The 56,966-nt window shown below is 63.5% G+C and carries 52 protein-coding genes, 1 tRNA gene and 1 pseudogene (2 of these 54 only partly in view); 17 read left to right on the forward strand and 37 right to left on the reverse strand.

The genetic code is table 11. The features are described from left to right. The 5 genes from ABLE71_RS02175 to ABLE71_RS02195 all read left to right on the forward strand — a co-directional run. Positions 1-147, forward strand: the 3' portion of a protein-coding gene (locus ABLE71_RS02175; RefSeq protein WP_348781731.1) for a low molecular weight phosphatase family protein. The gene continues 309 nt to the left of window position 1, outside the view; 147 of the gene's 456 nt are visible here — the last part of the coding sequence; the start codon falls outside the window, past its left edge; its stop codon occupies positions 145-147. A gap of 86 nt (positions 148-233) precedes the next feature. After that, positions 234-452: a translation initiation factor IF-1 gene (gene infA, locus ABLE71_RS02180; protein ID WP_019172992.1), complete on the forward strand. Its 219-nt coding sequence runs from the start codon at positions 234-236 to the stop codon at positions 450-452. Between the two features lie 27 nt (positions 453-479). Further along, a complete protein-coding gene (locus tag ABLE71_RS02185) occupies positions 480-1,109 on the forward strand; it encodes a Maf-like protein (RefSeq protein ID WP_348781732.1) in 630 nt (209 codons plus the stop codon). Between the two features lie 22 nt (positions 1,110-1,131). Then, positions 1,132-1,359 carry a DNA gyrase inhibitor YacG gene (gene yacG / locus ABLE71_RS02190; protein ID WP_348781733.1) on the forward strand — a complete coding sequence of 76 codons (228 nt, stop codon included), beginning with the start codon at positions 1,132-1,134 and terminating at the stop codon, positions 1,357-1,359. A 173-nt stretch (positions 1,360-1,532) separates the two neighbouring features. Next, positions 1,533-1,608 (forward strand) — tRNA-Phe (locus ABLE71_RS02195). Between the two features lie 73 nt (positions 1,609-1,681). Here ABLE71_RS02195 and ABLE71_RS02200 read toward each other — a convergent pair. Continuing rightward, positions 1,682-2,056, reverse strand: coding sequence for a tyrosine-type recombinase/integrase (locus ABLE71_RS02200; protein ID WP_348781734.1), 375 nt, complete (start codon positions 2,054-2,056; stop codon positions 1,682-1,684). 87 nt (positions 2,057-2,143) lie between these two features. Here ABLE71_RS02200 and ABLE71_RS02205 point away from each other — a divergent pair. The 3 genes and pseudogenes from ABLE71_RS02205 to ABLE71_RS02215 form a co-directional block, all read left to right on the forward strand. Next, positions 2,144-2,606, forward strand: a pseudogene (locus ABLE71_RS02205) (IS5/IS1182 family transposase); the annotation flags it as partial. A 407-nt stretch (positions 2,607-3,013) separates the two neighbouring features. Continuing rightward, positions 3,014-4,318, forward strand: a complete 1,305-nt coding sequence (locus tag ABLE71_RS02210; protein ID WP_348781735.1) for an ABC transporter substrate-binding protein — start codon at positions 3,014-3,016, stop codon at positions 4,316-4,318. A gap of 22 nt (positions 4,319-4,340) precedes the next feature. Next, a complete protein-coding gene (locus tag ABLE71_RS02215) occupies positions 4,341-4,463 on the forward strand; it encodes a hypothetical protein (RefSeq protein WP_348781736.1) in 123 nt (40 codons plus the stop codon). A gap of 47 nt (positions 4,464-4,510) precedes the next feature. Here ABLE71_RS02215 and ABLE71_RS02220 read toward each other — a convergent pair whose 3' ends face one another. The 10 genes from ABLE71_RS02220 to ABLE71_RS02265 all read right to left on the reverse strand — a co-directional run bounded on the left by ABLE71_RS02220 (position 4,511) and on the right by ABLE71_RS02265 (position 21,308). Next, positions 4,511-10,423 carry a hypothetical protein gene (locus ABLE71_RS02220; RefSeq protein WP_348781737.1) on the reverse strand — a complete coding sequence of 1,971 codons (5,913 nt, stop codon included), beginning with the start codon at positions 10,421-10,423 and terminating at the stop codon, positions 4,511-4,513. 276 nt (positions 10,424-10,699) lie between these two features. Continuing rightward, complete coding sequence (locus tag ABLE71_RS02225; RefSeq protein WP_348781738.1) at positions 10,700-13,366, reverse strand: glycosyltransferase; 2,667 nt, start codon at positions 13,364-13,366, stop codon at positions 10,700-10,702. Positions 13,367-13,559: 193 nt separating this feature from the next. Next, positions 13,560-14,186, reverse strand: coding sequence for an invasion associated locus B family protein (locus tag ABLE71_RS02230; protein WP_348781739.1), 627 nt, complete (start codon positions 14,184-14,186; stop codon positions 13,560-13,562). A 233-nt stretch (positions 14,187-14,419) separates the two neighbouring features. Next, complete coding sequence (locus tag ABLE71_RS02235) at positions 14,420-15,685, reverse strand: TRAP transporter large permease subunit (protein WP_348781740.1); 1,266 nt, start codon at positions 15,683-15,685, stop codon at positions 14,420-14,422. Continuing rightward, positions 15,682-16,197, reverse strand: coding sequence for a TRAP transporter small permease (locus tag ABLE71_RS02240; RefSeq protein WP_348781741.1), 516 nt, complete (start codon positions 16,195-16,197; stop codon positions 15,682-15,684). The genes ABLE71_RS02235 and ABLE71_RS02240 overlap by 4 nt, the downstream gene beginning before the upstream one ends. Before the next feature lie 110 nt (positions 16,198-16,307). Next, positions 16,308-16,736, reverse strand: a complete 429-nt coding sequence (locus ABLE71_RS02245; protein ID WP_348781742.1) for a cupin domain-containing protein — start codon at positions 16,734-16,736, stop codon at positions 16,308-16,310. Positions 16,737-16,814: 78 nt separating this feature from the next. Continuing rightward, positions 16,815-17,816 (reverse strand): TRAP transporter substrate-binding protein DctP, encoded by a 1,002-nt coding sequence (gene dctP / locus ABLE71_RS02250; RefSeq protein WP_348781743.1) that lies wholly within the window; start codon positions 17,814-17,816, stop codon positions 16,815-16,817. A 207-nt stretch (positions 17,817-18,023) separates the two neighbouring features. Next, on the reverse strand, positions 18,024-18,758 hold the full coding sequence (locus ABLE71_RS02255) for an SDR family oxidoreductase (protein WP_348781744.1): 735 nt from the start codon (positions 18,756-18,758) through the stop codon (positions 18,024-18,026). Then, positions 18,755-19,663 carry an SDR family NAD(P)-dependent oxidoreductase gene (locus ABLE71_RS02260; RefSeq protein ID WP_348781745.1) on the reverse strand — a complete coding sequence of 303 codons (909 nt, stop codon included), beginning with the start codon at positions 19,661-19,663 and terminating at the stop codon, positions 18,755-18,757. The genes ABLE71_RS02255 and ABLE71_RS02260 overlap by 4 nt, the downstream gene beginning before the upstream one ends. A 31-nt stretch (positions 19,664-19,694) precedes the next feature. Beyond that, positions 19,695-21,308 (reverse strand): AMP-binding protein, encoded by a 1,614-nt coding sequence (locus ABLE71_RS02265; RefSeq protein WP_348781746.1) that lies wholly within the window; start codon positions 21,306-21,308, stop codon positions 19,695-19,697. Between the two features lie 155 nt (positions 21,309-21,463). On the opposite strand from ABLE71_RS02265, the gene ABLE71_RS02270 reads away from it, so the two are divergent. Next, a complete protein-coding gene (locus ABLE71_RS02270) occupies positions 21,464-23,248 on the forward strand; it encodes an acyl-CoA dehydrogenase (protein WP_348781747.1) in 1,785 nt (594 codons plus the stop codon). Between the two features lie 31 nt (positions 23,249-23,279). On the opposite strand, the gene ABLE71_RS02275 is transcribed toward ABLE71_RS02270, so the two are convergent. Continuing rightward, on the reverse strand, positions 23,280-24,146 hold the full coding sequence (locus tag ABLE71_RS02275; RefSeq protein WP_348781748.1) for a MaoC/PaaZ C-terminal domain-containing protein: 867 nt from the start codon (positions 24,144-24,146) through the stop codon (positions 23,280-23,282). A gap of 182 nt (positions 24,147-24,328) precedes the next feature. Between ABLE71_RS02275 and ABLE71_RS02280 the strand changes: the two genes are divergently transcribed. Together ABLE71_RS02280 and ABLE71_RS02285 are read left to right on the forward strand one after the other, a co-directional pair. Beyond that, positions 24,329-25,420, forward strand: a complete 1,092-nt coding sequence (locus tag ABLE71_RS02280) for an NADH:flavin oxidoreductase/NADH oxidase (RefSeq protein WP_348781749.1) — start codon at positions 24,329-24,331, stop codon at positions 25,418-25,420. Further along, positions 25,414-26,103 carry an EthD domain-containing protein gene (locus tag ABLE71_RS02285; RefSeq protein ID WP_348781750.1) on the forward strand — a complete coding sequence of 230 codons (690 nt, stop codon included), beginning with the start codon at positions 25,414-25,416 and terminating at the stop codon, positions 26,101-26,103. Before ABLE71_RS02280 ends, ABLE71_RS02285 begins: the two co-directional genes overlap by 7 nt. Positions 26,104-26,157: 54 nt before the next feature. On the opposite strand, the gene ABLE71_RS02290 is transcribed toward ABLE71_RS02285, so the two are convergent. From ABLE71_RS02290 to ABLE71_RS02300, 3 genes are all read right to left on the reverse strand, one after another. Continuing rightward, positions 26,158-26,541 carry a Zn-ribbon domain-containing OB-fold protein gene (locus tag ABLE71_RS02290; RefSeq protein ID WP_348781751.1) on the reverse strand — a complete coding sequence of 128 codons (384 nt, stop codon included), beginning with the start codon at positions 26,539-26,541 and terminating at the stop codon, positions 26,158-26,160. 2 nt (positions 26,542-26,543) lie between these two features. After that, entirely contained in the window at positions 26,544-27,704 is a 1,161-nt protein-coding gene (locus ABLE71_RS02295) for a thiolase domain-containing protein (protein ID WP_348781752.1), read from the reverse strand. Positions 27,705-27,800: 96 nt separating this feature from the next. Beyond that, a complete protein-coding gene (locus ABLE71_RS02300) occupies positions 27,801-28,445 on the reverse strand; it encodes a TetR/AcrR family transcriptional regulator (protein WP_348781753.1) in 645 nt (214 codons plus the stop codon). A 126-nt stretch (positions 28,446-28,571) separates the two neighbouring features. On the opposite strand from ABLE71_RS02300, the gene ABLE71_RS02305 reads away from it, so the two are divergent. Then, a complete protein-coding gene (locus tag ABLE71_RS02305; RefSeq protein ID WP_348781754.1) occupies positions 28,572-29,309 on the forward strand; it encodes a glutathione S-transferase N-terminal domain-containing protein in 738 nt (245 codons plus the stop codon). A gap of 3 nt (positions 29,310-29,312) precedes the next feature. Here ABLE71_RS02305 and ABLE71_RS02310 read toward each other — a convergent pair whose 3' ends face one another. After that, positions 29,313-30,062 (reverse strand): SDR family NAD(P)-dependent oxidoreductase, encoded by a 750-nt coding sequence (locus ABLE71_RS02310; RefSeq protein WP_348781755.1) that lies wholly within the window; start codon positions 30,060-30,062, stop codon positions 29,313-29,315. An 86-nt stretch (positions 30,063-30,148) separates the two neighbouring features. Between ABLE71_RS02310 and ABLE71_RS02315 the strand changes: the two genes are divergently transcribed. After that, positions 30,149-30,985: an IclR family transcriptional regulator C-terminal domain-containing protein gene (locus ABLE71_RS02315; RefSeq protein WP_348781756.1), complete on the forward strand. Its 837-nt coding sequence runs from the start codon at positions 30,149-30,151 to the stop codon at positions 30,983-30,985. A gap of 11 nt (positions 30,986-30,996) precedes the next feature. Here ABLE71_RS02315 and ABLE71_RS02320 read toward each other — a convergent pair whose 3' ends face one another. Further along, positions 30,997-31,311 (reverse strand): NIPSNAP family protein, encoded by a 315-nt coding sequence (locus ABLE71_RS02320; protein WP_348781757.1) that lies wholly within the window; start codon positions 31,309-31,311, stop codon positions 30,997-30,999. An 18-nt stretch (positions 31,312-31,329) separates the two neighbouring features. Next, a complete protein-coding gene (locus ABLE71_RS02325; protein ID WP_348781758.1) occupies positions 31,330-32,196 on the reverse strand; it encodes a hypothetical protein in 867 nt (288 codons plus the stop codon). A gap of 63 nt (positions 32,197-32,259) precedes the next feature. Between ABLE71_RS02325 and ABLE71_RS02330 the strand changes: the two genes are divergently transcribed. After that, positions 32,260-33,993: an FAD-dependent oxidoreductase gene (locus ABLE71_RS02330; RefSeq protein WP_348781759.1), complete on the forward strand. Its 1,734-nt coding sequence runs from the start codon at positions 32,260-32,262 to the stop codon at positions 33,991-33,993. Positions 33,994-34,065: 72 nt separating this feature from the next. Here the strand turns inward: ABLE71_RS02330 and hpxZ are convergent, their stop codons facing one another. The 9 genes from hpxZ to atzF all read right to left on the reverse strand — a co-directional run bounded on the left by hpxZ (position 34,066) and on the right by atzF (position 43,796). Next, complete coding sequence (hpxZ, locus tag ABLE71_RS02335) at positions 34,066-34,434, reverse strand: oxalurate catabolism protein HpxZ (protein WP_348781760.1); 369 nt, start codon at positions 34,432-34,434, stop codon at positions 34,066-34,068. A gap of 101 nt (positions 34,435-34,535) precedes the next feature. After that, positions 34,536-35,219 carry a cysteine hydrolase gene (locus ABLE71_RS02340; protein ID WP_348781761.1) on the reverse strand — a complete coding sequence of 228 codons (684 nt, stop codon included), beginning with the start codon at positions 35,217-35,219 and terminating at the stop codon, positions 34,536-34,538. 2 nt (positions 35,220-35,221) lie between these two features. Beyond that, positions 35,222-36,766: an ABC transporter ATP-binding protein gene (locus tag ABLE71_RS02345; protein ID WP_348781762.1), complete on the reverse strand. Its 1,545-nt coding sequence runs from the start codon at positions 36,764-36,766 to the stop codon at positions 35,222-35,224. After that, positions 36,763-37,485, reverse strand: coding sequence for an isochorismatase family cysteine hydrolase (locus ABLE71_RS02350; RefSeq protein WP_348781763.1), 723 nt, complete (start codon positions 37,483-37,485; stop codon positions 36,763-36,765). Before ABLE71_RS02350 ends, ABLE71_RS02345 begins: the two co-directional genes overlap by 4 nt. A gap of 19 nt (positions 37,486-37,504) precedes the next feature. Beyond that, positions 37,505-38,425, reverse strand: coding sequence for an ABC transporter permease (locus tag ABLE71_RS02355; RefSeq protein ID WP_348781764.1), 921 nt, complete (start codon positions 38,423-38,425; stop codon positions 37,505-37,507). Position 38,426: 1 nt separating this feature from the next. Continuing rightward, positions 38,427-39,533, reverse strand: a complete 1,107-nt coding sequence (locus ABLE71_RS02360) for an ABC transporter permease (RefSeq protein WP_348781765.1) — start codon at positions 39,531-39,533, stop codon at positions 38,427-38,429. 126 nt (positions 39,534-39,659) lie between these two features. Further along, entirely contained in the window at positions 39,660-40,763 is a 1,104-nt protein-coding gene (locus ABLE71_RS02365; RefSeq protein ID WP_348781766.1) for a BMP family ABC transporter substrate-binding protein, read from the reverse strand. A gap of 233 nt (positions 40,764-40,996) precedes the next feature. Continuing rightward, positions 40,997-41,986, reverse strand: coding sequence for a 2-oxoglutarate and iron-dependent oxygenase domain-containing protein (locus ABLE71_RS02370; protein ID WP_348781767.1), 990 nt, complete (start codon positions 41,984-41,986; stop codon positions 40,997-40,999). Further along, the gene (gene atzF, locus ABLE71_RS02375) at positions 41,976-43,796 is read right to left on the reverse strand and encodes an allophanate hydrolase (RefSeq protein ID WP_348781768.1); all 1,821 of its coding nucleotides are present in this window, start codon (positions 43,794-43,796) and stop codon (positions 41,976-41,978) included. Before atzF ends, ABLE71_RS02370 begins: the two co-directional genes overlap by 11 nt. Before the next feature lie 131 nt (positions 43,797-43,927). On the opposite strand from atzF, the gene ABLE71_RS02380 reads away from it, so the two are divergent. Further along, positions 43,928-44,824: a LysR family transcriptional regulator gene (locus ABLE71_RS02380; protein ID WP_348781769.1), complete on the forward strand. Its 897-nt coding sequence runs from the start codon at positions 43,928-43,930 to the stop codon at positions 44,822-44,824. A 16-nt stretch (positions 44,825-44,840) separates the two neighbouring features. Here the strand turns inward: ABLE71_RS02380 and ABLE71_RS02385 are convergent, their stop codons facing one another. From ABLE71_RS02385 to ABLE71_RS02430, 10 genes are all read right to left on the reverse strand, one after another. After that, complete coding sequence (locus tag ABLE71_RS02385; RefSeq protein WP_348781770.1) at positions 44,841-45,779, reverse strand: carbohydrate kinase family protein; 939 nt, start codon at positions 45,777-45,779, stop codon at positions 44,841-44,843. Beyond that, positions 45,776-46,273 carry an ureidoglycolate lyase gene (locus ABLE71_RS02390; protein ID WP_348781771.1) on the reverse strand — a complete coding sequence of 166 codons (498 nt, stop codon included), beginning with the start codon at positions 46,271-46,273 and terminating at the stop codon, positions 45,776-45,778. Before ABLE71_RS02390 ends, ABLE71_RS02385 begins: the two co-directional genes overlap by 4 nt. After that, positions 46,270-47,019 (reverse strand): BtpA/SgcQ family protein, encoded by a 750-nt coding sequence (locus ABLE71_RS02395; protein WP_348781772.1) that lies wholly within the window; start codon positions 47,017-47,019, stop codon positions 46,270-46,272. The genes ABLE71_RS02390 and ABLE71_RS02395 overlap by 4 nt, the downstream gene beginning before the upstream one ends. A 53-nt stretch (positions 47,020-47,072) precedes the next feature. Further along, positions 47,073-48,455, reverse strand: coding sequence for an aminopeptidase P family N-terminal domain-containing protein (locus tag ABLE71_RS02400; RefSeq protein WP_348781773.1), 1,383 nt, complete (start codon positions 48,453-48,455; stop codon positions 47,073-47,075). Positions 48,456-48,503: 48 nt separating this feature from the next. Further along, the gene (locus ABLE71_RS02405) at positions 48,504-49,553 is read right to left on the reverse strand and encodes an ABC transporter ATP-binding protein (RefSeq protein ID WP_348781774.1); all 1,050 of its coding nucleotides are present in this window, start codon (positions 49,551-49,553) and stop codon (positions 48,504-48,506) included. A 1-nt stretch (position 49,554) separates the two neighbouring features. Continuing rightward, positions 49,555-50,571, reverse strand: a complete 1,017-nt coding sequence (locus ABLE71_RS02410) for an arginine deiminase family protein (RefSeq protein WP_348781775.1) — start codon at positions 50,569-50,571, stop codon at positions 49,555-49,557. A 37-nt stretch (positions 50,572-50,608) separates the two neighbouring features. Further along, entirely contained in the window at positions 50,609-51,412 is an 804-nt protein-coding gene (locus ABLE71_RS02415; protein ID WP_348781776.1) for an ABC transporter permease, read from the reverse strand. Further along, positions 51,409-52,251 (reverse strand): ABC transporter permease, encoded by an 843-nt coding sequence (locus tag ABLE71_RS02420; protein ID WP_348781777.1) that lies wholly within the window; start codon positions 52,249-52,251, stop codon positions 51,409-51,411. Before ABLE71_RS02420 ends, ABLE71_RS02415 begins: the two co-directional genes overlap by 4 nt. Positions 52,252-52,346: 95 nt before the next feature. Beyond that, positions 52,347-53,444, reverse strand: a complete 1,098-nt coding sequence (locus tag ABLE71_RS02425; RefSeq protein ID WP_348781778.1) for an extracellular solute-binding protein — start codon at positions 53,442-53,444, stop codon at positions 52,347-52,349. Further along, positions 53,441-54,568 (reverse strand): LacI family DNA-binding transcriptional regulator, encoded by a 1,128-nt coding sequence (locus ABLE71_RS02430; protein ID WP_348781779.1) that lies wholly within the window; start codon positions 54,566-54,568, stop codon positions 53,441-53,443. The genes ABLE71_RS02425 and ABLE71_RS02430 overlap by 4 nt, the downstream gene beginning before the upstream one ends. Positions 54,569-54,845: 277 nt before the next feature. Here ABLE71_RS02430 and ABLE71_RS02435 point away from each other — a divergent pair, with 277 nt between their 5' ends. Both ABLE71_RS02435 and ABLE71_RS02440 read left to right on the forward strand, forming a co-directional pair. Then, positions 54,846-56,462, forward strand: a complete 1,617-nt coding sequence (locus ABLE71_RS02435) for a 5-guanidino-2-oxopentanoate decarboxylase (RefSeq protein ID WP_348781780.1) — start codon at positions 54,846-54,848, stop codon at positions 56,460-56,462. Further along, positions 56,459-56,966, forward strand: partial view of an MBL fold metallo-hydrolase gene (locus ABLE71_RS02440; RefSeq protein ID WP_348781781.1) — the 5' portion only. The gene runs 221 nt beyond the window's last position; the window shows 508 of its 729 coding nt (coding positions 1-508); it begins with the start codon at positions 56,459-56,461; its stop codon lies beyond the right edge, outside the window. The genes ABLE71_RS02435 and ABLE71_RS02440 overlap by 4 nt, the downstream gene beginning before the upstream one ends.

Genomic DNA, 56,966 nt, shown 5'->3' on the forward strand with positions numbered 1-56,966 from the left:
GTCGAATACTGGCCGACCGCCGACCCGACGGCGACGCAAGGGTCCCGCGAACAGGTGATCGCCGCCTATCGCGACATGCGCGACCGTCTGAAGGCCAGGATAAAGGAGCGTTTCGGCGGGAAATCACGGCAAAACGGCGCAGATTAAGCTTGTTCACAAAGCCGCGACAATCATATAGGTTCCGCGCACTTCCGGACCGGCGCCGGAAATCAAATCCAGACCAAAGGTAAAGAATGCCGAAGGAAGAAGTCCTCGAGTTCCCGGGTACAGTTACGGAATTGCTGCCCAACGCGATGTTCCGGGTGAAGCTCGAAAACGAGCATGAGATCATCGCCCACACCGCCGGCCGCATGCGCAAGAACCGTATCCGCGTGCTCACAGGCGATAAGGTCCTGGTCGAGATGACCCCCTACGACCTGACCAAAGGCCGCATCACCTATCGCTTCAAATAGGACCGCCGCTGGCGACCAGGTACCCGGATGAGCGTTTTCCAGAAGCTTGTGCTTGCCTCGGGCTCGGCGCGCCGCATCGAACTCCTGCAGCAGGCCGGCATCGAGCCGGACCGGCTTCTGCCGGCCGACATCGACGAAACGCCGCAGCGCTCCGAGCACCCGCGCTCGCTCGCCAAGCGGCTGGCGAAGGAGAAGGCCGAGAAGGCGCTGGCCTCGCTGAAAAGCGAAGCCGACTACCAGCCTTCTTTCGTGCTTGCCGCCGACACGGTGGTGGCGCTCGGCCGGCGCATCATGCCCAAGGCCGAGATGATCGACGAGGCATCGAACAGCCTGCAGCTGCTGTCGGGGCGCACGCACCGCGTCTATTCCTGCGTCTGCCTAGTCACCCCGTCCGGCAAGCTGCGCCAGAGGCTCGTCGAGAGCAGGGTGCGCTTCAAGCGCATCGGCCGCGACGAATTGGAAAGCTACCTCGCCTCGGGCGAGTGGCGCGGCAAGGCCGGCGGCTACGCCATACAGGGGCTGGCCGGGACCTTCGTGGTCAAACTCGTCGGCTCCTACACCAATGTCGTCGGCTTGCCGCTCTACGAGACGGTCGCCCTGCTCAACGGCGACGGCTACCAAGTGCATTTCAACTGGCTCTCCGGAGCCAGGGGATAATGGGCAGGGGGATGATCGCGCGGTGAGCGAAGGCGGCGCGAAAATAACGCCGCTCCGGCCCAAACGCCCCTGCCCCGAATGTGGCGGGCCGTCCGCCCGTGCGACCTATCCGTTCTGCTCGACGCGCTGCAAGGACGTCGACCTTAACCGTTGGCTGACCGGCGCCTATGTCATTCCAGCACGCGACGACGAGGACGAGGACGCCAAGCCCGACGGCGAGCCCCCGTCCCCGGAATCCCGGCGGAATTGAGCAGCCGGACACGCGGCGCGCCCGGCGGCGTCCGGGTCGTTCCGACAGGCCTTCAAAATCCGGTTGCCAAAGCGCTGGACAGCCCGATTTCCCATGCTATAACCCACCCGTTTTCCGAGAGGCTTTCGAGCCTCCCGTCTTCCGGGCCGGGCTGCCGCCCACCTCGGAGAAAAGCCCAGGTAGCTCAGTTGGTAGAGCAGCGGACTGAAAATCCGCGTGTCGGTGGTTCGAATCCGCCCCTGGGCACCATTCCAACTGACTGTTTTCGTTAGCAATTCCGGGTTTCATTGCGCCGCTCTCATGTTGCGGTTTGACACTTTGGCTACGCGGGTTTGACATTTTGCGTTCGCCGCCTGTTCACTTCGGCGTCGAAATCCTTTACCACAGCCGACAGCTTCCGGGTCTTGTTCGCACGCTTCGAATAGTGGCGCGCCATCGCCTCGGTTTTTTGCGACAGCATGTCGGCGATTGTCCTGTCGTCGAACCCCATCTCGGCGAGGATCGTCGCCACTGTGTGCCGCAGTCCTTTCAGCGTCAGGCGCGGCCCCACGGCGCCAGCCTTTTCAAGCTTCGTGCGAACCGTCCGCCAGGACGCGCGGAACCCCGACGCCATGACGACCGCGACTAAGAAGCTGATCGAGATGATTTCTGAAGAGGCAACGGTTTCGGCGCGCAACGGCACATGGAGAACCGCCACACTTGACGTCGTTCTTCAGGCAGCGGACCGCGCGTGAAAAAACAACTATTGTCTACTACTGCCAGCATTCTCATCCGCCGGATCACTCGGTTCTATCGCCGCGACGGTGCCGACGACGCGGCCTGAGACCATTCGGTGTTCTCAAAGAACCGCGACCGGTTGCTGGAAGGCGACATCGCGGCAAAGTTCTTAGGTCCGGTGCTGGCGCAGCCCAAGGTGAAGAAGCATCTGTCTACCGACCACTTCTCTGCCAACGGCACACTGATCGAGGCGTTGGCATCGATGAAGAGCGTCAAACCGAAGGACGGCTCGGGCGAGCCACCGGCTGAAGGGGGCGGGCGAAACGCGGAAGCGGACTTCCATGGCCACAAGCGCTCGAACGAAATACATGCCTCGACTACCGATTCGAATGCCCGGCTCTATCGCAAGCGCAAAGGCAAGGAGACCAAACTGTGCTTTATGGGACATAGCTCGGCGGAGAAACCGCCACGGCCTGCTGGTCGATGCCTGCCCGACGCTAGCTGACCGGCATGCCGAACGGGAAGCGGCACGTGTGATGGCTCCACCGAGCTGCTCGACGACGACTCGATCGAGATCACACTCGCCTATCACGACGGCGACGAAGCCATCCTCAAGGCTAGGCACCTAAGTCGCGGAAATGACCGCACTTTCTCGAAACGGGCAAAGTGCTTCAGAAAAGCCACGACTGAATGGTGTTTCGCGGGGACTCGAACCGCCAACCAAAAGGGGAAGCTAACCCCAGGAAAACTCGACGGAATTTCGGCTCAATTTTGCGGAAATGCCCGAACAGAGACTTTTGGGCCGAAAAAACCAAACACTGGGTAGAGACACGTCTGAAAGCATCGCTTACCATCGCCTCGATTCAGGCAGCATCCTCGATCAGAAATCTTTCGCAAACGGCACCCTCACGATCTTGAGAAGTGTTTTGGAGGTTCCATGACGTTTCACTGGACCTTTTTTGTTCGGAGCGCATTCGCAGTGTTGCTCGCTTCTCTTTTCAGTTGGTCGTCGACCCAGCAGGGGTTTGGCCAATCGGGGATCGGCGGCGACCCCGGTACGGCCGGCCCTCCTGGTATCGAAGTTATTCATTGGTGGACGTCCGGAGGTGAAAAGGCGGCCGTCTCGGTATTTCAGACGGAGTTCGACAGGCTCGGACCGAACAAATGGATCGATTCGCCTGTCGTCGACGGCGCGGAAGCGATGAAAACCATTTTTGCGCGGGTCCGCGGCGGCAACCCGCCTGGTGCCGCGCAGTTCAACATATCGCGGCAGTTCGACCAGCTGATCAAGGAAGAACGGTTGCTCGACCTGACCCCGCTCGCGAAGAAGGAGCGCTGGCGCCGCATCATCCGTCCCAAATCAGTACTCGGCGCGTGCGAACGCAACGGACACATATGGTGCGTCCCGGTAAATATCCATTCATGGCAGTGGGCGTGGGTTTCGCTTCCGGTGCTCCAGAAATCCGGCGTCCCAGTACCCCGAGACATGGACGAGTTCCTAGCCGCCGCGCCGAAAATCAAGGAAGCGGGTTATATTCCATTTGCGCTCGGAGGAGAGCCTTGGCAGGAATACGGCCTCTTCGGCGTGTTGATGCTGAACATGGCTGGGCGCGACGTTCACTACAAACTTTACAAGAATCGCAATACCGCCGTCGCGCGCTCGCAGAAGGTCGCTCGCGTCTTCGAAGCCTTCCGGGCGCTGAGGGTCTATTCGGACAAATCGGCGAAGGGGCGAAGCTGGAGCAAGACTACCGACCTGGTCATTAACGACAAGGCTGCGCTACAGATCATGGCCGACTGGGCCAGGGGTGAGTTCGCGCAAGCGGGGAAGACACCAGGCGTGGACTATGAATGCATCCCGGGCCCCTCGGAAAACCCCTATTTTCAGGTTGGCGGGGACGTTTTCATCTTTCCCAAACAAAGCGATCCGGAGATCGAGAAAGCACAGCTGAAACTCGCCTCCATGATGCTCAATCCGCGTGTGCAGACGCTCTTCAACATGGCCAAGGGGTCCTTGCCGGTGCGTGACGATGTCGACCTCTCGCTCGCCGATTCATGCGTGAAAAAGGGACTGAATATCCTCAAGCGGCGCGGTTCCGTTGTGGAAAACAACGAACTCTTCCTCAGCGGGTCCACGGTCAACAAGATCCAAATCCTGCTCGACAAATTCCTGTGGGATGACAGCATCAGCGTCGAGGCGGCTCAGAACAGCTTTGCGAAGATACTGGCCAGTGATCGCTGACGCTCGGCCGGAGCATCGCTTCGTGGAAATCAGCGACGTGTTTGCCGCAATTCCCGACGGGAAGCCGGGGTCCCTGCTTTTCCCGGAGTTGCTCCAGGCGCACGGCGGCATCGCCCAAGCTGCCCGCAAGGCAACGATGCTCTAAGCCGCGTCCCCGCGTTCCGTTTTCGAAAACCGCTGCCCTGCTTGGTCTCAGAAGGCGTAGCTGAGCTTGGCGATCCCGCTATGCAATTGGTTGTCGGATGAGAAACGGCCGTCATATTCGAGCCGCCCAGTCCAGCCCGAGACACCCAGTATATCAACACCGGCCCTGACATCCGCGTAGATATCGTCCGGATCCGTGGTCAGCGTCACTGTGCCGTCGCCAAGGCCGGGGAAGCCAGCCTCGACGTCGATCTCCGAGTCGGTGAGGAAGGTCACGCCGCCGCTCACGAACGGCCGGAAGAGAACGCCGTCCGGCTCTCCGAACTGGCCGCCGAGTTCGACCGAGAGTGAACCGCGGCCGACGACCTCATCGGTGCTTGATACCGTCTGGTTAGCAACGCCGGCTCCCGTCTCGGTATATCCTTCCGCCGAGACGAAGGTCGCGGCGGCCTCGGCCATCGGCTTGATATAGTAGGTGTTCATGTCGAACAGGTAGGCGGCCCGGCCTGTGATGGCGCCGTAGCCGATCGTGCGATCCGCTTCTGCATCCGCGACCACGGGAATGGTAAGGTGCCGCGTCGAGTCGATGTTGCCCACACCGCCGGTCAGCGCCGCGCCGACCAGCAGATTGTCGAACTGACCCTTGGCCACCAGGCCGAAATTGAAAAGATCGCGGTCGAGTTCGGCCGACGTGCCGGCATCGCTTTCGCCATGCTCGTATCCGAGGCCGAAGCCGAATGCCCAGTCGCCTTCGGCCTTGTACTGCGCCCCGCCGGAGATCGTAAATGCGTTATCGTCTATGTCTAACCCGCCGGAGCCTCCGTCGTGTTCGGCGGCGCGGCCGCTCACTGCAGCCCAGGCACAGCTGCCCTCGGCGATGTATTTGTAAGCTCCGTCACGCTGGCGGCAGGAGAAAAGATTGCTTGCGAAACTCTCGGCAGCCGAAAACGTAGCCATCACTCCGGCATTTGCCGCTTCAGGCGACAGCTGATTGAGCCCGTCCTTATAGGCCGCGAGATCGCCGATGTTGAGAAGTCCGAGGTAGAATGCTTCCTGCTCCGGCGTCAGCCCACCAGGAACCGTCTCCTCGAACAGGCTCTGAAAATAATCACCCAGCGTCGCCTGGTTGCCTGAGAGATTGCCGAAACCACCGAAGTCGATTGCGACGTTGATATCGACCGTGGTCGCAGTGGTGCTGACATCGACGCTAAGTGCGCCCTGCTCGGCGCCCACTATGCCGTTGTCGGTCACGGCGCCGTTCGAGTTGATGATCGTCGTCGGCCCAAATGGCCCGACGCTGGTGCCGAGATTGGTGACATAGGCCGCAACCTCGCCGCCGGCTCCCACATTGCCCGTCACGTCGAGATAGTCCGCCGTGCCCGCATCGAGATCGAGGTCGGCCAGGAAGACGCCGGTGCCGCTCTGGTTGAAATTTCCCTCAAGGACCGACGATCCGATCGTCATCTCGCCGAAGGGCGAAACCAGACCAAGATTGTTGAAGTCATTGCCTGCGCCGACCGAGGAGAATGCCTTGAAGTAGGTCGTGCCGCCGAACAGATTGTCGAAGCGGTTGGCGCCAGCTCCCAAATAGAAGTCGCCGTCGACCAGGCCGTAGTTGTAGACGATCTCGGCAGCGCTACCGCCACCGATGGTCTTGCCGCCATTGGCGTCGTTGATCTCGCCATAGTTGCTGAGAGTATTGGGACCGACTGCGTCGCCGAACTCCACCCCGAAGCTGGCGGCCGCATCGTCGCCGCCGGTCACCAGGCTTCCGGCGCGGACGAACACCTCCGAATACCCGTTGGGCGACAGAGCGAAGATCGCGTCGGAATCGCCGCCGGTTCCGTCCACATAGATGTGGCCGTCGACATCGATCTTGACATTGCCATTAGCCGACTGGCCGTGGATGGCTCGCTCGTTGCTGGAGGTCGTGGCGCTGCCGACATGGGTGATGGTCACGTCACTTTCGGCAATGGCGAAGATACCGTTGCGTGCTCCGGATGCGCTGCCGCTCGAATTGATGGTCGCAGTCCCGTTGGCCGACTGCGCGAAGATCGCATCGTTCTCTTCGGAGCTGGCATCGCCAGAATAGGTGACCGAAGCATTGCCATAAGAATTGGCGAACACGGCGACCTGGCGCGCCGAGACATCACCGATGCTGTCAATCGTGGCTGTGCCGGCACCTGCTGCGGCGGCCTGCACAAGAATGCCGAAGCCGATTTCGGCAGTCACGTCGCCGCGACTCCAGACGGATGCTGAACTGCCGGCATTGCCGAACGCAATCGACTGGATACCATGCTGGCGACCGTCCACCTCGCCGGTCAGGGTGACGCTCGACGACGCGCCGTTTCCATACGACAGGCTGTTGACGCCATTGCTGTTTTCGGACAGGACGTTCCCGACATGGATTATGGTTGCCGAGCCATTTCCACCAAAGGCCTGGAGCCCCTCCTGATAGGCATCGACCTTGCCGGACGACAGGATCGAAGCCGATCCGGCTAACGAATGCGCCTCTATGCCGCGCGAATTTTCGGACGTGACATCGCCTTCCTGCTCAACCGTCGCGGAATTTCCGGCGCCTCCCGCAAAGGCCAAGATGCCCTGCTGATAAGCTTCGATCTCGCCGATCGACCTGACAAAGGCATTGCCACCTGTCGTCGTCTGAGACTGAATGCCCATGCCGTTTTCGGAAGTTACGTCGCCGGTGGAATAAACGGTCGCGGCGCCGTTCGTCGTGAAGGCCTGAATCGCGGTTTCATAGGTGTCGACATCGCCGATCGATTCGATATAGGCCGCGCCGGGCGAGTTGTTGAGAGCGACGATGCCGCGGCCGCCGTTCGCTACCACATCGCCGGTCGAATAAACCTCGGCGTTGCCGGGGCCGTCGTTGAGCGCGAAGATGGCTTCGGCCGACGAAGTCGTGACATTGCCCTGCGAATGGATGATTGCGCCCGTCTCGCCCTGGGCGAAGAGGCCAATGTCGACGGAGGAGATGTCGCCTTCGGAATCGATCGAGGCGATGCCGTTTTCGCTGAACGCGTAGATGCCTCTCGAATTCAAGGACGTCACGTTGCCGATGCTCTCGACGGTCGCGTTGCCATCGGCTTGCGCGAACAGACCGAAGTTGGCTGCATTGACCGTGCCCTCGGAGATGATGGTGGCGATGCCGTTTTCGCTGAATGCGTAAATGCCCCTCGAGTTCGCGGAGGTGATATCGCCGAAACTTTCCACCCTGGCCTCGCCATCAGCCCTTGCCTGGATGGCCTCTGCGGGGCTCGTCACATCGCCCGTCTGGTTGACGATTGCGGTGTGGCCGGCGCCAAGAGCTTCCGCATAGATGCCGCGGTTGTTGGTTGATTCAACGTTGCCTTCATGCGTTATCGTCACGTTGCCGTCGTTGGCGACACCCGCAATGCCAGCGGCGACCGATTGGACGTCGCCATCCGCTTCGATGACCACATTGCCCTGGCCCGCGACCTGCCCCCATATGCCGGCCATGCCGGCGGTGACCTTGCCATCGATTGTGATGGAGGCGTCGCCCGTGCCAGCGACATAGGCCTGGACGCCATTGTGGGTCGTCGAGATGACGTCGCCCGTCTGGTCGACGGAAGCATCGCCATTATTGGCGTAGGCATAGATAGCGTCCTGGAACGCGCTCACTTTGCCATGCACGGTGATCGAGGCGTTGCCGGTGCCGCCCGCATGTGCGTGAACGCCATTGAGAAACTCGGAGGTAACGTCGCCGGTCTGGATCACGGTGGCGGCGCCGTCGCCGCTATAGGCATAGATGGCGTCGTTGATCGATGTCACCGTCCCCTGCGAATCGATGAACGCAAACCCCGGTCCGCTCGTCATCGCGAAAATCCCGCGATTGCCTCCCGAGACATCGCCGAGGCTGGTGATCGAGGCATTCCCGGTACTCGTGGAGGCGTGGAGGCCGTCATTCGAACCGCCCTGGACATCTCCGTTCGTCTCGATGGTCGCGCCGGTCGCACCCCGGGCGAAAATTCCCATATTGCCGCCGGTAACGTCGCCTATCGAATCGACACTCGCCGCGCCGCCGTTCGAAACGGCGTGGATACCGTCGTTGGTTTCGCCAAACACGTCACCACGACTTAACACGCTTGCCGCGTCGCCTGCGCCGAATGCCACCGCATGCAGTCCCATCCGTCTTGCGACGGTGTCACCGTAGACCTCTATTTCGGCACTGCCGCCTGTCGAGAAGGCATGCGCGCCGGTGCCCTCGCGAGAAGTTACGTCTCCGACATGCTTGATCGACGCGTCGCCCGATCCGGCGGTCACCTGGGCGAGAAGGCCGTGCGTGTAGGCGTCGACATCGCCCTTGGAATCGATCGTCGCGTTGCCGCCGTTGGTCGTGTTGTAGACACCCGCCTCGATGCCGGGCCCAAATTCCGAATAGACATCGCCGCGCACCGTGGCCGAGGCGTTGCCACCGTCGCCACCCACTACGAGCGCCTGCACGCCTGCGGTCTTGCCGGACGCATCGCCGTAAAGCTCGACCGTGGCGTTGCCTGTTCCGGTGTAGGCCTGGATGGCGAAGGCTGTCTCACTGGTGACATCGCCCCAATGCTTGACGGTCGCATCGCCCGAGTTCGTATAAGCGGTGATGCCGATCACCTGGGCGTCGACGTCACCCTCGCTGATGACGGACGCGCCTCCGGTGTTCGAATAGGCCACGATGCCGTTCGCATCCTGGACCGTGACGTCGCCATACTGCTCGACCGTGGCGCCCGTCGTACCTTGTGCATGAATGCCGTTCACCCGCGCGATTACGTCGCCTTCGGAATAGATGGAGGCCGTTCCGTTCGGGGTGATGGCTATGATACCACGCACGTTGGCATCCACGTCTCCGTGCGAGATGACTGTGGCGTTGCCTGCTACGGTGACGAGGGAAAAGATACCGTCGTTGCCATCGTTGTTCTCGTCGCCGGTGGTGACATCACCCCAACTGTCGATCGATGCGCCTGTAGCGCCGATCGCAAACAGACCCTGATTGGCGGCCTGAATGTCGCCGCGGGAGAAGATCGAGGCCGATCCGGTCTGGCTTTGCACGTTGATGGCGTCGATGTCGCGCGAAGTGACGTCGCCATAACTCTCCACCGAAGCCGCCCCGTTGGCCCGGACGAAGATCGCGCGGTCCTCGGCGTCGGTGTCGCCCACGCGCACGACCGTCACCGTCGCGCCCGCGCCCGTCGCCTCGGCGTCGATTGCGTCGCCGCTCGAGGTACGAATGTACCCTTCGCTGTCGATATCGATGGAACCGCTGGCCGACTGCGCGAAGATCGCCTGGTTTACCGAATCGATCCTGCCCACATGATCGATTTCGATGTTGCCGTCGGCAATCGCACTTATGCCCCGGTTCTGAGCTTGGCGAATCCTGCCCTCGTAATCGATTTCGATGCTGCCGCTCGGCGCATAGGCGTTGATGGCTGCTTCCGTCGAATTGTAGATGAGCCCCTCGGCGTCGATCGCAACGTCGCCGCCTGTCGAATGGGCGTTGATTCCACGGAAGGCGTCGAAGATGTCACCGTCGTGATTAATGGTCACATTGCCGGGGGCCACCCCCAGCACGCCATCGCCCTCTCCGGTGATCCAGATAGAGTCGCCGCCGAGGTTGCTGTTGATCTCGACGGTGGTGTCGCCGCTGAACAGAATCCCGTTTGTGTCGAAGTCCGGCGTAATGTCGCCATCAAGATCGAAAACATTGAGGACGGTAGAGGCTGCAGGGAAATCGTCGCCCGAAGCGATCCCTTCTGACTGGTCTCCGGTGCAGGTCGACGTCGCGCCTATGGTTTGACAGGCGTCCGGATCGGCGAAGGCGGGGCCAAAAACACCGAACAGCGCGCCCGCCAGTGCAGTTGTAGCTAGGAGACTGAGCTTTGGTGTTCTGTTGTTTGCCGCGCACGTAAAGAACACGCCGCGATTGAACTTCTTGGCCATGCGACCCCCGGAAAAAGAAAGCAGCTTGAAGTACCTAGCTCAACAGATCGCCCAACACCGAACGCAATGCTTGGTCAAATTGAATGCCGCGCCTCATTCCCGAATAGCGCAACCACAGGATATCGCGGGGTGCCGTTGGGGCAAGTCCACCGCTAGAAGTTTCGTTCCCGCGTTAGATTTTCCGCATGAATACCAGTGGACTGTTGCATTTGCGCATCAAAGTTGAACCACTAACTCCATACCCGACACGCAGCGTCGACGAATCGCGAGGGCCTTTCAGGTCTTGTTAACCGGAGGTATTGGCCTGCCAAGGCCCGAAAAATCGGCGCCTGCACCGGCAAATGCCGCCGCGGATGGAACGACATCAGGACGACCGAGACGCAGGCGGTTGTGGTCGGCATCGGATGCCAGAATATGGGCATCGGCGGCAAAGTCGAAATCTTGTCTCGCTATCACAGGCGATGATGCGGTGCCGGCCTGAGTCCCTCTCGAACCCATGACCCATCGATACAAGCGCCGAGGAAGACTTGCCTTGGGACGAACAGGGGTGAGGTCGGCTATTCTATAGCGGTAGCTGCGCGGCGACGTTTCACTGTCATTCGGATAAAGGATGCGCTCCTCGGCCACCTTTTCGATGCGAACAGTGCGCGAGCGGCTTTCCCCGTCTGCGCCGACGTTGACAACGAACGAGCCGCCGACGTTCAACGGCTGGAAGGCGATCATTGTTTCCGCAACCGAACTTCGACGATGTCCCTGCAGAATGACCGGCTGGAGGCTATGTGACTGACGCTCGGCGGCTCCGTCACTGCCGGTGGGGCTGGTGCGGGGCCACGCCAGGCCGGCCTCCTGCCATCCCACCGCCGCTTGAGAGCCTCGAAAGCGGAATAATCGTGCCAGTGCAGTGAACGGCGTCCCGAACTCGGCGCTGTGGTGTAGGAAGTCGCGGTGCCAGCTGACAGCGTAAAGACATGCTTCGATTTCGCGGCGCCGTTCCGGCCGGACGTCAATCGGCAGGAATGGATCGCCGGGCGAGCGCGGTTTCAGGAGGCGTACGCAAACTGGACCGGTGGGAAGAAATATCGTCGCAGCAAGAGGAAACCGGAAGCGATCCAGCCGCCGCCGCAGAGCGCGCGGAAAGCGAATCTCGGTACCGGACAGCCGCTCCGCGACGCCTAGAGCCTTACTTTCGCCGATCTGTATTTCCACCGGCACAAGGCAGCGGAATGCGTAGTCGTCACGCGAATGGCGCGCATTCCGAACGACTTTGAAGACGACGAATATCCCCCGCAGGGCGTTGATCAGCGCCCAGAATCCAGCAACGAGGACAAGGTCGAGTGTATAGCCGGTCGTAAGCGGCTGGAACCAGTCGATCGGCTTCGCCGGCACGGTAAACAAGGGCGGAGGTGGAGCTACGGCGACTGCGTCCGCGCCCCCAGCCGCGACATCCTGGCCAGGACTCACAAGGCCGACCGCGATTGCCTGGACTTCGCTGGCCAGCCAGTTCCATCGCGAGACGATAGCCTGACCGTCCGGAATTCGTTCCAGGAGCACGCCGATGAGGGGGCCGGTGGCGAAGTCGCCAGCTAGCCGCCATACCCCCAAAGTCAACGCGGTCAGACTGAGCACGATCACCGCCAGCTGCGGCGCCAACAGCGCCCAATCCACACGGCCCTTCACGTTCTTCCGGGAAGATCGCCAAACCAGCTTGTCCTTGAACAACGCCACCGACGAGATGATGTGGACCGGCCAGCGGATCATGGCGAAGATCTCGTTGGTCCAATAACGTGAGAACCCGCATCCGATCTCCTGCATGAGTGCATAGGTCCAGAGCGGAAAGCTCAGGACGACAAGCACATTGAAGACCGAGATGTCGAACGGCGCGATGCCGAATATCAGGGCGATACTCGGCACAAGAAAGACCAGCAATTGCTGCCATCCTTCGAGGTAGATCAGGCCGAGAAACAAATACGACAGGCGCTGGCCGATGGTCAGGCCTTTGCAGAAGAAGACGTTCTCGATGCGCAGGGCATGGATGTTGCCGTGTCCGTAGCGCTGTCTCGTGCGGTAGTAGTCGGCAAGATCCGCGGCCGCGATCCCATAGGCGATCGGCTCGTTGAGAAACGGCGCGCTGAAGCCTCGCTTGTGCAGCTTGAGCGAGGTGTGGACATCCTCGGTCACCGTCTCGGTCGGGAATCCACCGATCACATCGAGCGCGGAACGCCGGTAGACGACGGAAGTACCGGCGCACGACGCCGCGTCGAAGAAGTCGCGGCCCGGCTGGCTGATGTTGTAGAAGAATGATTGGTCGTGCCAGAGACCTCCGTTCTTCTCGTTGTTGGAATATTGCAGAGCATCGATGTTGAAATAGTCCTGCGGCGTCTGCACCATCGCCACTTTGGGATCGGTGAAGAAGCCCAGCGTCAAATCGAGCGCGTGCGGCTGCGGGATGTGGTCGGCGTCGAAAACGGCTACAAAATCGCCCTTTATCGCCTTCAGGGCGTGGTTCAGATTCCCGGCCTTCGCATGGTCGTTTGTCTGCCGCGCCAGATAGTGGCAACCGAGTTCCGTAGCCAAAGCGCGAAGCTCCGGTCGCTTCGCATCATCCAGAAGCCATGTCTCATGCGGATAGCGGATGGCGCATGCACCTTCCACGGTTCGTCGCACCATATCCAGCGGCTCCTTAAATACCGGAATAAGGACGTCGACCTTCAGGCCCGGCGGAGCGGGAACTGGCTCGCGATGGCGATAATTCCAGGAAACGAATACTGCAAGTACGCCGAGTACGACTGCGAACACGTCGGCGACAAAATACATGGTCGACAAAACCATGGCGTGTTCGTTGAAAATCGTCAGCCGCCAGGCAAGGTAGAGTAGAGAAGATAAAATATACGCGAGCCCCGCGATGCGCCGGATGTGCCTGCGCTTGGTGAAACGCTCTACCATTCGCGCGCTTTGCGACATCCCAGCCCCGAAGATAGTTCCCTTAGGTCATTCCACGAACGCGGCTTCGATCAATGCTGCAAGCGAAATGGTTTGAAGTTCATACAATTGAGCCTCGAATGTTGCCAAATTACAACTCGTGAGCGACCCCTAGCGAAGCCGCTTTCTTCGTTTGCCGATAGACACATCGAAGGCCTCAGAGTCCGAGGTCGGTGAGCGCCTTGTCGATGCCAGGGATGTCCACGGAGAACTGGACAATCTTCCCGTCGACGAGCGTTATGTCGATCTTGGCCTTCTTTGCCGTTTTCATTTGCCCGACAAGGCTGTTTGTAAGGTCCAGCGAGGCCTTACAACCTTTCTTCGTGCACGAAACATAGTCCGCCTTGACCGGTTTGCTCTCCTCGAACGCCACCGCTATGCCAGGCTGGATGCTCACATCGGTGGGGGTTAGAAACTCTGCAAGCGGCTTGCCCGCGGCGTTGCGGCCCATCAGCCAGACAAGAACAACGGCATTGTTCTGTTTGTTGATGACCCGGAAGCTCGCGCTGCACATCTTGGCGGGCGCAGCGCCGCCCTCATTGCAGGTCACCGTCCACCCCTCGTGAACGGTTGTTGTCGTGACGGTGGTTGAGGTGTTGCCTTCCGCGCTTTTGCGCGTTTCCTTGGCCGCAGCCTGCGCCACTTTCACCTCGGCGGGCCTATCCCGAACTGTTTCGGCAGGAGCAATCGAAGTGCCGAGCGCGCCTGAAATGGCAATGGCGCCCAGAGCAGCCACGCCCACCACTGCAGCCAAGAAAAGACGCCCCGACTTCGTGCCTCTCATCGACCATCCCCCTGAAACCATTGCCCTAGTCTAAGCGGGAGTTGGGGCGGAGTCTTGTCAAAATGAGTATCTGGGCAGAAGCGACACGCGCGAACATGATGCTTGATTTCAAACGTTTGGATACAGAAAATGCCTAACGCCTTGAGTTAGCTATCTTCGGGTTCCCTGATTTTATTGTAGCACTCGCGCCGCAAAAGCGGACGGAATCCATGGCCCCGCGACCCTCGATTTCCCTACCGACCTGCGAAATAGAGCGACAGTTGCGGAAACAGGATCGTGAGCAGTAGAACCAGCAGCATCAGGCCGATGAAGGGCATGACCGCGCGGCAGACCGTTCCGAAACTCTGCTTGAAGATCGTCGCCGCAATGATGACGTTGATGGCGACCGGCGGCATCACGTAGCCGATCTGCAGGTTGACGATCACGATGATGCCGAAGTGGACCGGGTCGAACCCGTAGGCGGCGCCGAGCGGCGCCAGCAGCGGCGCCAGGATCAGGATCGCCGAACTCTCGTCCATCAGCGCGCCCGCGATCAGAAGGAGCAGGTTGACCGCGATGAGCAGCGCCCATGCCGAACCTATATAGACCTGCGCCCACTCAAGCAGCGCCTGAGGCACCCCCTCATAGTCAAGGATGACATTGAAGCTGTTTGCGAAGGCGAGCAGCGGCATCAACCCTCCGAGCAGCTTCACGGTCTCGATGCCTATCTCGTAGATCTCCTCGAACCCGAGCTCACGGTGGATGATGACCTCGACCACAAGCGCGTAGAACAGCGATAGCGCCGCAGCCTCCGTGACGGTGAAATAACCCGTGTAGATTCCCGTCAGCAAGATCACCGGCATCATGATGGCCGTGATGCCGTGGCGAAGGGCGCTCGCCACTTCGCGGAAGTCAATCGGGGTGGTAGGCAGCCTTCGCTGGCGAATGATCGTGTATATCGACAGCACCGCCACCATCGCGAGGCCAGGTCCCCATCCCGCGCGGAACATGTCCGTGACCGAGGTTTCGGTCGAGAAGCCGTAGAGGATCATAAGGATGCTGGGTGGTATGATGATGCCGAGCGTGCCTCCGGAGGCGAGAACGCCAAGGGCATAGTGCACCCCGTATCCTCTGTTCACCAGCGCTGGAAACATCAGTCCGCCGATGGCCATCATGGTGACGATGCCCGAGCCCGAGATCGAGGAGAACATGGCAAGCGCCATGATCGTGCCGACACCGAGGCCGCCGGGCAACCGGCTCGTCAGGGCGGTCATGACCCGCACCAGGCGATTGGCGATGCTGCCGCGGGACATGATCACGCCGGCGAACATGAACATCGGTATCGAAAGCAGCACCTCCCGGTCGAGCGTGAACCAGAGGTCCTGGATCATGTACTCGGCCGAACTGTTGGTCGCCAGATAGACGTGTATCAGGCCGACGATGACAGCCAGCGTCAGAATGACGTTCTGACGCAGGAAGGTCAGCAGCAGGAACAGCGGAGCCAGGGAAGCGGCGATCATTGCACGATCTCCTGCTCTTGAGGACGCAGCGCCGGGAAGACAAAGAACAGGCCGTAGCGCAGCCCTCCCGAAATGAAGGCCCACACCAGGGCAAGCTGGAACGGCCAGACCACGATGCCCAGCGCCACGTCCGTCTCCGCAACCATGTAGGTCTGCCACACATAGTGGGCCGCGAACCAACCGAAGGCCGCGCAGATGGCAAAGGAGAGGAGGTCGGCGAACCGGCAGACAAGGGGCCGCCAGGCGGCCGGCGTGATGCCGTCGAAGATGGTCACGCGGATATGTGCGTTGGCTGCGACGCATACGCAGAAGCCGAACAGGGCGGCAAATGCCATTCCGTAGACGGCGACGCGCAGTGATCCGAAGAGGCTGGAAAACAGCACTTCGCGTGCGAAAATGTCCGCCAGCAGGGCCGCGGCGGTTACGAAAAGCGCCGCGACGGCTATCGCCTGCTCGGTCCGCGTCAGGAGGGCGAGAAAGGCTCCCGCCAGCTGTTGTGCGCGCAGCTTCATGTCCCCCCAAGGCGCCGAAAACGTGCTCGCCCTGCTACTGTCATGGCATCCGCCTGTCGGCGCGAACAGCAGCCACTATTCATGCCTCTGCCGGCGACCGGGGCCTTCGATCAGCCGCGACGATAGCCTTCGAGCACCTCGTCTGGAACATCGGCCAGGTTGATGACGATGTTGTCCGGCGTCCGGCAAGTCATCCAGACGAGTTCGTCGGTGACGCTCATGTTCACTTCGACATGCGGCATGTGCGGCGGCACGAAGACGAAGTCGCCCTCGGTCATATCGACGTACTCAACATAGTTCTCCCCGAAATAGATCCGGCCGCTGCCCTTGAGCACATATCCACCCGTTTCGGCCTCGCCGTGATGATGCGGAAGCGAGCGGAAGCCAGGCTCGTTGCTCACCTTGCCGAACCATATCTTCGTGGCCGGGGTGTGCTGCGGGCTGACACCGGAGATGCGGATAGCCCCGCCCGACTGCGCCGTGTTCCGGCTCTCGGCGTCCTTGCGGGTGACAACGGGCTTCAACGTCGATGCAGTCATGATTGCCTCTGATATCGTGGGAACCGGTGAGCCGCCCCCGGAGGGCGGGCTCATGATCGTATGGTAGTTCGGGCAGCTTCATCCGCCCGTCTTGGCGAACTCTTCCTTGCCTGCGGTGATCGCGTCGTAGAGACGCTGGGCTCCGGGGCCCATCTGCGACAGGAGTTCGGGAACCTTCTGTTCGATGTCGCCGCGCCAAGCGACCTCCTGCTCGTCGGTCAACTCGTGAAACGTGCCGCCAAGTTCCTCGTGCTTGGCGCGAGCGGCCGCGATATCGGCGGCGTACAGAGTGACAAGCTCCTCGGAGGTGGGCAGCGAGTCGGCGATGGCCTTGCGCTGATCGTTGGTCAGCCCGTCATAGAGCCGCTTGTTCATGAAATAGACCCACGCCGCGTGGAAATGATTGGTGTTGATGAAGTGTGGCGCGGACTTCTGGGCCGGCGTAGTGACATAGAATGGCAGAGGGATATCGGCGGCGCGAACCAGATTCTGCTCGAGGCCCGGCCACAGTTCGCTGAGCGGAAGCTGAACCGGATTGGCGCCGGTCTCGGACCAGAACAGGCGCGCCGCCGGCGTCGGCGAGACGCGAACCTTGACGTCCTTCAAGGACGCCGGTTCCTGGCAGTCGAACTGGCAGAAGACACCGTAGTAACCGGCGTCGCCGATCACGAGAAGCTGCAGCCCCTTCTCCGCGAGGATCTCGGTAAGCACCGGCTTGACATGCTTTTCCATGACGTAGTCGCGCTGCTTGTCGTTGTCCCACAGGAATGGGAACGCCAGCACGGAAGCGTCGGGAGCGGTTGCGCCCAGGCCCTGTCCGGAAGTCACGCCAACCTCGACACGGCCGCGGACGACCTGCTGGACCATTTCCTGCTCGTTGGCGATCGACTGGACGTGGACGGAAAAGCCGTCGCCGCCTGCCTGTGTCATGCCGGCCGCCACCATCTCGCCCATCCTCAGAAGGCCCGATCCCGGCGCGCCGACAGTACCCAGCTTCCACTGTTCCTGCGCGGCGGCATGGCCGAGCATCGCGGCCGACAAGGCGGCCACCAACAGGGCCGACTTCAACAAATTCATCATGCAATCCTCCCTATGCAATTTCGATATCGACCAGCCAGGCATTACATGCCGACCGAATTTTACTTACGAACGTTTGTTAGTACAATTTCGCTCGCTTGTCCATCTGCCGGCTGGCGCAGGACCGTCATGGGCGCGCTGAATCGTCTCCGCCGAAACCCGGTCGGGGAATGAGGTCGATCGCCATGCGGCTGAACCCTCCGTCGACCGTCAACTCCGCGCCATTGACGTAGGCGGAAAGGTCCGAGGCCAGGAATATGACGCGCCGGCGACATCTGCGGGCACTCCGGTTCTGCGACTGGCAACCGTCGCCTCGCGTCGGCGCAGAAGGTCCTCGTCGCGGTAGAACGGCTCGCTCAGCGCCGTCCGGATGAGCCCGGGATGCACGACGTTGCTGCGAATGCCGTCGGGTCCCCATTCGGCCGCAATGGTGGAAGACAGGCCGCAGATCCCTGCCTTCGAGGCGCTGTAGGCCCCGCCACGCGTCTGGGCGAAATTGGCCGCGATCGAGCCTATGTGGACGAACACACCCCTGCCGGCCTCGCGCATCGCCGGACCGAACACGAGGGTGCTGACGAAGGCGCCGGTAAGGTTGACGGACAGCATCGCATTCCAGTGTTCGAGGGTCGTTTCCTCAAGCGCCGCCGGCTTGAGGAAGCCCGCGTTGTTGACGACGATGCCCGCGACGCCAAGGGTGGATTCGATTGCGGCGCCGGCTAGCCGGAAGGACGCCTCGCTGGCTATGTTGCAGGCAAAGGCGCGAGCCTCGCCGCCCGCCGCCCGGATCATCCCCGCGGTCTCCTCGGCCGAAGCGGGTTCGATGTCGAGCACCGCCACGACACCACCCTCCCGGGCAAGACCCATGCAGATTCCGCGCCCGATACCACCGCCGCCTCCCGTCACCACGGCGACACGGCCCGCAAGAAGCCCGCCCGACACGCTCATGCCGACAGTTTGGCGGCGGCCAGCCGCTCGAGGATGTGGCGCATCTCGTCGCCCGCGCTGGCAAATCCGCGCGCGCCGTCAAAATCGCATATCTTCGCCCAGTTCTCGCCAATCGCCTCGGCGGTCGTAGCGGCGCCGAGAAGGATGCCGGGGCTGCTCATCATCTGGACGGCCGAGACGTATCCGCCGGCGGTCGACAGGATACGTCCGGACTCCGTATTGCGCTCGCTGCAAAGATAGGCGACCGCCGCCGCCACCAGCGCCGGATCGAAGGCCGCCTTGGTGGCCTCGTCCATCACCGCTTCCGTCATTGGCGTTGCAGCCATGGGAGCCAGCGTGTTGACCAGTATGCCGTATTTCCCACCCTCTTGCTTCAGTGCATTCATCAGGCCGACCAAACCTGCCTTGGCGGCCGCGTAGTTGCTCTGGCCGAAATTGCCGAACAGGCCTGAATTCGACGTCGTGAGCACGATGCGGCCATAGTTCTGATCGCGCATGTGGCCCCAAGCCGCCATGGTGCAGTAGGCCGCACCGTTGAGATGCACGTCGACAACCGCATCGAAATCTTCGGGGGTGAGCTTTGCGAATGTGCGGTCGCGCAGGAAGCCGGCGTTGTTGACCAGAATGTCGATGCGCCCGAATTGGGAAACCGCCTGCTCGACCAGGGCGCGAGCCTGACCGGGGTCGGCCACGGACGAGCCGTTGGAGACTGCCACGCCCCCGGCCGCGCGAATCTCTTCCACCACGAGATCCGCCGGCGGGCGCGCGTCGCCCGCGCGGCTCCCGGCGAAGTCGTTGACGACGATCTTGGCTCCCCGCGCCGCGAGCGCCAGGGCGTGGCTGCGGCCCAGGCCGGAGCCGGCTCCGGTCACTACGGCCACTCGGTCGTCAAATCGGATCGTCATACTTTAAGTCCTCGCTGAAATGAAACGATGATCAGCCGGAGCGCCGGAGCGGCTCAAGCGGCGGCAGGCCCTGAGCGATGTCGCGCAGTTCCCGCTTCTGAAGCTTGCCGTTGGCGCTTCGCGGCAGACGGTCGGTCGTCACCGTGAAGCTCTCGGGCACCTTGTAGTCCGCCAGCAGGCCGGCGCAGAAAGCGCGAAGCATGTCGGCCGTCACGCTTGCGGAGGCAACCGACACGAAAGCGTGGACACGTTCTCCCAGGACAGGGGAAGGCCGTCCGACCACGGCCGCCTCCACCACGCCGGCAAAGCGCGACAGGACGCTTTCGACCTCGGCACTGTAGATCTTGTAGCCACCGCGGTTGACGACGTCCTTGATGCGGTCGTGGACGCGCAGATAGCCTTCGACATCGATGGAACCTATATCGCCAGATCGCCAATAGCCGCCGACGAAGCCTTTCGCAGTGGCCTCCGGATCGCGCCAATAGCCGGGCGAAACCATTGGGCCGGCTATCCATATTTCTCCCGCCTCGCCTGTCGGCAGTTCGCGGCCGTGTTCGTCCATGACCAGTATGTCGACGCAATGCAGCGGGCGCCCGACGCTGGCGGCTTGTCCGACGCCCTCGCCGGGGCGCAGCATGGTCGCCGGCGAGCAGGTCTCCGTTGCCCCGTAGCCGTTGACCAATTGGAGGTGCGGCAGTTTTTCGGCCAGCGCCATGATGAGGCCTTCTGGCATCGGCGCACCGCCGTAATTTCCCACCCGCCATTGCGACAGGTCGGCGCCATGGAAACCATCGTCGAGCAGGCAGAGGCTGTACATGGCCGGCACCATCACCGTCTGCGTCATCCGCTCCCGCGCGGCCATTTCGATGAAGGTCGAGGCGCGGAAGGAGTCGAGCAGCAACACGGCCGCTCCGGCGTGCAAAGCGCCGATAACGCCCATGATGAGGCCGGTCACGTGTGTGATGGGTGTGACGACGCCGATTCGATCGGCTGCCGTTATGCCGATGTTGCGATGGAAGTGCTGGCAGGAATGCTCGATGTTCAGGTGAGTCAGCACCGCTCCTTTCGGTCGGCCCGTCGTGCCCGACGTGAAGACGATGAGCGCGGGGTCCTCCTCGCTGTCGGGGCGACTGCGATCGAGTTCTCGTCCCTCCAGGATCATTTCGAAAAGCCGCCCCTCGCCGTCGCCGGGTATGGCGAGGGTTTGGCAGCCAGCCGGAAGCGCCGCCGTATCGGCAACCTCGGCCGCCACCCTCTTCTCATAGGCGATCAGCGAGGCCTGGCAGTTCGTCGCGATATAGGCGATCTCGGCGCCGCGCAGGCGGATGTCCACCGGAACAACGATGGCGCCGATCCTGAAAGCCGCATAGAGCAGGAGGATGAATTCCGGATTGTTGCCGCACAGCAGTACGAGGCGGTCACCGTGGCGAAGACCGAGCGAAGCAAGTCCCGTTGCGACACGCGCAACTTCGTCGACCAGTTCCCGATACGAGAGACGCCGCCCCGCAAAGACGATGGCGTCGGCGTCGGCGCGAACAGCGGCCGCGCGTTCCAGCGTCTCGTAGCTGTCGCCGAGCCTGTCCGCGAAGCAACGGACCAGTCGATCGCCGAAATGCCTTTCGTATCGAATTTCCGCTGACGTCATCAGGGCCCTGCTCAGGCAAGCGACAAGTGAACACACGACCGTTGACCGGTGGCCGCGCCCGATCTAACTAACAAACGTTTGTATTTACGGTCAAGTCAACCGCGGTCGGATTAAAGGAGCGCTCAGTGGACGGTTCAGGCGTCAGCCCAAGCAGCATGAGGGACATAGCGTTCAACCTGTTCGAGGTATTGGGCACGGACTCGCTCACTGAAAGGGAATTGTTCGCCGAACACGATCACGACGTCTTCGCCGCTGTGCTCGACACCGCCCAGGCGATCGCCGCCGACAAGTTTCACAACCACTACACCCTTGCCGACCGAAGCGAACCGCGTTTCGAAGACGGGGCTGTCATCACCCTACCCGAAACGAAGGAGGCGATCGAAGCGTTTGTCGCAGCCGGTTTCCTGCGGGCGAACGCTCCCACCGAAGAGGGTGGGCTTCAGCTTCCATTCAGTGTGGTGCAGGCGTGCTTTGCCTGTTTCCAGGCGGCGAATGTCGCCACGACTTCCTACTGCTTCCTCACGGCGGCCGCTGCGAACGTGATCCGCAAGTTCGGATCCGAGGAGCAGAAACATATATTCATGGAGCCGATGCTAAACGGGCGATACCTCGGCACCATGTGTCTCAGCGAATCGCAGGCAGGGTCGTCGCTGTCGGATATCCGCACCACCGCGCGGATGCTTGGCGATGGAACATTTGCTGTTCGCGGCACGAAGATGTGGATATCGGGCGGCGACCACGAGATGTCGGACAACATCGTGCATCTGGTTCTTGCCCGGATCGGTGGCGCGCCGGCGGGGGTCAGGGGCATCTCGATGTTCATCGTGCCCAAGCGCCGCCTTGACGCAGACGGCGAACCTGCCGAACACAACGGCGTCAGGCTCATCGGCCTCAATCACAAGATGGGTTGGCGCGGAATCACGAATACGGTGCTGAGCTTCGGCGAGGAGGACGACTGCGTCGGCTATCTGGTCGGCGAGGCCAACCGAGGCCTCGAATACATGTTCGTCATGATGAACGAGGCGCGGATCTCGGTCGGGCTCGGCGCCACCATGAGCGGATATGCCGGCTATCTGTACAGCCTGGACTATGCCCGCTCGCGCCCGCAGGGCCGCCTTCCCGACGCGAAGGACCCGTTGTCGAAGCCGGTAATGATCATAGAACACGCCGACGTAAAGCGGATGCTGCTGGCGCAGAAGGCCAGTGTGGAGGGAGCGCTGTCGCTCTGCCTCTATGCGGCCCGTCTGGTCGACGACCTCGCGACGCATGCCGAGAAGGCCGCACGAGAAGACACGGAATTGCTCCTCGAGCTTCTGACGCCGATCGTCAAGGCGTGGCCCAGCGAGTTCTGCCTCGAGGCCAACAAACTCGCTATGCAGGTTCTGGGGGGCTATGGCTATACCCGGGACTATCCGGTGGAACAGTTCTATCGCGACAACCGTCTCAACGCGATCCACGAGGGCACGAACGGCATCCAGGCGATCGACCTTCTGTGGCGCAAGGTTCGTCTGCGCGACGGTTCCGCGCTCTCGGTGTTCGAGAAGGTGGTGCTGTCAGACATTGCCAAAGCCAGGCGGCATGCAGCCGTGACCGCTCACGCAGACGAGTTGGAAGGCTATCTTCGCGCGGTCATCAAAGCCACCTGCGCGGCGCGCCGGCATGCTGACACCGACATCGTCGGATATCTTGCCAATGCGTCGGTCTACTGCGACCTTTTCGGCCACCTCGTGATCGGCTGGATGTGGCTGAGACAGGCCGCTGCGGCCTACGGCCGCCTGGCGAGCGTCGGCCTTTCCGACGACGACGCCAATTTCTATCGCGGCAAGATCGCGGCCTGCCGCTACTTCTACGCCTTCGAGATGGGACGCATCGACAACTGGCTGGCGATATTCTCCCGCATGGAACGCTCGGCGCTGGAAACGGACCAGGCCTGGTTCTAAGCGCCAAACCCTGCGCCCCAGCCCGGGTCCGCTATCGGAGTACCACGCGGCCCCGGTCGAGGACGATGCTTTCGCGCGCGGCGACGCGTGCCCGGAATGCGCCGCCCTCCGCGGTACGCCAGAGTTCGGTGGTTATCGTCTCGCCGGGAAAGACCGGGGCGGTGAAGCGCGCTTCCAGATGCGCAACCCGGGCCGGGTCGTGCGCGCAGAGACCCTTGACGACGGCGCGGGTCGCGATCGCGTAGGTGCACAGCCCGTGCAATATGGGCCGCTCGAAACCGACCGAGCGCGCAAAATCGGGATCGCTGTGGAGGGGATTGCGGTCGCCGAGCAATCGATAGAAGAGCGCCTGATTCGGTTGAGTCGCAAGATCGATCGCGAGGTCACATGGAGAGTCCGGGACTGGGACAAGCGGCGGCGGATTTCCCTGCGCCCCTCCGAAACCACCATCGCCGCGCGCAAACACCGTCGAATGAAGCGTGGCGAGCGCCTGGCCGTCCGAAAGGTCGGTCAGATCCGTGCGCACGTAGAGGACAGCACCACGGCCCTCACCCTTGTCGTAAACGTCGACGATGCGCATGGCGCTGGAAAGGCGCGCCATCGGGGCGAGCGGCTTGTGCAGGGTGATGCGCTGCTCGCCATGCACGACTCGGTCCACATCGACGCCACTGGATGCAAGCCACGTATCGTCCCAGGCGATGACCGTCGCCATGCTGGGCAACGCACGCAGACCGTTTTCCGTCACGAACGGCAGTTCGGTTCGGTCCAAGGGATCGGCCGACATGCCGGCCGCAAGGCCGTAAAGCATGGTGCGAGCGTCGTCGTAGGAGAATGTTCTTTCCGGGAACCGCCTCGCCTTCAACCGATCCGGATCCATCTTCGTGCCATAAGCTGTCATGCTCGCTCGCAATGGCGCAAGGACCCGCCCAGCAGGTTGTGGTGGCTTGGAATGGCCCGCTCGCCGGCCGTTCGGTCGCTGCGGAACAGCGCGTTCATCATGCTCTCCAAGGCCGTCATTGACCGGAAACTACCGTGCGGCTAAGTGGATAACTAACGTACGTTTGTAGAGGACGCAAACCTTTGAGCCAGCTTTTCACGCCGCTTTCCCTGCGATCCGTCACCGTACCCAACCGGATCGTCATGTCGCCCATGTGCATGTACACGTGCCGGGACGGGATACCCGGCGACTGGCACAAGATTCATCTGGGAAGCCGTGCCGCGGGCGGCGTCGGAATGGTGGTCCTCGAAGCGACTGCCGTATCGCCTGTCGCACGCATCACGCCCGGCGATCTTGGCCTATGGTCCGACGAGCATGTGCGCGCGCTGGAGCCGATCGCCGCATTGATTTCGGCAGCCGGCAGCGTGCCGGCGATCCAGCTCGCCCATGCCGGCCGCAAAGGCGGACGGACGATCCCCTGGGATGGCAACGCACCCATCGCCGAAGAGCAATGGGGGAAACTTCCGGCCCCCAGCGCCCTTCCCTTTCAACCCGACTGGAATACTCCGGAGGAGATGGACGAGGCGGCAATCGCGCGCATGGTCGAAGATTTCGCCGCAGCGACACGGCGCGCCTGCCGTGCCGGTTTCCGTGCGATCGAGGCACACTTTGCCCACGGCTACCTTCTTCACGAATTCTTCTCGCCTCTGGCCAACAAGCGGACCGACCGCTTCGGCGGCAGTTTCGAAGGACGGGCGGCAGTTCCGATCATGGTGGTGAGGGCAATGCGCGCGGCGATGCCGGATGAATTGCCGCTGATGGTCAGGCTTTCCATCGTCGACTGGACCGAGGGCGGCATAACGCTGGAAGACACGATCCGGCTGGCCTCGATGATGAAGGACGAGGGTGTTGACCTGGTGGACTGTTCGAGCGGCGCCGTGGTGCCCGGCGAGCAGGCGCCCGTCGAACCCGGCTACCATGCGCCGATGACGCGCGAGATCCGGGCGCGCACCGGCCTTGCGACCGGCGTGGTCGGGCTGATCACGGAACCGGAGATGGCCGAGAGGTTCATCTCCGACGGCGCCGCCGACCTCGTTTTCCTCGCTCGAGCGCTGCTGAGGGACCCCTACTGGCCGCGCATGGCGGCGCATGTCCTGGGAGCGGAGAACGCGATTGAGATCCCGATCCAGTATCGCCGCGCGGTCGCCCGCATGGGTGGCCGAACCCAATGGTAGGTCCGCACAGGGAAAAGGCAGCCACGGCGGCAGGATCGGTCTGGAAGCGCAACTCCTTCCTCAAACGCAATCCGGCGTTGACACGGCGCGGCTTCCGCCGCCACTACGCCGAAGTCCACGGCCCGCTGGCTGCATCACAGGCCGGTTTCCGCCGGCACACGCTGCGCTACGTCCAGAACCACGTGGAGGCCGGTGAAGACGACGAGACGCTCTTCGACGGGATCACGATGACCACGCAGGTCCCCCGGGCCGACTACACGCGAGGCTTCTTTCACGAACCGGACTACGCGAACGTCAAGCCCGATGAACTCTACCTTTTCGATATCGACCGAACGGTTTCGGTTCTCGGCGAGGTGATCGTTTCGCCGACGGTAGCGCCCCAAGGATACAAGGCGGTTCTGCTGTCTGGAGCCGGCTGGTCCCCACCGGCGCATCTTTGCATCGAGGGCGCTTCCCAACTTTCCGCCAGCAGGCTCGACGTCTCCAACGCCAGCGCGCTCGGCTTCAGCGGTGCGGTGTTCGTCCATCCCTACATGGTCGAAGCCTGGTTCGCGGCAGCCGAGGACAGGGATCGAGCCGTCGACAGTCCGGAGCTTCTGCTGGGCGCAGGATCGATCGGTTTGCCGGTAACAGAGATCCTGATCTTCGGGCCCGAACGGCCGTGGCCCGCCTTCGTGTCGTGACCGACTTGGAACCCAGAATTGTCTATCTCGCTACCGACCTCGGCTGAGCCTCCGTCAGGCGGGCTTGAAAACCGGAATTGTCAGTCCGTCTTCCCTTTGCTCGAATGCGACCCGCACCGGCTGGCCCACAGCCAGGGCATCGAGATCGCAGTCGACGATATTCGTGAACATCGTGACTCCCTCTTCGAGAGTGACGTAGGCGATCGCAACCGGAGGCGAAGCCCGGCGCATGACCGTCCAGGAGTAGATCGTCCCCTGGCCGGAGGCCTCCATCCATTCGGTTTCGAGCGAACGGCAATGCGGACACTGCGTCCGCGGATAGAAATGTGGCCTGCCGCAGGCCGTGCACTTCTTGACGAGCAGCCTGCCATCGCGGGCGGCGTCCCAGTAGGCCTTGGTCTCGGCGTTGACGGCGGCATGTTCGACAGGGGCGTTCATGGTCAAAGCCTCTCCATGATGACTGTTGAAGCGGCGTGCCGCGTGCCGAGCCAGCCTCCGGTGGCGTTGGCGAGAGCCAGCGAACAATCCTTTACTTGAACGGCCGGGTGGGCTTCGCCGCGGAGCTGCCGCACGGCCTCGATGACCTTGGTCATGCCGCCGCGGTTGGCCGGATGGTTGTTGCAAAGACCTCCACCGTCGGTGTTTATCGGAAGCCTGCCAACACCCGAAATCAGGTTGCCATCGGCGACGAAGGCGCCACCCTTTCCCTTCTCGCAGAACCCCAGATCCTCGACCTGCTCCAACACGGTTATCGTGAAACTGTCGTAGAGGGAGGCATAGCGGATGTCGGTCGGGGCGACACCGGCCTGCGCGTAGGCGGCAGCGGCCGAAAGGCGTGTGGCCGAATAGGTCAGGTCTATCTGCCCGCCATCCTGGTGTTTCACGGCATCGCCGACGCCGCGGATTCGCACCATCGGCCGCTTCAGCGACCGGGCAACTTCCGGGGACACCACGACGATGGCGCCACCGCCATCGCTCACCACGCAGCAGTCCAGGCGATGCAGGGGATCGGCGATCATCGGCGATGCGAGGACCTCCTCGACGGTCACGACGTTCTTGAGCATCGCATTGGGGTTGTGCTGCGCGTGATGCGAAGCCGCAACCTTGATCCAGGCTAGCTGCTCGCCCGTCGTGCCGTACTCGTACATGTGGCGGGTCGCGCACATGGCATAGGTGTTGATTACGGCGCGTCCGTAGGGGTGTTCGAACGGGACGTCCGGCAACGCCCAATCGGGTGCGGGGTCGGCGGCCGCTCCGCCGGTGCGCGGCCGTCCCGCCAGCGTGATGAGAGCAACGCTGCACCGCCCCGCGGCGATCGCGTCGACCGCCTGGCCGACATGGGTGATGTAGGCTGAGCCTCCGGTATCGGTCGCGCCGATCACCTTGAGCCTGAGGCCGAGATATTCGACCAATGAGAGCGGATAGAGATTCGTGTTATCCCCGGCTACGAAATAACCGTCCACGTCATCAAGCGTGAGACCGGCGTCGGCAAGCGCCCCGGCAGCAACTTCGGCATGAAGCTGGGCGAGCGACTTGTCGGGCGCCTTGCGCGTTGGGTGCTCGAAAACACCGGCGACGAACGCTCGATCTCTGAAGGTCATGGCCGATCCTGACGTTTGACTAACGAACGCTTGTTCGTATTTCAGTCGGTCCGGATCGTCAACTGCCTCTGTCGCCCGGCGCTCACGCCGTCGGTCTCAGGAACGACGGGCCTTCGGCTCAAGCATCGCGTGAATGAATTGCGTATATTGCTTGGCGATGTCGTCCGCGCTGCGCTGGCCACCTGGATTGAACCAGTTGGCGACCGAGTTCAGCATGCCGAAGATCGCGAAGGACGCCATCTTCGGGTCGCTGCGTGCGAACACGCCTGTGGCCTGGCCCTCGCGAAGGATCTCTATCACGTAGTTCTCGTAGCGGTCGCGCAGGGCGACCATCTTGGCCCGGTTCTCGGGCGAGAGGTTGCGTAACTCCATGTTGCCGATAAAAACCTCCTCCTTGCGCGCGGTGTGGAAGGCGACGTGGTTCTGAATGAAGGCGTCGAGACGGGCCTGCGGCCCGTTCACCGGCGCCACCTTCTCCTCGAAGCTGCGCACGAGGTCGCTCATGATCTCGTAGAGGATTTCGAACAGCAGTTCCTGCTTGTTCTCGATGTGATTGTAGAGCGATCCAGCCTGGATGCCGATGCGGTCGGCGAGTTTGCGCAGCGTGACCGCGTGGTAGCCGAATTCGGAGAACATCGAGATCGCGGCGTCGCGGATCGCCTTCTGGGTGGAATCGCGCCGCTGACCCTGTCGTCCCGGCGTGGGCCGATCGGCGGCGTTCGCGGAGGGCATTTCGTCCATGACTTACCTCCAATGCGGGCGGGGGGCGTGCAGATCGGCAGACCCAATCCCGTGGTCCCCTCTGGCCGTACTTTAACAAACGATTGTTTGCAATAAGCCTATGCGACAGCAAGCGAGGAACAAGCCATGACCGACCCTACGTTCGATCTCTATGCTTCACCCACGCCGAACGCTCTCAAGATTCTGATCGCGCTCGAAGAAGGAGGTCTTGCCTACAGGATAAAGCCGGTCGACATATGGAAAGGGCAACAGTTCGAAGACTGGTTCATCGCGCTCAATCCGAACTCGAAGGTTCCGGTCCTTGTCGATCCCGCCGGGCCGGACGGAATGCAACACAACGTATTCGAATCCTGTGCAATCCTCCTCTATCTCGCAGAAAAGACTGGAAAGGGACTGTCTCGCGAAGGAGCGGCGCGCTCGCTGGTGGTACAGTGGCTGTTCTTCCAGGCCGCCAACCTGGGGCCGATGGCAGGGCAACTTAACCACTTCGCATTGTACGCGCCCCAGGGCGAGGACTACGCGCGCAGTCGCTACATCACCGAAGTACGCCGCATCTACGGCGTCATCGACCGGACCCTTGGCCACACTTCGTTTGTCGGCTCCGACGATTTTTCGATCGCCGATATGGCGATCTATCCGTGGATCGCGAACCTGAAGCACAGAAACGGCGAGGCGTTTCCGTTTCTGAGCCTCGGGTCCGATGAGTTCCAAAGCCTCGCCGAATGGTTCTCGCGCTGTTCGGAGCGGCCTTCCGTGAAACGCGCCCAGTCGGCCTTCGCCGGGATCCGCTCCACGCTCGCATCGGCCACGCCGGAGGAACGCGACCGCGTCTTCGGACGAGGGGCCTTCTCACGGGCGACCTGAAGCTCAGCGCAGCAGATAGCCGCCGTCGAGCACGAGCGTGTGGCCGGTCACGAAGCTCGAAGCGCTGCCGGCCAGCCAGAGCACCGCCTCGGCAACCTCCCGCGGGCGGCCGAGCCTGCCGATGGGATAGGCCGGCGTGTAGCGGTCGCGCATTGCCTTTTCGTTTCCGGCGAGCGCGACATTCATCGGTGTTTCGATCGTGCCTGGCGCCACGGCATTGACCCGCACGCCGCGTGGCGCCGCCTCGAAGGCGGCCGCCTTCGTCAGTCCAATCACCGCATGTTTGGAGGCCGTATAATGGGCCGCTCCCGGCCCCGTCGAGAATCCCATGATGGAGGCCATGTTCACGATCGTCCCCCGTTGCGCCTCGTACATCGCCTTCAACGCCTCGCGCTGGCATAGAAACGCTCCGGCGACGTTCAGGTCCATCACGCGGCGGAACTCGACGCTGCTCATCCGATGCGCCTCGTCGGTGCCGCCGCGAATGCCGGCGTTGTTGAAGAGGTGATCGATTCTCCCCCAGCGGCCCAGAACCGTATCGAAGGCCTCGACGACCTGTTCCTCAACCGTGACGTCGACACGCAGGGCGATCGCCTCGGTGTCGCGGATCCTGGCCGCCGTTTCCAGCGCCGCATCGTGGTCGATGTCGATCACCGCGACGCGTGCCCCAGCCCTGGCGAAAGCAATCGCGGCGGCCCGGCCGATGCCTGATCCCGCCCCCGTCACGATGGCGACGGCCTCCTTCTCGATCACGGCGCAAATCCTCCCCCGTATTGCACTTTGCCGGTCGGCGATGCAGAAGCTAGCCCACCAGTCCGGACATCACTTGCGATCCTCGCGTGACCCTCGAAACGCCAAGCCAGCATTCTGGCCGAACGCCAAAACCCGGCACGAAGTCGAGCCGGCTGCTTGCCGTCCTCGACCTCTTTTCGGTCGAGGCACCGGTCTGGACGGTGGAGACGATGGCCGGACCTTTGGGCGTGGCGCCGGCGACGGCCTACCGGTACGTACGCGACCTCTGCGAGGCCGGCCTCCTGATACAGGCTGCGGGCGGCGGCTACGCGCTCGGTCCCCGCTTCATCGAAATCGATCGCCAGATACGCATTGCCGACCCCCTCCTCAAGATCGGACCGAGGATCATGGAATCGCTGCGTGACCGGCAGGTCGGCGCCCAGCTTCTCTGTTCCTTCTACGGGACGCGCGTTCTGTGCATCCATCAGGACCGCAGCGACGACCGGATTTCCATGAGCATGGAGCGAGGGCGGCCCTTCCCGCTGTTCCTTGGCGCGCCGTCGCGCATCATCCTCGCCAATCTGCCGAGCTATCACCTCAAGTCTCTTTTCCTCAGCCACAGCCGCGAAATCGAGCGCGCGGGGCTGGGCGCCGGTTGGCACGAATTCAAGGAGCGCCTCAAGTCGATCCGCAAGCGCGGCATCTATGTCGGCAGCGAGATCGATGCGGAACTGGTCGGCGTCGCAGCGCCGATCTTCCGGGCGCCCGCAACGGTGGTCGCGAGTCTCTGCATGGTGCGGCTGCGGGCGGAGGCGACCGGCGACGTTCTCACCGTTCTGGAGGCGAAGGCCCGTCTGGGGGCCGAGGCGATCAGCACGAAATTGCAGGCCAGCGGGACGCCGGTCACGGCGCCGAGCTACGCCTCGGCGCGTCAGCCGCGCTGACTGCGCCGCACTCACCGCAGCGGCGAGAAAGCGGTCGGCACGAGAATACGGTTCTCCATCCCGACGATCATCGGCGTGCAGACGCGCAGGTACTCCTGCCACGCCGCGAGCCCGGCCAGTTCCGCGCGCCGGCGCTCCCGGTCCGTCAGGCTTTCGTAGCCCCAGAGATGCACCAGTCGGCTGAGCGGGCCGATCTCGGTGGTAAAGTAGCCGATCAGGTTGCCCAGGATTCGTTTCTGGAGTTCCAAGCCCAGTTCTTCATAGCGGGCCAGATAGTCCGGGAGCTTGCCGGCAGCAATCTGATAAGTTCGTTCCTCGACGATCATTCCCGTCTCCAAACCGGTTCAGTTGTCCACGAGCAGACGTGCCGCGTCGGTTGCGCGCATGCCGACCGTTACGCCCTTGGCGATGGCCAGCCGGTTGGCAGCGCTGACGATCCCGTCGAAATAAGTGCTATGGCCGTCACCCATCCTCGCCGTGAGCGCATCGACTGCCGCACCGGCAATGCCGGCTTGGGCGGCGGGATCGAGGGCGGTGATGCCGGAATCGTTCTTGCCGGTGCCTCCGTCCGAACAGATGAAGCCCCAGGGCGCCGAACCGACGATGTAGCCGACCACGCTTCTGCCGGTGTGGCCCGCGGTGCAGAGAACGTTGCGGCCACGATCCTCGGCGCGTGCGAAGGCGATCGAGTCCGTGCAGACGATACTGCGGCCCGCCCCGTTGGTGTAGACGGCTTCACGCCTCTCCCTGTCGCCGAAACGGTCGGCGGCCTTCATTCCCTCGCTCTCCAGCAGCAGAACGGCGGCCTCCGCGACCCTCATTCCCGGACGCAGCCCCAGGCCTTCGGCCAACTCATTCACGCGACTGACAATTCCCTCCTCGTAGAGATCGCGGCCGTTGCCCATCTCCGCGGTCATCACGTCGGCAGCCGCAGCCGGGATGCCCAGTGCCTCGTAGAACCAGAGACCGGCTATTCCCGCTCCGTCCTTGCCGATCGCGCAATCGAGACCGATTGCGCCGCGCGGACCTGAACGGGCAATCATGCGCGCGCAGAGCACGCCGGCATAGGAGGCGGCCACGATCACGTCGTTCGCAGCGCTTTCGGAACCATAGTGGTCGGGCACGAAGGTTGCGGAATCGAACGTCAGTATCCGCCCGGTCGAATCGTCCCTGACAATGCGGATAGCGTCTCCGAGTTTTGCACCTGCCATCGCGAACCTCCTGGAAATCGGCGTGATACGCTCATACAGCGATATTGTGCTATTTTGCAATATATGAGAATTAGCAAAGAAACTGGAGCGGCCGCATTGGCTATCGATATCTCGGAAGTGTACGATGTCGTGGTGATCGGCTCGGGAGCCGGCGGCATGGCGACTGCGGTCACGGCGGCGGTTCGCGGGCTGAGCGCCATCGTTGTGGAGAAGGAGCCACTCATCGGCGGCACGACTGCCTATTCCGGAGGCTACCTCTGGGTGCCGGGCCATCCGAAAGACGGCGCCTCACCAGATCCCGAAGAGACCGAGAAGGCATACGCCTATATGCGCTATGAAGCCGGAAACGCATTCGACAGCGAGCGCACGACTGCCTTTCTCGCCCACGGCCGCGAAATGGTCGAGTTCTTCGAGGCCAATACGGAGGTCAGGTTCCTCGATGCGCCCGCCTTTTCGGACTACCACCCCGATGCGCCCGGCGCACGGTCCGGCGGCAGATCGATCCTGACGGCGCCGATCGACGGTCGTATGCTCGGAGAGGATATCCGGCGCCTGCGGCCGCCGCTTTCCACCATCACCTTCGTCGGCATGATGTTCAATTCGAGCCAGGAGGTGAACCATTTCTTCAACGTCACGCGCTCGGCGAAATCCGCGTGGCACGTAATCAAGCGTCTCGGAGCGCATGGCCGCGACCTCCTGTTGCATGGCCGCGGCATGCGGCTGACCAGCGGCAACGCGCTTGCCGCCCGGCTTATGCTGAGCGCTCGCACGCTTGGCGTTCCAATCCTGACATCAGCGCCCGCGCGACGCCTGCTGCGGGAGGATGGCCGCGTCACCGGCGTGGAGATCTCCACGGCTTCGGGCGTGCGCGCCATCCGCGCGCGCCACTCGGTGGTGCTTGCATGTGGAGGGTTCCCCCAGGACGCTGCGCGGCGCAAGGCGCTGTTTCCGCACGCCCCGACCGGCATGGAACACTTGTCCCCCGCCCCGCCGGGCAACACCGGGGATGGTCTTCGCCTCGGCGAAGAGGCCGGCGGAACGGTCGCGACCGAACTTCGCAACGCCGCAGCGTGGATTCCCGTCTCCCGCGTTCCCTCCGGCGCCGGGTACAAGGTGTTTCCGCACCTGATCGACCGCTACAAGCCCGGCGTCATCGCGGTTGGCCCGAACGGGCGGCGTTTCGTGAACGAGGCCAATTCCTACCACGATTTCGGACAGGCGATGATTGCGGCGTCGCAAGGCCGTGAATGCGTGGCGTGGCTCGTCTGCGATCACCGGGCGTTGCGCAAATACGGTCTCGGCTTCGTCAAACCCTTTCCATTGCCGATCTTCCAGCATATCCGCTCCGGCTACCTGATCAGCGGTCGCACCCCTCGTGAGCTCGCCGAACACGCGGGCTTCGATCCAGCGGCCTTCGAGGTCCAGTTGGCGACCTTCAACACCGCCGCGCGGCGAGGCGTCGATCCGCAGTTCGGCAAGGGAGAAACGGCGTACAATCGTTTCTTGGGAGATGCGTCGCACAAGCCCAACCCTTGCGTTGCCGCCCTCGAGAAAGCTCCGTACTACGCGATCCGGCTCGCCCTCGGCGACCTCGGCACCTTCGCCGGCCTGCGCACGGATGCCGAAACCCGGGTCCTCGACGCTGCGGGCAGGCCGGTGCCGGGGCTCAACGCGGTGGGCAACGACGCCGCCAGTGTGATGGGCGGAGCCTATCCCGGCGGCGGCATCACGCTCGGACCTGCGCTCACCTTTGGCTACATCGCAGGAACCTGGCTCGCACAATCGCGAACGACCTAGAGCCCAGCCGCAACAGGCCATCCGGACAATGCGAGCACGGCGCATCGTACCGGCTACGGCCGGGATTGCGCACTACATCATGCTGACGTGGGCAGCGGCGACGCGCCAGCCATGGGGCGTTCGCACCCAGGTCTGCATCTGGCGGCCGACCTGGTCCGGAAAATCCGGCCGGTGGAAAAGCGTCGAGGCGATGGCCATGTCGCGACCATAGGTGGTGATCACGGTGCGCGAGAGCGTGCGGTCGAAGGGTTTCTGCGCGGCGCGGAAGCGCCGGACCTCGTCGATGCCGTACTGCACCTCGGCGACGCCGTAGCGCACGGCCTTGTCCGAATGCAGGAACATCGCGTCCAGCGTTTCGGCGTCGTGTTCGAGCAGCGCCTTTTCGTAGGCTTCGAAGACCGCGGTGATTTCGGCCAGCGTCTCCGGATCGTCAATCAGCATGCTCAGGTGCCAGACCTCATGTACCCGCTCATCGGGCAACCATACGGTCGCGCAGGCGCGCTAGAAAGGGGATCGTTTCAAACCGGTCCCAACGGCCCTGCTCAGCCATGCACCATCGCCTCCGCGAAACCCTTCTCAAGATCGGCAAGCGGCGCAGCCCAGCCGACGATGCCGCCCTGGGCGACGATCATTTCTATCGCCGCGGCCTTGAATTCGGGGAAGTAGCTCTCGGTCGCGTCTTCGATCAGCAGGCATTCGTAACCGCGGTCGTTCGCCTCGCGCATGGACGTCTGCACGCACACCTCGGTGGTGACGCCGGCGAAGACGAGCTGGGTGATGCCGCGCGCCGACAGGGTCTCGTGCAGGCCGGTCGCCCAGAACATGCCCTTGCCCGGCTTGTCCACGACGATCTCGCCGTCGACCGGCGCGAGTTCCGGAAGGATCTGGTTGCCGGGCTCACCGGCGACCAGGATGCGGCCCATAGCGCCAAGATCGCCGATTCTCAGGCCCGGCTTGCCGCGCAGGCGCTTGGCCGGCGGACAGTCGGAAAGGTCGGGCCGGTGCGCCTCGCGCGTGTGCACGACCGGCAGGCCGTGCGCGCGAAAGAGCGAGATCAGCGCGGCGACGGTGGGCACGATTTTCGTCAGCCGGGCAACGTCGTTGCCGAGGACCGCTCCGAAGCCGCCCGGTTCGATGAAATCGCGCTGCATGTCGATAACCACGAGGGCGATGTGTCTTGGATCGAGCGCGAAGTCATAAGGGCGGGCGGGGACGAAAAACGGCATGGTCAGTGCCCCGCCATATGCTGGCCGATCGTGTTGCGATCGGTGTCCTCGATAGGCGACACGTAGCTGATCGTGCCCCCCGACATCACCGCCACCCGGTCGGAAAGCTCAAGGATTTCATCGAGATCCTCGCTGACGAGCAGCACCGCCGCACCGCGGTTGCGCTGCTCCATGATCTGGCTGCGGATCTCGGCGACGGAAGCGAAGTCGAGGCCGAAGCACGGGTTGGCGACGATCAGCACGTCGACATCGCCGGACAACTCGCGTGCCAGCACGGCGCGCTGCACGTTGCCGCCGGACAGCGCCTCGATCGGCGAATCCGCCGAGGTGGTCTTGACGCGGTAGCGCTCGATCAGTTCGTCGGCCTTCCTGCGCATCGGCCCCGGCGACAGCCACCAGCCGAGGCTGGTCATCGGCGGCTTGTCGAAGGAGCGGAAAGCCATGTTCTCGGCCACGCTCATGCGCGGCACAGTGGCGTTCTTCAGCGGCTCCTCGGGCAGGCCGAACACCTTGAAGCGGTCGAAATCGCCGCGTTTGGGCTCGAACGGCTTGCCGTGGATGAAGATGCCGCCGTCGGTAAGCGGCTTCTGGCCGGCCAGCACCTCGACCAGCGCGCTCTGGCCGTTGCCGGAGACGCCGGCGATGCCGACGATCTCGCCCGACTTGACCTTCAGGTTGACCGCGTTGATGACCGGCCTACCCTCACCATCCACGGCGCAGAGACCGGCGAGGTCGAGCACGGCCTTCATATCGTTGTGCTTGCGGCGCTCGGCGCGCTCGCGGATCTCCGTGTCGCCGATCATCATGCGGCTCATCTCGGCGACGCTCGCTTCCTGCGCGTCGCCTGAGCCGGTCAGCCGGCCGCGCCGGAGCACGGTGAAGCTGTCGCAGAACGCTTTCACTTCGCGGAACTTGTGGCTGATCATCAGCACCGTGACCTCGCCGCGCTTCGCCATCTCGCCTAGCAGGCCGAGCACCTCGTCGGCCTCGCCCGGCGTCAGCACCGAGGTCGGTTCGTCGAGGATCAGGAAACGCTGCTCCAGATAGAGCAGCTTCAGGATCTCGAGCTTCTGCTTTTCGCCGGCAGATAGCGACGACACCTGCTCGCTTAGCCGCACGCGGAAAGGCATGCGGTCCATGAAGGCTTCGAGCCGTGGCTTTTCAGCCTTCCAGTCGATGATTGCCGGCGCGTCGGCGCGGGAGATCACGAGGTTCTCGGCCGCCGTCAGGCAGGGCACCAGCGTGAACTGCTGGTAGACCATCCCGATGCCAAGGTCGCGCGCATCGCGCGGGCTCTTCACCTGCACCTCCTCCCCGTCGAGCAGGACCGAGCCGCGGTCGGCCGTGTAGAAACCCATGATACATTTGACGAGCGTCGACTTGCCGGCTCCGTTCTCGCCCAGCAGCGCGTGAAACGAGCCGGACTTGACCTTGATCGATACATCGTCGAGCGCTACGAGCGGGCCGAATATCTTGGTCATGCCGGCCGTTTCGAGCGATGGCGCGCGCACCGGCAGGCCGGTCACGTTCTGCGGAATAAGGTTCATGGCAGCGCCTCCAGGAAGGTGGCCGACGAGGCCACCGCGCCGAACACGCCGCCCTGCATCTTGATCATGTCGATGGCTGCGAGATGGTTCTCGACCTTGGTCGCGGCGCAGCAGTCCTCCAGCAGCAGGCATTCGTAGCCGCGGTCATTGGCGTCGCGCATGGTTGTGTGCACGCAGACATCCGTGGTGACCCCGGTCAGCACGATATTGCGGATGCGTCGGGTCTGCAGCACGAGTTCGAGGTCGGTGGCGATGAACGACCCCTTGCCGGGCTTGTCGATGATCGCCTCTCCGGGCTCCGGCTGGAGTTCGGGAATGATCTCCCAGCCCGGCTCGCCGCGCACCAGGATGCGGCCGCACGGCCCCTGGTCGCCAATGCCGGCGCCGATGCGCTGCGAGCGCCAGCGCTTGTTGGCCGGCAGATCCGAGAGGTCGGGCTTGTGGCCTTCGCGGGTGTGGATGATCGGATAGCCCTTGGCGCGCATGGCCGAAAGCACGGACTGGATCGGCCCGATCGGGGCGCGGGTCAAGGAGATGTCGTAACCCATGGAGTCGACATAACCGCCCGGCGCGCAGAAATCGGTCTGCATGTCGATGACGACTAGGCAGGTGTTGTGCGGGCCAAAATCGCCGTCGAAAGGCCAGGGATAGGGATCCGACTCCACCGTCACGGCATTCGCCACAAGGGCGGCCTCGATGCGTTCATCGACGAGTGTCATTTGCAACCTCATGGCCACCTCACTTGACGATCGAGAGTTCGCCTGGCGCATCGCGCGCGGCGCTCTTGGAGCGGGCCGAGGCGATCATGATGAAAAGCGTCAGGATGTAGGGCGCGGCGTTGAAGAAGTAGTAGCCCTGGCTGACGCCGATCGACTGCAGCGACGGCCCGAGCGCGCCGGCCGCACCGAAGAGCAGCGCCGCGAGCACGCAACGCAGCGGATCCCAGCGCGCGAAGATGACCAGCGCCACCGCCATCAGACCCTGGCCCGACGAAAGACCCTCGTTCCAGCTTCCGGGATAGAACAGCGACAGAAAGGCGCCGCCGATCCCGGCAAGGAAGCCGCCGGCGGCGGTCGCCAGCAACCTCACCAGATCGACCGAGACGCCCATGGCGCGGGCAGACGCCGCGCTGTCGCCGGTCATGCGCACGATCAGGCCCCAGCGCGTGTTGGCGAGCGCCCACCACAGGAACAGCGCGAGCGCGATGCCGACGAAGAACAGCGGATTGACCCGGAGGGCCTGCGCGATCGACGGATCCGACGACCAACCGCCGAGCGGAATCGCTTCGAGGCGTGGCGCGGTCGGCTGGATGTATGGCTTGCCGAAGAAGAAGGCGAGCCCGGTGCCGAAGCTCATGAAGGCGATGCCGACGGCGATGTCGTTCACCTTGGGCAGCTTGCAGATGTAGCCGTGCATGGCGCCGAGCACGAGCCCGGCAAGGCCTGCCATCAGCACGCCGATCCATGGACTGCCGGTCGTGTAGGAGCCGGCATAGGCGACCATAGCGCCGAGCACGAGATTGCCCTCCAGCCCGAGATTGATGCGGCCGGATTTCTCGGTCAGGCACTCGCCGAGCGCCACGAACATGAAGGGTGTCGACACGCGGATGGCGCCTCCGATCATGGCAATGAGCACGATGAAGATGTCGGACTGGCTCATGTCATCGTCCTCCGTCACGCTTCGGCTGCAGGAAGGGAATGCGGCCGTAGAAGGTCTCGCTGACCAGAAGCACCACGAAGATGATGCCCTGCAGCACCAGCACGGTGGCATCGGGCATCGCCATGCGGCGCTGGACCAGGCCACCGGCGGCATCGAGCGCGCCAAACAGAATCGCAACCGGAATGACGGCCAGCGGATTCTGGCGCGCGAGGAAGGCGACCAGTATGCCGGTGAAGCCGTAACCCGCGACCAGCGATGCGTTGGCCTGGCCGTGGATGGCGGCAACCTCGTAGAAGCCGGCGAGCCCGGCGCAGGCGCCCGCAATGGCGCAGCACGAGACCACCAGAATGCCGACCGGCAGGCCTTGAGCCTGCGCCGCGCGGACATTGCCGCCGGTCATGCGCGCCGCGAAGCCGAAGGTGGTGCGCGACATCAGGATGTAGAGGACCACGGCGAGCACGATGCCTGCGGCAAGGCCCCAGTGCACCGACGTGCCCGGGATCTGTCCGACGCGGTAAGCGTCGCCGATCGGCATGGTCGACGGCTTGTTCGCCGAGGCAGGGTCGCGCAAGGCGCCCTCGACGAAGAAGTTCATGATGGCGATGGCGATGTAGGAGAGGAGCAGCGACGAGATCGTCTCGTTGACGCCGCGATAGTGTCTCAGCCACCCGGCGAGCCCGATCCAGAACGCGCCCACCGCCATCGCCGCCAGCGCCATGATCGGCAGGCCGATGATCGGCGTCCAGCCGCCGCCGACCAGCGGAATGGCGACCGCGGCGGCGGAGAAGCCGCCGAGCACAAGCGCGCCTTCCGCGCCGATCAGGGTGAGGCCGATGCGGGCGGGGATGGCGAACGCAAGCCCGGTGAGGATGAGGGGTGCTGCGCGCTGCAGCGTGTTCTGGACGGAGAAGGACGATCCGAACCCGCCGGTCCAGATCAGGCCGAAGAAGGTTGCCGGCGACTTGCCGAGCACAAGCAGGAAGATCGCGAAAATGACCGCTGATGCAAGCAGCGCGCCCACCGGAATCAGGACAGCTTCGATCATGCGGATTGTGCGCGGGCTGAAGCCCGCGCGCTCGATCGAAGGGGAGGCTACGATGACGGTCATTGCCCACTCCCTTCGCCGGGTTTCAAGCCTCTCATGCTGCTCATGCCCAACCCCTTTGCTGCCACTAACGCCGAGTAACGCCGGGCGATGCGATGGGCGGCGGCCGGATCGCCGCCGCCCAAAAGCTCAAGTCGTTGAACCCTGGACGCCTTCCAGCAGGTAGCTCATGCCGTCGAGAACCGGGTCGTAATTGTCCATCGAACCCTCGATGACGACCTTGCCCGTGTTGTCCTTGAGCGGGCCGACATAGATGGGCTTGCCAGCCTTCAGCCCCTCGATAGCGGCATCGGCCGCCTTGATGGCCTCGGGCGTCGCGCCGGCGCCGTAAGGCGTGTTGCGGATCATGTCGTTGTGGTAGCCGCCGGCGATGAAGTTCGGCAGCGCCTCGCCCTTGGCCAGCGCATCGGCGTAAATCTTGTAGATCGTCTCCCACTTGTATTCCGCACCGGTTATGAAGCCTTTCGGCGCCAGCGGCGCCTGGCTGGCGTTGTGGCCGCAGCTCTTCACGCCGCGCGCCTCGGCGGTTTCGATCACCACCTTAGGCCCGTCGACATGGCAGGTAATGATGTCGCAACCGGCGTCGATCAGGGCGTTGGATGCCTCCGCCTCGCGCACCGGCATCGACCATTCGCCGGTGAAGATCACCTGGACGGTCGCGTTCGGATTGACGCTCCTGGCGCCAAGCAGGACGGAGTTGACGTTGGACAGCACCGAGGGGATCGGCTTGGCGGCGACGAAGCCGATCTTGTTCGACGTTGTCGACAGGCCGGCGGCGACGCCATCCACGTAATGAGCCTGGTTGAGGTAGCAGAAATAGCTGCCGGCGTTGGCCGGGTCGCCCTCCTTCCACAGCGGAGCCGCGTGGCGGAACTGCACGTTCGGATATTTCTTGGCCGCCTCGACGACGAAGGGGCTGTAATAGCCGAAGGAGGTCGCAAGGATCAGGTTCGCCTGGTCGAGGTTGATCATCGACTCCATCGACTGCGTGACCGCGTCGGTCTCGGGCACGTTCTCCTCTTCGATGACGGTCACGCCCGGCACCTGCTTGAGGATGTCCATGGCCACCGCATGGGCTTGGTTCCAGCCGAAATCGTCGCGCGGTCCGACATAGACGGCTCCGAGTACAATAGGGGTCTGTGCCCGCGCCAGGCCGAAGGGCAGAGCGGAGGCGGCGATGCCGGCGGCGCCGGCCTTGAGAAGCGAACGTCTGGTCAGTGACGATGTGAACATGGGAGGCTCCAGCGGCTAGGTTGCGTTCCGGATTGCCTGGACCGGCAGCCGGTCTGTCTTCCGGGAAGAGGCAAAGCCCGTGCCATTTCCCGTATGGGGAGAAACTTGCGAGGTAACGTCCTGTTAATCTTGGGATTCAGGGCAGGCATGCTCCCGAGGCCCGCCGGCTGCGCCGTCACGGCAGCCCGGCAAATGGGCAGAGAGGCATAGGAAAAGCGCGGCTTCGACATGCCCTAACCCGCTTTCGCTTGCGCGCATGGCGCTTCGCCAAGGCCAGACTTCTCGTAGGTCGGCGACAGGCGGCTCGCCAGGAACGCGTCGCCGCGGATCGGCGCATAGCGCGCGGGACGCGCCGCGGTCGCGCAGTTGGGCAGGCAGGCGATGTCGGCGTCCGGATTGGGATCGAGGAAGAAGGCAATCGAATACCGCTCGCGGCCGCTGGGGCTGACCACGCGGTGCGGCGTTGAGACATAGATGTCGTTGGTCCAGCGCATCAGGCAGTCGCCGATGTTGCATACGAAGGCGCCGGGCACATGCGGCGCCTTCAACCATTCGCCGGCGCGGGTGCGCACCTCAAGCCCGCCAACGCCGTCGGTCGCCAGCAGCGTGACGCAGCCATAGTCGGTGTGCTCGCCGGCGCCGAGTTGGCCGACCTCGGTGCGTCCCGGCGCCGGTGGATAGTGCAGCAGGCGCAGCACCGCCATCGGCCGGTCGATCTTGTCTTCGAAGAAGTCCGGCGCGAGACCAAGGTCGACGGCGAAGGCCCGGTGCAGCAGTCTGCCGAGCCCTTGGCAAGCGTCGAAATAGGCGAGCATCGTGTCGCGAAAGCCGGCCATCTTCGGCCACAGGTTGTTCGCCCGGAACATTTGGCCGGCAAGCAGGTCCGGGTCGTCCGACGGCAGTTCCAATCCGATGTTGAAGGCTTCCTTGAGATCGGCCGGGCGGGTCGGATCGAGCGCCTCACCCTTCATCGGCACATAGCCGCGGTTGCCCTCCGCCGTATAAAGCACCGATCGCTTGAAAACCTCGTCGCGATCGAAGAATGTGGCCGACATGGCGAAGGCCTTGCTCACGAGCGACGGCGGAACCGAGTGTCCGGCGACGTAGAAGAAGCCGATGTCGCGGCAGGCGGCGCCGATTCGGGCGGCGACGCCAGCCGTCTCGCGCGCTTCGCCCGTGGCAAGAGGGGAGACGTCGATGAGCGGGATATCGCTAGACGACACGGGCGACGGCCTCCGCTTCCACGCTCTGGCTCACATGATCGAGATATGCCCGCCAGCCGCCGAAACCGGTGATGTCGGTGCCGCCTGACAAGCCCTGGCTCTCGCAGAGAAAGCCCTTCACCAGCGTACCGTCCCGGAGAGCGACGGTGCCGATGCAGAGCGGCGCAGGCACGCCGGCAATGAACTCGCCGAAACGCTCCTTGGGCAGCGCCCAGACTTCCAGTTCAATTGCGTCTCCTCCGACCGACCGCCGCACAAGGCCTGGCCGGAACGGCGGGCCGCCTGCCAGCGCGTGGAGTCCGTAGATGGGAGCGGTCTGGCTGGCGCGCAGGAAACGCGCACCGCAGCCGGTCAGCTCGCCGTTGAGGGGCAGGCCGGACATGTGCGCACCGCAGACCGCTAGCGCGATCTCGTCCGGACCAGGATCGGCAATAAAAAGCGGCGCGGGCGGACGGGGCCAGTCCGTCGCGCCGAGTCGACCCGCTTCGACGGAAGCGCCAAGCGCGGCACAGAGCCCATCGCGGCCGGTGGCCGCCAGGAAGGTGACACTGCCCGGCCAACCATCGGCGCGCGCCCCCGTAGGCACCGCGATGCCGCACATGTCGAGCAGATTGACGAAGTTGGTGTAGGTGCCGAGCCGCGCGTTCGGTCCGATCGGATCGGCGGCAATGTCCGCCATCGTGACGACGGTCGGGACAGTCGGCACGCAGAGCGCTTCGACCGAGGCGAGCGACTCCTCACAGACGCGGCTGAGTTCCTTCAGCCGGTAGATCCCCTTGAAGGTATCGACGGCAGTGAGCTTCAGGCCGGCCTCCAGGATAGCGCGTGTGGTCTGGTGCAGCGTCTCGGGAGCCTCGGTCAGCCGCGGGCCGACGGCGGCGACCCGCTCGGCGACCCATGCGCCTTCGTAGAGCATGCGCGCCACGGCGTAGAAAGGCTCGAAATCCATCTCGACGATCGTTGCACCTGTGGCCCGCAGCCGGTCGAGGGTGACGCGGAAATGGTCCGTCTGGGCGGCGTCGCCGAAAGTCTGAAGCGTGGCGGCGTGGGGAATACCAATGCGCAAGGCGGGCGGCAGCGAAGCAAGGCGCGGCTTCGGCAGCTTGCGCGAATATGCGTCGGCGGGATCGTATCCGGCAGCGGTTTCGAAAACCTCCCACGCGTCGGCGACCGTCATCGCGAAGATGGAGATCGTGTCCAACGTTCGGCAGGCCGGCACCATGCCGGCGGCTGAAAGCGCACCAAGCGTGGGCTTCAGCCCGACGATGCCGTTGAGCGCGGCCGGCACGCGGCCGGAGCCGGCCGTGTCGGTGCCGAGCGCAAAGGCGGCAAAGCCGTGCGCCACTGCGAGCGCCGAACCTGAAGAAGAGCCACCCGGGACGATCGCCGTATCGAGCGCGTTGCGCGGCACCGGATAGGGCGTGCGCACGCCGACCAGGCCGGTCGCGAACTGGTCGAGATTGGTCTTGCCGAGGCAGATCGCGCCGGCTTGCCTCAGCTTCGTAACCACGAAGGCGTCGGCCTCTGCGCCATAGGCGAAGTCCGGACAGGCGACCGTCGTGGGCATGTCGGCGACGTCGATATTGTCCTTGACCGCAAAGGGAACGCCCCAGAGCGGACGGCCGTCGGGCTCGCCGAGCGCCCTTGTTGCCGCCAGAGCCTTTTCCCGCGCGTCGTGGATGAAGATGCCGGGATCGGCGACGGCGTCGAGCCGACGGAAAGCTTCCTTCACAACGTCCGTTGGTCGCGTGCCTTGCGCATAGGCTTGTCGCAGCGAGCGGAGCGTGAAGGGAAGGTCTTCGATCGTCATGGGCGCTCTTAGGTTTCGCGTCGGATCGCATTTGAGGACGCACCGCCAGCTTGCAGCTTTTCCCGTTCGCGAAAATTGCTATGATTTCACCGATGCGGTGCAAAAAAAGCACCACCCAAAGGAACGGCGCCATGAAGCACCTGCACACTTTCCGCCTGATCGAGGCCGTGGCGCGCGCCGGGTCGATGCGCAAAGCCGCCGAGGACATGAACATCACCGCCTCGGCGCTAAACCGGCGCATCAACCGTTTCGAGGACGAGTTCGGCGCCGAATTGTTCGAACGCCTGCAGGGTGGGGTGCGGCTCAATCCAGCCGGCGAACTCCTGCTACACCACTTCCGCGCCACAGCCTCGGATCTGTTGCGCGTCCAGGGCCAGGTGGCGGATCTCTCGGGCGAGCGGCGCGGACATGTCTCGATCGCCTGTTCGCAGGCGCTGCTGCCCTATTTCCTGCCGCGCGAGATCGCGCGCTACCGCGCCGACCACCCCGGCGTCACCTTCTCGGTCAACGTGCGAGACCGCGCCCAGGCCGAGCAGGAATTGGCAGCCTATTCGAGCGACCTCGCCCTCGTCTTCGAGCCGGTCTACCTGGTGGATTTCGAAGTCGTGCACGTGGTGCCGCAGGCCGTCAACGTCGTCATGCGGGCCGACCATCCGCTGGCTCGCAAGGCGGAGCTCAGGCTGCGCGACTGCCTCGACACGGCGCATGTCGCACCATCGGCCAAATACGGCGTGCGGCACCTGCTCGACTTCGCCGCGCGGCGCGGTTCGCGGCGCGTCTCTCCTGTCGTCGAGACCGAGAGCTTCGAGCTCATCAGGCACTACGTGATGCACGAGAATGTCATCGGCTTCCAGATACCGATCGGGCTCCGGGAGCCCGCGGACAGGTCCATACTGTTCCGGCCGATCTCCGAGCGCGACCTGCCGCCGGGCAACCTCATACTCGGACAGATGCGCGGCCGCACCCTGCCCGTGGCGTCGGCACGCTTCGCCATTCAGCTTGCGTCATCGCTCGGCGCGCCGACGTGACGATGCGAAGCTTCGCTCAATGCCGCCGCGCAGCGAGAGAGGCCCGAAACGCCGCGATCTCTGCGTGGCTGGCGATGCCGCCCGCCGGTCCGCGAATGGTGACGGCGCGCGCCGATGCGGCGACCGCAAGTTCCAGCGCCTCATCCAAGCCACCGCCCTGCCCGAGCACATGGAGCAGCGCGCCGCCGAACGTGTCCCCGGCGCCGGTCACATCTTCGACGGGAACCGCATAACCGGGAACGTCGTAGCGCGTCTGGCGGTCGAAAGCCTCAGCGCCGTCGGCGGCGCGGGTCCTGATGACCGCGCCGACCTCGTTTTCTGCCATCCAGCCATCAAGGCCATCTATCGGGCGGTCGCCGAATGCCGTCGCGTATCCGACCTGGTTCAGGATAAGCACCGAAGCGCCGCGCAGATAGGGCAGATCGGTCTCGCCAAACCCGCCGACATCGAGGTCGAACACCGTTCGCCGGCCATGCGCGCGAAGGTCCTGGAGGAGAGCTGCCTGCCCCAGTTCACCATGACGCAGACGCCTGGACCGATAAAGCGTCGTGTACAGATATCCGGGCTGGCGAAGATCCCGCACCAGTTTCCCCGACAGTTCCATGGGCTGGAATCCCATGTCCACCGTCAGCACCACATGCTCGCCCTCGGCGAGGAAGATGAGGTTGCGTGATTCGGCAATTCCCTCTTGGCGCAGCATATGCCCGACCGAGACCCCGCGCTCCTCCAGTTCGGCGATCAGGCGGTCCGAAATCGGACTGAAGTTGAGCAAGGAAACGAATTCCGTCGGCGAGCCCAGCCCCGCATGGACCGAGGCTGCATTGGCTATGCTGCCGCCCACATAGCTTCCCAGGAAATCCACGAATCCCTTGTCCGCCAGGCTCGGCCAGCGCTCCGCCGCATAGTATTCGTCGAGTGAGACGTCGCCGATAAAGAAAGCCGGCGCCAGGTTCATGCGAGCGTCTCCGCCACAACCGAAACCGGTCCGCCGATCACCTCCTGCCACTCCGTTCCGGTGCGCACCGTCGCCATCCAGTAGTAAGTCGTCGGGCCGTGCAGCCCGCGACAGGCGTCGTGCCATGTGCCCGGCTTCATCACGGCGACGGTTCCGGGCGGGATCGAGAACGCGCGCAGGCCCCTGCGGTCTGGCCTGGCCTGTGGCCCCGCAGCCGCGACGACGAGAACGATCGGCCCTTCGGCGCAGAACAGGGCTTCCTGGGTGTTCGGATGACGCTCCATCTGGAACACCTCGAACGGCGTGCCGCCCGAACGGGTCATGCCAAGGCTCGCATTGGTCCCCAGCAGCGGATCGTGCGTATAGGCATCGGACCATCCGGGGCCCTCGGTATGCACGACGCCTGCCCCTTGCGGACTATCGGACTCGCGCAATCGTACAACCCTGCCGAAAGGAGCAAAAGCGTCGTCGCCGATCGGCTCGATGCGGATCATGGCTTGAGCTCCGTGCGGACTTTTCGGACCTCCTCCATCAGCTCACGGACATGCGCGACATCGACGATACCGGTATCCTTGTAGCTGTCCTTGAAATAGGAACCGACGATCGCGCCGTCCGCGATCCGCATCTGGTCGGCGGCAGTGGCCGCCGTCATGCCCGCGCCGACGATCAGCGGGTAGTCTGTTCCGACAACGTCGCGAAAGCGCAGGACCTTCGCGTTGTCGGTGCCCTGTCCAGTCGCCTCGCCCGTAACGACGAGCGCATCGGCACGCGCCATGCCGAGCCGAATATCCTCCTCCTCGCTGCGTCCTGATTTCACCGGTTGATATTTGAACCTCACGCCACCGAAGAGCAGAGCATCGGTGGCCGCCCGGCGCTCTTTGAGTTCGCTGGCGTAGTCGGCGTCCTCGTCGGGCGGGAGGTGGCCGCAAACCGAGTCGATCTGCAGGAAGGAAACGCCGAACCTTTTGACAAGCTCGAATCCGAGACGGAAATCCCGCAACAGGTTCAGCCCGACAACGACCCCGGGCGCGTCCCTCTCGAAAGCCTCCAGCACGCGGCGCACGTCGTCGGGATCGCCGAAGTAGTTTTCCACGACAACCGCATCCACACCGCCGGCGATCATATCCCGCGCCTCGACCAGGGCGCGCGACAGTCGTTCTTCCGGTGCCTGGCCGCCGAGATGCAGCATGCCGAGCACCGGTTTTCCATCGGGAAAGAGCTTTTCAAGCTTCGTCGGCATGCGGCCTCCACAAGTGTGCAAGGGGTGGGTTTCTACCGGCCCCGACTTCGTTCTCAGGCCCGCGAGATGGCGAGACCGGGGTTGAGCAGATAGGCCGGAAGCCAGCCCGCCAGATTGCTGAAGGGCAGCACCTCCGGCTTCATCCGGATGCCCAGTCCGTCGGCCATGAAGGCGCGGCGCGCCTCGATCCTGGCCCAGGCATCAGGGAAGCGCTCGGCGAATTCCGCCCTGCCCCGTTCATCCAACAAAGCGATGCCGTCCTCGATATTGGTGCTGAAATAGGCATTGCCCGGCGCCGGTATCATATCGAGCTGAATTGCCTGGCCGGAACGGAAGGATTCCGTGCTCCCGGGACGGATCGGAGAATGCATCCATTCGTCGATATGAAGCAGGTGGCCGGGATTGAGCGCCAGCTTGAAGAAATCATTGTCCAGCCGCGCGCGCATCCTTGCGTCGATTTCGCCGCCGGTGACGTCGATGCCGATCGTCTCGTACCACTCGGCGGCGGCCTCCCAATAGCGGGCGACGAAGGCGTCGGCATAGTCGCGGGCGTCGGCTGGCAGTTCATCCGCGCTCTCGACCACATATCCCGCGCGCGCCGTCAGCGACCCCTGATAGCCGAAGGCGGTGGTGAACATCGCGCCCCTCTCGATCTCCACATCGGAAGGGCTGCCGAGCCCGAAGCGCGCGCGTTCGCCCGTCGAAAGCATCGGGTGGCAGCAGAGCGGATAGCCGAGCGGCTGCATCAGGCTGGCGGCTTCGAATTCGGTCATGCCGGGCTTGAGGCCGAAGATGACGCGCTTGACCGATTCCGAGCCGTGCGTGGCGAGAAACTCGAAGCGCGCGAGTTCCTCGATCTCGATCTCCGCGCGCAGCCCGTCGACCGGATTCATCATGATGCCGGTCGCATTCGAGACCGGCCCGATGGCGGCAAGCAATGCAGCGACATAGGCCGGCAGATCAACCGCGCCATCCGCATCTATGACCTCGACGGGCAAGAAGTATTTCCAGCCCACCGCACCGATCTTGTGCCCCTTCTGGAGCCCTGCCTTTGCGAGCAGGTCCGGCAGCGGCAAGGCCTTTGTCCGGTCCTGCCCCAAGAGCCCGAACCCCGGCCACACCAGGGAGGATGCGCCAAGCAGGGAGGCGGCCGCGGGGCCGGCATTCTCCGGCCCGGTGACGATCACCGGATCCTGCCCGCGCACCGCGACCAACAGCGCTTCCTCGAAACGCGGATCGAAGCCGGTGAGCCAGGACATGTTGGCGCAGTGTTCACGGTCGGCGTAGACAACTGCCGCGTCGAGTCCCTTCTCGGTGATCCGGTCCATGAAGCGCGCGAAACGCGCCTGATAGGTCGCCGCCGCGATCTTCGGAATATGGCGCGGAACCCCGTAGTCCGGGAGCACGACGGGCTTCAGTCTGGCGGTACCGGTCACAAATTCTTCCTTTCAGTTTGCGGGCGGCTTTGTCTGGCCGCCTCTTTGCTATCGCAGCACGCCGACGGCCTCGCGTCGGGCACGGAATGTCAGGTTCTGTCCGAGCACATCCTTGGCCCGGAGGTCGGTGGAAATCAGGGCTGCGATGCTCTCCCCACCGGGAAGGCGCAGTTCCAGGCGGTTCTGCGTGCCGCCAAAGACGAAATCCTCGACCGTTGCGGAAAAGCTGATGTCGGCTTCACCGCCTGGCCCCAAATCGATGTCTCCGGGGCGCAGCCAAAGCGTCGCTGCGTCGGTGTCGCCGCCGGGATCGCGCGCCTCGGGCAGCGAGAAGCTCGCTCCGAACCCCTGCCACACGCCATTCGAACGGATTCCCCGCACGAAGTTGTTCTCGCCTAGAAATTCGGCGACGAAACGCGTCTTCGGAGATCTGAACAGCCAGGTCGGCGCACCTTCCTCGACGATCTTGCCCTTCTCGAACACGGCTATCCGGTCGGACATCGTCAACGCTTCCTGCTGGTCATGCGTAACATAGAGGAAAGTGACTCCCGTCTCCTTGTGGAGACGCCGCAGTTCCGTCTGCATCTGCTCCCTGAGCATCCGGTCGAGCGCAGACAGCGGTTCGTCGAGCAGCAGCACGCGCGGGCCGAATGCAAGCGCGCGCGCCAGCGCCACGCGCTGCTGCTGACCGCCCGAGAGCTGGCGGGGCTTGCGATCGGCGAAGCTCTCCAGCCCGACGAGCGCGAGCATCTCGTCGACGCGCGTGCGGATGCGCGCGGGCGTCCACTTCCGGATCTTGAGCGGGAAGGCGATGTTGCCGGTGACGGTCAGGTGCGGGAAAAGCGCGTAGCCCTGAAACACGAAACCGAAATTGCGATCCTCGGGCTCCCTGGCGGTAATATCCAGCCCGTCGAGCAGGATTCTGCCGGAATTGGGCTTGTTGAAACCCGCAAGCGACATCAGCAGGGTCGTCTTGCCCGACCCGGAGGGGCCAAGGAGGGAGATGAACTCCCCCTCCTCGACCGTCAGGTACACGTCATCGAGCGCCTTGAGGGGACCGTAGGCCATCGTCAGGCTGTCAACGACGAGAAAGGACATCTCAGACCTGGTCCCGAGCAAGGGGCGCAGTGGAACAGTGGATGCCGCCGCCGCCCGCTTCGACAGGCTCGTAGTCGCAGGTAATCAGTTCGACGCCGGCGTCCGCGAGGCGATCCTCGAGGCGCTTCGAGCGGCTGCCGTGCATGACGACCTTGCTCGGAGCGATGGCGAGCGAATTGAGCGAGAACGCGTTGTCCTCCGGCGGAAGCTCGATGAGCTTGATGCCGCGCTTCTGCAGGTACTCGATGAAGAACCAGGGCAGTTCGTTGAGGTTCACGATCGCCTTGTCGACGTCGACCATGTTGAAGGCGCCGTCGATATGGATGCGGAAACCCATGCCCGGCAGCGTGATCAGCTCGATGCCGTGATAGCCGAGGATCGCCTGCAACTGGCGCACACCTTCCTCGTTGCACGCCACCGACACGCAACACACAGCCGTCTTGTCGTCGATGTTGGCAAAACCGCCGCCTTCGAAGACGGCGTTGCCGGTCAGCGTGGCGACGATCGGGCAGCCGGCGCGCGCCAGCGCGCGCGTGACGGGCAGTTCTTCGCCGCGCCGGACCTTGCGGGCGAGACGCGTGACGATGGCGCCGCTTTTGATGCCGATGCAGCTGTCGCGGGTGAAGACCTGCTTCATGCGGCCCGGCGCCGCCTCGCCGACGAGGACGACGTTCACGCCTTCCTTGCGCAGGATGCCGGTGAACTGGTCGTGGGCCTTCTGCATCGCGCCCAGATCGGGCAGTTCCTTGCCGATCCAGTACCAACCCTTTTCGGGATCGCCATAGCCTCCCACTTCGGGCATCGGCTTGTCGGCGGTCACGACCTTAACCTCGTCGCCGGGACGGTGCATCAACACGGCGCGCAGCTTGCCGACATCGTTGGAGCAGCCCCAGACGCCTCCCCACACTTCCTGCTGCTCGGCAGGATCGTGGAAGGCAGGCTCGGGCACGGATCCGAACGTCTGGAAGAAGACCTTCTCCCTGTATTCGTGATCGCTCATTGCATGCGCTTGGCTCATCGGAGTTTCCTTTTCGTGGGATGAGAGAAATGAAAGCCTAGTTCGGCAGCCCCGCTCGCTTCCGGCGGCCGGAGAACAGGCTCTGTGCGATCAGCACGGCCATGGTGGCGATCAACAAAACCGAGGCGATTGCCGCGAGCGCCGGATCGATCGAATCGGTGATCGAGGTGTAGATACGCCGCGGCAGCGTCACGAAGTGCCGTGCGGTGATGAACAGCGTGACGGTGATCTCGTCCCAGGAGCTGATGAAGGCCAGGAATGCGCCGGCGGCGAGGCCCGGCGCGATGTTGGGCAGGATGACACGCCCAAACACCGTCATCGGCCTGGCGCCCAGGCTGCGCGCCGCCGTCACGATGCGGTTGTCGAGGTTCGAGAGCGAGGCGGCGATGGCCAGGAACGCCATCGGCAAGGACAGCACGACGTGGACGATCAGCACGCCCCAGAACGTGTCGAGCATCGACATCTTCGACAGCACCCGCACCACGCCGACGGCATAGATGATCGGCGGCACGATCAGCGGCGAGAGCATCAGCAGCCGCACCGAGGAGGGCCACCAGCCGGCCCGGATCCAGGCGCCCACCGCGAAAGCCGCCGCTATGGCTGTCGAGATGATCGCTGTCGCGACGGCGGCCATGACCGAGTTTCGAAAGCTGGGAACCCAGCCCCGCGCGGGATCGGCAAGCGAGGCGTAGTGTTCGAAGGACACCCCATCGACAGGAAGCGACAGATAGGTCTTGTCGGTGACGGAGACGGGGATCACCACCAGAACCGGCAGGAACAGGAAAAGCAGGAGAGCCCAGACGAGGGCCATCAGCAGGCGGTTGCGTGTATTCGCGTTCACTTTGCGCCTCCCCCGAAAGCGGCGCGCATCGCCGGGCTGCGCAAAGCGAGCGCGAGCAGCAGGCCGACGACGAGCAGAAGTGCTGCCGAAAGCGACGTGGCGAGGTCCCACCGGCCGGTATTGGAGATTTGCACAGAGATGTATTCGGCGATCATCAAAGTGCGGCCGCCGCCGAGCAATGCCGGCGTGATCAAGAAGCCGAGCGAGAATACCAGAATGAACAGCGAGGCAACCGCGATTCCGGGCAGGCTCATGGGCAGCCACACACGCAGGAACACGGTCACCGGCCCAGCGCCCAGGGAACGGGCCGCCTGGACAATGCGCCTGTCGATGTCGGTGAGGTTGGCGTAAAGGAGAAGGACGGCGAACGGAACCATGTAATGAACCATGCCGATGGTGACGCCGACGCGGTTGTAGACCAGCTGGATCGGCTCGGTGATCGCACCGATGGACATCAGACCGCTGTTAAGCAGGCCCTGCGAACGCAGTATGGTGATCCAGGCAAACGCGCGCACCAGCACGGAAACCCAGAACGGAATCGACACCATCAGGAGAGCGATCTTTCGTTGCCGGTTGCTCATGTGGATCATCCCGAAGGCGATCACATAGGCGATCACCATCGTGATGAGCGTGGTGCTTATGGAAACGGTCAATGTTGTCTGCACGACCCGCCTCACCGCGCGGCTGGTGAACAGGCGTTCGTAGTTCGCGAGCGCTCCGTTTCCCTCGGTCAGCGAGAGGGCGAGCACCTGAAGTATCGGCAGCGCATAAAGCAGTATGACCAACAGGCCCGCGGGCACGGTCAGATACAGCGCAAATCGTTCGAAGCGTGACGACATGTCCGTGCCGCTCAAGGATCAATGCAGGTTCGTGTCGCGGGGCAATCCGCCACCCCCTGCATCGGCAGGGAGCGGCGGAGCGCCGTCCGCGGGGATCAGGTGGCGATGAAATCGAGGAACTTGTTCTGCAACTCTGCCTCGTGCTCGGCGTACCATTCCGGATTGACCAGAACCTGGCCGGTGGTGTTGGCCGGCGAGGTCGGGTTGAAGACGCGGTCCTCATCGGTCATCAGCGCCTCGGCCGCCGGATTGGTCGGGCCGTTGCCCATCAGGCGCAGAAGGGTGATCTGCGGCTCCGGATCGAGAGCCGAGTTGATGAACTCGAACACCTTCTTGCCGGCAGGGTTGCCCTTCGGCACCGACCAGGCGCTGATGAGAAGCATGTTCTGGTTCCAGGTGATGGCGTAGTCCGGGTTCTCCTGAGCAAGCAGCTTGGCGCGGGTGTGCCAGATGTTGCCCATCACCACTTCGCCGTCTCGAAAGAGCTGCTGGCTCTGCGCGCCGCCTTCCCAGAAGATGAACTGATCGAGATGGGGCTCAAGCTTGGCAAGGGCGCGATCGACGTCGAGCGGATACAGATCCCCGGGCGCGACCCCGTCGGCGAGCAGGATCGGTTCGAGTTGTCCCTGGACCCATTTGCACATGGTGCGCTTGCCTGGAATCTTCTCAAAGTCGAGGAAATCCTTCCAGTCCGTCAGCTTCTCGACACCGGTCGCCTTCTTGTTGTGGAACAGGACGTTGGCGAACGCGTAGTTGCCGACGCCAAACTCCTGCGAGAACTGGGGGACCTTGTTCTTGTCGACGATTCCGTAGTCGATCGGCTCGACATAGTTGCCGGCCGAAAGGACGCGGGCGTCGATCAGACCGTTGTCCATCACATCCCAGATGACATTGCCGCTGTCGACCATGGTGCGCACCGAACCGATGGCGGGACCGGCGCCGTCTATGACGAGCTTCATGCCGGTCTGGGCGGTGAACGGACCGCCGAATGCCTGCTGGAAGGCATCGACGGCAACGCCGCCCCAGTTGCACAGCACGATCTCGTTTTCGGCGGCATGTGCCGCTCCGGGACGCAGCGCCACCCCAAGTCCCACCACTCCGAGCGCGGTCAGGAAACTGCGGCGGTCGATATGACCGTCCATGAACTTCTGCAGCAATGTCTCTGCCTGGTCTTTTGCAAAACGATTGGTCATTTTCTTTTCCCCTGTACGGTTCGATTGCTCTTCGCCGCCGCCTTTTTGGCGGTCGACGTTTTTCCGGGTGCGGTACGCCAGTGACGGCGTAGGCGCGGTGGAGCGACGGAGCTGCGTTCGACGAGCTCGACATCGACATACTCGACAACGTCTTCGGCCAGTTCGCCCTTCAACAGGCCGACCAGCAGTTGGACGCCCCGCACGCCGAAGGTTTCGGCGGACTGGCGAACGGTGGAGAGCGGCGGGCCGACAACATCTGCGTTCGGAATGTCGTCGAATCCCACGATGGACAGGTCTTCCGGCACCGACAGCCCGGCCCGTCGAGCCGATCGGAGAATGCCCAAGGCAACCACGTCGGCTGCGGCGAAGATCGCCGTCGGGGGATCATCGAGCCGATCGAACGCGGAAAAGGCCGCTTCGCCATCCTTCGACTCGTAACCGGGAAACCGGATCAGTTCAGGATCGACCGAAAGCCCCGCGGCCTCGAGCGCTTGACGATAGCCGGCAAGCCGTTGAGAGCTGGAGATCAGGCCTTCAGGGCCGCCGACATAAGCGATCCTGTGATGCCCCGCGGCAAGAAGATGCTCGGTGGCAAGCTGGCCGCCCTTGTGATTGCGGGCATAGAGCCTCGGCGCCTCGGCGCTGTGAACGTCTTCGTCGAGCAGGACGACATTGCGCACGCGGTTGATCGTTTCGGCGATCTCAGGTGCGCCGGGGTGGTTGGTCATGAACAATATGCCGTCGACCTGGGCGCTCTCGATGCGTCTGAGATGGGCGATCTCGTTGTCGGCAATATTCCTGCTGTTGAAGATCAGGAGACTGTAGCCCAGCCGCGCACATTCGGCTTCCGCCGCGCTCGCGATGGCTGAGAAGAACGGATACGCGATATCTGAGAGGACGAAGCCAAGTGATTCACTGCTGCCCAGGCTCAGCCTGCGCGCCGTGACGTTGGCCCTGTAGCCGAGGTCGTTGGCGGCAGCCTCGATCCGCGCGACGGTCTCGGCGGGCAGAACGATCCGGTTGTTGAAGTGCCGCGAGACGGCCGTCACCGACAGTCGAGCAGCAGCCGCGACATCGCGGATCGTCACCGCGGCAGCACGACGTTGGGGCGCTCGAGGCGTCACCGGAGCGCCTCCAACTCACGACGACGCTGTGCATGATCAGCCGCTGACATCCAGGCTCGTTCCACCGCTGGCTCTTTACATCGAAACCGTAACCCCGGTATTCGTTGGTTGTAAAGCGATTTACTAAACCGCTTTATCAAATGGCAGATCTTTGTGCAGCCTGCTGTGGATTCAAGCAGACCAAAACCGGAATCTGCCATCCTTTTGATCGGAGTCGGATGGATCGACGCGCGACTCCAGCCGTGCCACATGTGAGCCGCCAGAAGTGGAGAACGGAATGCGAAGCCTTGCCACATATCTAGTGGAAATCCTCGAAGCGAACGGCGTCGACACGATCTTCGGCATTCCGGGAGTCCACACCGTCGATCTCTACCGCGGGCTGGAGAATTCGAGAATCCGCCACGTCACGCCCCGACACGAACAGGGCGCGGGCTTCATGGCGGACGGCTATGCGAGGGTGACGGGAAAGCCCGGCGTCTGCTTCATCATCACCGGACCCGGCATGACGAACATCGTCACCGCGATGGGTCAGGCGTATGGAGATTCCATCCCCATGCTGGTCATATCGAGCGTCAATCCAGTTGGAGAGATGGGATCGGGCCGTGGCCATCTGCATGAGCTGAAGAACCAGAGCGCCCTGGTTCGAGAGGTCTCGGCTTTCAGTCACACGATCCTCGATATCCATGCGGTCGAACCCGCCCTCGCCCGGGCCTTCTCGTTGTTCGCGGCCGGCCGGCCGCGACCCGTCCACATCGAGATCCCGGTCGGGCTGCTCAATTCAGATGCCTCGTTCATGCCGGCGGCCCGGCGCTTTGCGCTGCCCCAACCGCCTGCTCCCTGCCCGGACACCGGCGTCCAGATAGCCTCGCGCCTATCGGCGGCCATGCGCCCGCTGATCGTGGCCGGCGGCGGCGCCATTGGTGCGGCGTCGGCGATTCGCTCTTTGGCGGAGCGGCTTGGCGCACCGGTCGTGATGACGGTCAACGCGCGAGGCATCGTACCGGGCGATCATCCGCTCGCCGTGCCGCTGACCGGCGACTCTGCGGCCGTCATGAAGCTTTTGCAGGAATCCGACGCGACGCTCGCACTCGGAACCGAGTTCGGACCAACGGATTTCGCCGACCGTCTGCCTGCCTCCGGCCGCCTGCCCGGCTGGCTTGCCCGAGCCGATCTCGACGCCGAACAGTTGATGCGCGGACTGCGGGCTGATCTTCCGCTCCTTGCCGATGCAAGGCTGACGGCCGAGGCGGTGCTTGAGGCGCTGCCCGAGGGGTCGCCCGCCACCGCCGGCGCCGCAATCGCGCGCGCTGCCCGGCATGAAGTCGAAACGGCGATGAACCCCGTATTGTCCGCCGGGCTGCAGATGCTCGACTTGCTGGTGCAGACTCGCCCCGACGCCATCGTCGTCGGGGATTCCACCCAGCCGGTCTATGCTGGCTGCACGGCGTTCGGAGCACCGCGCCCGGCGAGCTTCTTCTGTTCTGCGACCGGTTTCGGCACTTTGGGCTACGCGCTTCCGGCGGCCATCGGCGCGGCGCTGGGCGCTCCCGACAGGCCGGTGTTCGGTGTCATCGGCGATGGTGGCTTGCAATTCACGATCGCCGAGATGGCATGCGCGACCGAGGCCAAGACCACGATCCGTCTGATCGTATGGAACAACAGAGGATACAGCGAGATCAAGTCCTACATGATCAATGCCGGAGTCCCGCCGGTGGGCGTCGACATCTACACGCCGGACTTCGAGCCGATCGCCAGAGGCTTCGGCTGGCGTTACCGCAAAGTCTCCAGCATCGGTGACTTCGCCACTGCTATTGCCTCTCCCAGTATTCACAACGAGGTCATCGAGATCGATGAGGCCCCCTTCACGGCGAGCGTCGCGGGAGCGGGCGAATGAGTTGCGACGCGACCGATGGCTGGTTCGCCATCGCGGACCTGGGCGGCGGACTGTTCCGGATTCACGAGCCGCATGTCCACCGGTTCTTCCGGGGCAACATCTTCCTTCTGCGCGGGCGGGATGCTGATCTCGTCGTCGATTTCGGCATGGGACTGCGCCCGCTCGCGCCGGTCGTGATCCGCTTTGCGAGCGGGGCGCAGCTGATGGCTGTCGCAACGCACAGCCATGCCGATCACATAGGCGGGTTCCACGAGTTCGCCGATCGCCACGCCCATTCGAGCGAGGCGGCGGCCCTGGCGTCGATGCCGGAGAGCGCGACATTCGCCGACATGTTCCGCGCGCTGGACGAGCCCGTCACCGTTCCGCCGGAGCCCGGCTGGCACAAGGACGGATGGCGCATCCCTGCCGCCCCGTTGACCGCGATGGTGGAGGAGGGCGACGTCATCGATCTCGGCGACCGCCGCCTTGAGGTGTTGCATCTTCCCGGCCACTCGCCCGGCAGCA

The sequence above is a fragment of the Mesorhizobium sp. KR9-304 genome (assembly GCF_040049215.1).
Taxonomy (GTDB): Bacteria; Pseudomonadota; Alphaproteobacteria; order Rhizobiales; family Rhizobiaceae; genus Mesorhizobium_K.

Bases quoted from the DNA above. Each gene is read 5' to 3' on its own strand.
- infA (WP_019172992.1), top strand. From the start codon at position 234: ATGCCGAAGGAAGAAGTCCTCGAGTTCCCGGGTACAGTTACGGAATTG.
- ABLE71_RS02185 (WP_348781732.1), top strand. From the start codon at position 480: ATGAGCGTTTTCCAGAAGCTTGTGCTTGCCTCGGGCTCGGCGCGCCGC.
- ABLE71_RS02210 (WP_348781735.1), top strand. From the start codon at position 3,014: ATGACGTTTCACTGGACCTTTTTTGTTCGGAGCGCATTCGCAGTGTTG.
- ABLE71_RS02220 (WP_348781737.1), bottom strand. From the start codon at position 10,423: ATGGCCAAGAAGTTCAATCGCGGCGTGTTCTTTACGTGCGCGGCAAAC.
- ABLE71_RS02225 (WP_348781738.1), bottom strand. From the start codon at position 13,366: ATGGTAGAGCGTTTCACCAAGCGCAGGCACATCCGGCGCATCGCGGGG.
- ABLE71_RS02230 (WP_348781739.1), bottom strand. From the start codon at position 14,186: ATGAGAGGCACGAAGTCGGGGCGTCTTTTCTTGGCTGCAGTGGTGGGC.
- ABLE71_RS02235 (WP_348781740.1), bottom strand. From the start codon at position 15,685: ATGATCGCCGCTTCCCTGGCTCCGCTGTTCCTGCTGCTGACCTTCCTG.
- ABLE71_RS02240 (WP_348781741.1), bottom strand. From the start codon at position 16,197: ATGAAGCTGCGCGCACAACAGCTGGCGGGAGCCTTTCTCGCCCTCCTG.
- ABLE71_RS02245 (WP_348781742.1), bottom strand. From the start codon at position 16,736: ATGACTGCATCGACGTTGAAGCCCGTTGTCACCCGCAAGGACGCCGAG.
- dctP (WP_348781743.1), bottom strand. From the start codon at position 17,816: ATGATGAATTTGTTGAAGTCGGCCCTGTTGGTGGCCGCCTTGTCGGCC.
- ABLE71_RS02255 (WP_348781744.1), bottom strand. From the start codon at position 18,758: ATGAGCGTGTCGGGCGGGCTTCTTGCGGGCCGTGTCGCCGTGGTGACG.
- ABLE71_RS02260 (WP_348781745.1), bottom strand. From the start codon at position 19,663: ATGACGATCCGATTTGACGACCGAGTGGCCGTAGTGACCGGAGCCGGC.
- ABLE71_RS02265 (WP_348781746.1), bottom strand. From the start codon at position 21,308: ATGACGTCAGCGGAAATTCGATACGAAAGGCATTTCGGCGATCGACTG.
- ABLE71_RS02270 (WP_348781747.1), top strand. From the start codon at position 21,464: ATGAGGGACATAGCGTTCAACCTGTTCGAGGTATTGGGCACGGACTCG.
- ABLE71_RS02275 (WP_348781748.1), bottom strand. From the start codon at position 24,146: ATGACAGCTTATGGCACGAAGATGGATCCGGATCGGTTGAAGGCGAGG.
- ABLE71_RS02285 (WP_348781750.1), top strand. From the start codon at position 25,414: ATGGTAGGTCCGCACAGGGAAAAGGCAGCCACGGCGGCAGGATCGGTC.
- ABLE71_RS02290 (WP_348781751.1), bottom strand. From the start codon at position 26,541: ATGAACGCCCCTGTCGAACATGCCGCCGTCAACGCCGAGACCAAGGCC.
- ABLE71_RS02295 (WP_348781752.1), bottom strand. From the start codon at position 27,704: ATGACCTTCAGAGATCGAGCGTTCGTCGCCGGTGTTTTCGAGCACCCA.
- ABLE71_RS02300 (WP_348781753.1), bottom strand. From the start codon at position 28,445: ATGGACGAAATGCCCTCCGCGAACGCCGCCGATCGGCCCACGCCGGGA.
- ABLE71_RS02305 (WP_348781754.1), top strand. From the start codon at position 28,572: ATGACCGACCCTACGTTCGATCTCTATGCTTCACCCACGCCGAACGCT.
- ABLE71_RS02320 (WP_348781757.1), bottom strand. From the start codon at position 31,311: ATGATCGTCGAGGAACGAACTTATCAGATTGCTGCCGGCAAGCTCCCG.
- ABLE71_RS02325 (WP_348781758.1), bottom strand. From the start codon at position 32,196: ATGGCAGGTGCAAAACTCGGAGACGCTATCCGCATTGTCAGGGACGAT.
- ABLE71_RS02330 (WP_348781759.1), top strand. From the start codon at position 32,260: ATGAGAATTAGCAAAGAAACTGGAGCGGCCGCATTGGCTATCGATATC.
- hpxZ (WP_348781760.1), bottom strand. From the start codon at position 34,434: ATGCTGATTGACGATCCGGAGACGCTGGCCGAAATCACCGCGGTCTTC.
- ABLE71_RS02340 (WP_348781761.1), bottom strand. From the start codon at position 35,219: ATGCCGTTTTTCGTCCCCGCCCGCCCTTATGACTTCGCGCTCGATCCA.
- ABLE71_RS02345 (WP_348781762.1), bottom strand. From the start codon at position 36,766: ATGAACCTTATTCCGCAGAACGTGACCGGCCTGCCGGTGCGCGCGCCA.
- ABLE71_RS02350 (WP_348781763.1), bottom strand. From the start codon at position 37,485: ATGACACTCGTCGATGAACGCATCGAGGCCGCCCTTGTGGCGAATGCC.
- ABLE71_RS02355 (WP_348781764.1), bottom strand. From the start codon at position 38,425: ATGAGCCAGTCCGACATCTTCATCGTGCTCATTGCCATGATCGGAGGC.
- ABLE71_RS02360 (WP_348781765.1), bottom strand. From the start codon at position 39,533: ATGACCGTCATCGTAGCCTCCCCTTCGATCGAGCGCGCGGGCTTCAGC.
- ABLE71_RS02365 (WP_348781766.1), bottom strand. From the start codon at position 40,763: ATGTTCACATCGTCACTGACCAGACGTTCGCTTCTCAAGGCCGGCGCC.
- atzF (WP_348781768.1), bottom strand. From the start codon at position 43,796: ATGACGATCGAAGACCTTCCCTTCACGCTCCGCTCGCTGCGACAAGCC.
- ABLE71_RS02380 (WP_348781769.1), top strand. From the start codon at position 43,928: ATGAAGCACCTGCACACTTTCCGCCTGATCGAGGCCGTGGCGCGCGCC.
- ABLE71_RS02385 (WP_348781770.1), bottom strand. From the start codon at position 45,779: ATGAACCTGGCGCCGGCTTTCTTTATCGGCGACGTCTCACTCGACGAA.
- ABLE71_RS02390 (WP_348781771.1), bottom strand. From the start codon at position 46,273: ATGATCCGCATCGAGCCGATCGGCGACGACGCTTTTGCTCCTTTCGGC.
- ABLE71_RS02395 (WP_348781772.1), bottom strand. From the start codon at position 47,019: ATGCCGACGAAGCTTGAAAAGCTCTTTCCCGATGGAAAACCGGTGCTC.
- ABLE71_RS02405 (WP_348781774.1), bottom strand. From the start codon at position 49,553: ATGTCCTTTCTCGTCGTTGACAGCCTGACGATGGCCTACGGTCCCCTC.
- ABLE71_RS02410 (WP_348781775.1), bottom strand. From the start codon at position 50,571: ATGAGCCAAGCGCATGCAATGAGCGATCACGAATACAGGGAGAAGGTC.
- ABLE71_RS02420 (WP_348781777.1), bottom strand. From the start codon at position 52,251: ATGTCGTCACGCTTCGAACGATTTGCGCTGTATCTGACCGTGCCCGCG.
- ABLE71_RS02425 (WP_348781778.1), bottom strand. From the start codon at position 53,444: ATGACCAATCGTTTTGCAAAAGACCAGGCAGAGACATTGCTGCAGAAG.
- ABLE71_RS02435 (WP_348781780.1), top strand. From the start codon at position 54,846: ATGCGAAGCCTTGCCACATATCTAGTGGAAATCCTCGAAGCGAACGGC.